This window comes from Serratia sp. 22264 (genome assembly GCF_052045345.1).
Taxonomy (GTDB): Bacteria; Pseudomonadota; Gammaproteobacteria; order Enterobacterales; family Enterobacteriaceae; genus Serratia; species Serratia plymuthica.
The window spans coordinates 1-56,622 of the sequence record NZ_JBQEOY010000008.1; the positions used below are offsets into that span (position 1 = coordinate 1).

General features: G+C 55.2%; 56 protein-coding genes and 3 tRNA genes (1 of these 59 only partly in view). 22 read left to right on the forward strand and 37 right to left on the reverse strand.

The window, feature by feature from the left end; genetic code table 11:
* Positions 1-264 precede the first annotated feature (264 nt).
* A complete protein-coding gene (gene gmhB, locus ACTJJ1_RS21650; protein WP_006327514.1) occupies positions 265-828 on the reverse strand; it encodes a D-glycero-beta-D-manno-heptose 1,7-bisphosphate 7-phosphatase in 564 nt (187 codons plus the stop codon).
* Between the two features lie 187 nt (positions 829-1,015).
* On the opposite strand from gmhB, the gene metN reads away from it, so the two are divergent.
* The 6 genes from metN (at position 1,016) to proS (ending at position 6,632) form a co-directional block, all read left to right on the forward strand.
* Entirely contained in the window at positions 1,016-2,047 is a 1,032-nt protein-coding gene (gene metN, locus ACTJJ1_RS21655) for a methionine ABC transporter ATP-binding protein MetN (RefSeq protein WP_006318635.1), read from the forward strand.
* Complete coding sequence (locus tag ACTJJ1_RS21660; protein ID WP_006327515.1) at positions 2,040-2,693, forward strand: methionine ABC transporter permease MetI; 654 nt, start codon at positions 2,040-2,042, stop codon at positions 2,691-2,693. Before metN ends, ACTJJ1_RS21660 begins: the two co-directional genes overlap by 8 nt.
* 60 nt (positions 2,694-2,753) lie before the next feature.
* Positions 2,754-3,569, forward strand: coding sequence for a MetQ/NlpA family lipoprotein (locus ACTJJ1_RS21665; protein WP_004952177.1), 816 nt, complete (start codon positions 2,754-2,756; stop codon positions 3,567-3,569).
* Positions 3,570-3,684: 115 nt separating this feature from the next.
* A complete protein-coding gene (gene rcsF, locus ACTJJ1_RS21670) occupies positions 3,685-4,089 on the forward strand; it encodes an Rcs stress response system protein RcsF (protein ID WP_020439672.1) in 405 nt (134 codons plus the stop codon).
* Positions 4,086-4,793: a tRNA (N6-threonylcarbamoyladenosine(37)-N6)-methyltransferase TrmO gene (gene tsaA / locus ACTJJ1_RS21675; protein ID WP_004952179.1), complete on the forward strand. Its 708-nt coding sequence runs from the start codon at positions 4,086-4,088 to the stop codon at positions 4,791-4,793. Before rcsF ends, tsaA begins: the two co-directional genes overlap by 4 nt.
* Before the next feature lie 120 nt (positions 4,794-4,913).
* Positions 4,914-6,632 (forward strand): proline--tRNA ligase, encoded by a 1,719-nt coding sequence (gene proS / locus ACTJJ1_RS21680; RefSeq protein ID WP_004952181.1) that lies wholly within the window; start codon positions 4,914-4,916, stop codon positions 6,630-6,632.
* Positions 6,633-6,684: 52 nt separating this feature from the next.
* On the opposite strand, the gene nlpE is transcribed toward proS, so the two are convergent.
* From nlpE to ACTJJ1_RS21695, 3 genes are read right to left on the reverse strand one after another with little or no spacing between them, the layout of a single operon-like run.
* The gene (nlpE, locus tag ACTJJ1_RS21685; protein ID WP_004952183.1) at positions 6,685-7,368 is read right to left on the reverse strand and encodes an envelope stress response activation lipoprotein NlpE; all 684 of its coding nucleotides are present in this window, start codon (positions 7,366-7,368) and stop codon (positions 6,685-6,687) included.
* Positions 7,369-7,397: 29 nt separating this feature from the next.
* Positions 7,398-7,811, reverse strand: a complete 414-nt coding sequence (gene arfB, locus ACTJJ1_RS21690) for an alternative ribosome rescue aminoacyl-tRNA hydrolase ArfB (RefSeq protein ID WP_004952187.1) — start codon at positions 7,809-7,811, stop codon at positions 7,398-7,400.
* A 3-nt stretch (positions 7,812-7,814) separates the two neighbouring features.
* Positions 7,815-8,363, reverse strand: coding sequence for a YaeQ family protein (locus ACTJJ1_RS21695; RefSeq protein ID WP_409443829.1), 549 nt, complete (start codon positions 8,361-8,363; stop codon positions 7,815-7,817).
* A gap of 215 nt (positions 8,364-8,578) precedes the next feature.
* Here ACTJJ1_RS21695 and ACTJJ1_RS21700 point away from each other — a divergent pair, with 215 nt between their 5' ends.
* The gene (locus ACTJJ1_RS21700; RefSeq protein WP_006318652.1) at positions 8,579-8,779 is read left to right on the forward strand and encodes a YaeP family protein; all 201 of its coding nucleotides are present in this window, start codon (positions 8,579-8,581) and stop codon (positions 8,777-8,779) included.
* On the forward strand, positions 8,772-9,029 hold the full coding sequence (rof, locus tag ACTJJ1_RS21705) for a Rho-binding antiterminator (RefSeq protein WP_004952197.1): 258 nt from the start codon (positions 8,772-8,774) through the stop codon (positions 9,027-9,029). Before ACTJJ1_RS21700 ends, rof begins: the two co-directional genes overlap by 8 nt.
* A gap of 68 nt (positions 9,030-9,097) precedes the next feature.
* Here rof and ACTJJ1_RS21710 read toward each other — a convergent pair whose 3' ends face one another.
* From ACTJJ1_RS21710 to rpsB, 21 genes are all read right to left on the reverse strand, one after another.
* On the reverse strand, positions 9,098-9,415 hold the full coding sequence (locus ACTJJ1_RS21710; RefSeq protein ID WP_004952199.1) for a c-type cytochrome: 318 nt from the start codon (positions 9,413-9,415) through the stop codon (positions 9,098-9,100).
* Positions 9,416-9,432: 17 nt separating this feature from the next.
* A complete protein-coding gene (gene tilS, locus ACTJJ1_RS21715; protein ID WP_440835252.1) occupies positions 9,433-10,743 on the reverse strand; it encodes a tRNA lysidine(34) synthetase TilS in 1,311 nt (436 codons plus the stop codon).
* Between the two features lie 92 nt (positions 10,744-10,835).
* Positions 10,836-11,225 carry a VOC family protein gene (locus tag ACTJJ1_RS21720; RefSeq protein ID WP_440835254.1) on the reverse strand — a complete coding sequence of 130 codons (390 nt, stop codon included), beginning with the start codon at positions 11,223-11,225 and terminating at the stop codon, positions 10,836-10,838.
* Between the two features lie 112 nt (positions 11,226-11,337).
* Positions 11,338-13,494 carry a lysine decarboxylase LdcC gene (locus ACTJJ1_RS21725; RefSeq protein WP_063200323.1) on the reverse strand — a complete coding sequence of 719 codons (2,157 nt, stop codon included), beginning with the start codon at positions 13,492-13,494 and terminating at the stop codon, positions 11,338-11,340.
* Between the two features lie 175 nt (positions 13,495-13,669).
* Positions 13,670-14,629, reverse strand: coding sequence for an acetyl-CoA carboxylase carboxyl transferase subunit alpha (gene accA, locus ACTJJ1_RS21730; RefSeq protein WP_004952206.1), 960 nt, complete (start codon positions 14,627-14,629; stop codon positions 13,670-13,672).
* Positions 14,630-14,641: 12 nt separating this feature from the next.
* A complete protein-coding gene (dnaE, locus tag ACTJJ1_RS21735; RefSeq protein WP_041417147.1) occupies positions 14,642-18,130 on the reverse strand; it encodes a DNA polymerase III subunit alpha in 3,489 nt (1,162 codons plus the stop codon).
* Between the two features lie 87 nt (positions 18,131-18,217).
* Complete coding sequence (gene rnhB / locus ACTJJ1_RS21740) at positions 18,218-18,811, reverse strand: ribonuclease HII (protein WP_006327524.1); 594 nt, start codon at positions 18,809-18,811, stop codon at positions 18,218-18,220.
* Positions 18,808-19,956, reverse strand: coding sequence for a lipid-A-disaccharide synthase (gene lpxB, locus ACTJJ1_RS21745; RefSeq protein ID WP_122289312.1), 1,149 nt, complete (start codon positions 19,954-19,956; stop codon positions 18,808-18,810). The genes rnhB and lpxB overlap by 4 nt, the downstream gene beginning before the upstream one ends.
* A gap of 3 nt (positions 19,957-19,959) precedes the next feature.
* Entirely contained in the window at positions 19,960-20,748 is a 789-nt protein-coding gene (gene lpxA / locus ACTJJ1_RS21750; RefSeq protein ID WP_004952210.1) for an acyl-ACP--UDP-N-acetylglucosamine O-acyltransferase, read from the reverse strand.
* Positions 20,749-20,751: 3 nt separating this feature from the next.
* Positions 20,752-21,207 carry a 3-hydroxyacyl-ACP dehydratase FabZ gene (fabZ, locus tag ACTJJ1_RS21755; RefSeq protein WP_006327526.1) on the reverse strand — a complete coding sequence of 152 codons (456 nt, stop codon included), beginning with the start codon at positions 21,205-21,207 and terminating at the stop codon, positions 20,752-20,754.
* Positions 21,208-21,367: 160 nt separating this feature from the next.
* Positions 21,368-22,390: a UDP-3-O-(3-hydroxymyristoyl)glucosamine N-acyltransferase gene (gene lpxD, locus ACTJJ1_RS21760; RefSeq protein WP_440835259.1), complete on the reverse strand. Its 1,023-nt coding sequence runs from the start codon at positions 22,388-22,390 to the stop codon at positions 21,368-21,370.
* Positions 22,391-22,393: 3 nt separating this feature from the next.
* Positions 22,394-22,891 (reverse strand): molecular chaperone Skp, encoded by a 498-nt coding sequence (gene skp / locus ACTJJ1_RS21765; protein WP_004952213.1) that lies wholly within the window; start codon positions 22,889-22,891, stop codon positions 22,394-22,396.
* A gap of 159 nt (positions 22,892-23,050) precedes the next feature.
* Positions 23,051-25,453 (reverse strand): outer membrane protein assembly factor BamA, encoded by a 2,403-nt coding sequence (gene bamA / locus ACTJJ1_RS21770; RefSeq protein ID WP_440835262.1) that lies wholly within the window; start codon positions 25,451-25,453, stop codon positions 23,051-23,053.
* Positions 25,454-25,488: 35 nt separating this feature from the next.
* Positions 25,489-26,844: a sigma E protease regulator RseP gene (rseP, locus tag ACTJJ1_RS21775; RefSeq protein WP_004952215.1), complete on the reverse strand. Its 1,356-nt coding sequence runs from the start codon at positions 26,842-26,844 to the stop codon at positions 25,489-25,491.
* 28 nt (positions 26,845-26,872) lie between these two features.
* On the reverse strand, positions 26,873-27,721 hold the full coding sequence (gene cdsA / locus ACTJJ1_RS21780) for a phosphatidate cytidylyltransferase (RefSeq protein WP_004952216.1): 849 nt from the start codon (positions 27,719-27,721) through the stop codon (positions 26,873-26,875).
* 9 nt (positions 27,722-27,730) lie between these two features.
* Positions 27,731-28,489: a (2E,6E)-farnesyl-diphosphate-specific ditrans,polycis-undecaprenyl-diphosphate synthase gene (ispU, locus tag ACTJJ1_RS21785; protein WP_004952217.1), complete on the reverse strand. Its 759-nt coding sequence runs from the start codon at positions 28,487-28,489 to the stop codon at positions 27,731-27,733.
* A gap of 278 nt (positions 28,490-28,767) precedes the next feature.
* Complete coding sequence (gene ispC, locus ACTJJ1_RS21790) at positions 28,768-29,964, reverse strand: 1-deoxy-D-xylulose-5-phosphate reductoisomerase (RefSeq protein WP_004952220.1); 1,197 nt, start codon at positions 29,962-29,964, stop codon at positions 28,768-28,770.
* A gap of 157 nt (positions 29,965-30,121) precedes the next feature.
* On the reverse strand, positions 30,122-30,679 hold the full coding sequence (gene frr / locus ACTJJ1_RS21795; protein WP_006327538.1) for a ribosome recycling factor: 558 nt from the start codon (positions 30,677-30,679) through the stop codon (positions 30,122-30,124).
* Positions 30,680-30,802: 123 nt separating this feature from the next.
* Positions 30,803-31,528: a UMP kinase gene (gene pyrH, locus ACTJJ1_RS21800; RefSeq protein WP_004952223.1), complete on the reverse strand. Its 726-nt coding sequence runs from the start codon at positions 31,526-31,528 to the stop codon at positions 30,803-30,805.
* Positions 31,529-31,677: 149 nt separating this feature from the next.
* Positions 31,678-32,529 (reverse strand): translation elongation factor Ts, encoded by an 852-nt coding sequence (gene tsf / locus ACTJJ1_RS21805; protein WP_004952224.1) that lies wholly within the window; start codon positions 32,527-32,529, stop codon positions 31,678-31,680.
* A 128-nt stretch (positions 32,530-32,657) separates the two neighbouring features.
* Positions 32,658-33,383 (reverse strand): 30S ribosomal protein S2, encoded by a 726-nt coding sequence (rpsB, locus tag ACTJJ1_RS21810; RefSeq protein WP_004952226.1) that lies wholly within the window; start codon positions 33,381-33,383, stop codon positions 32,658-32,660.
* 355 nt (positions 33,384-33,738) lie between these two features.
* Here rpsB and map point away from each other — a divergent pair, with 355 nt between their 5' ends.
* The 4 genes from map (at position 33,739) to ACTJJ1_RS21830 (ending at position 38,674) form a co-directional block, all read left to right on the forward strand.
* Positions 33,739-34,533 (forward strand): type I methionyl aminopeptidase, encoded by a 795-nt coding sequence (gene map, locus ACTJJ1_RS21815; protein WP_004952228.1) that lies wholly within the window; start codon positions 33,739-33,741, stop codon positions 34,531-34,533.
* A 72-nt stretch (positions 34,534-34,605) separates the two neighbouring features.
* Positions 34,606-37,284: a bifunctional uridylyltransferase/uridylyl-removing protein GlnD gene (gene glnD, locus ACTJJ1_RS21820; protein WP_006327541.1), complete on the forward strand. Its 2,679-nt coding sequence runs from the start codon at positions 34,606-34,608 to the stop codon at positions 37,282-37,284.
* Between the two features lie 46 nt (positions 37,285-37,330).
* Entirely contained in the window at positions 37,331-38,155 is an 825-nt protein-coding gene (gene dapD / locus ACTJJ1_RS21825) for a 2,3,4,5-tetrahydropyridine-2,6-dicarboxylate N-succinyltransferase (protein WP_004952232.1), read from the forward strand.
* A 129-nt stretch (positions 38,156-38,284) separates the two neighbouring features.
* Positions 38,285-38,674 carry a DUF3461 family protein gene (locus ACTJJ1_RS21830; protein ID WP_004952233.1) on the forward strand — a complete coding sequence of 130 codons (390 nt, stop codon included), beginning with the start codon at positions 38,285-38,287 and terminating at the stop codon, positions 38,672-38,674.
* Between the two features lie 113 nt (positions 38,675-38,787).
* Here ACTJJ1_RS21830 and ACTJJ1_RS21835 read toward each other — a convergent pair whose 3' ends face one another.
* Genes ACTJJ1_RS21835 through ACTJJ1_RS21845 form a run of 3 tightly spaced genes read right to left on the reverse strand, consistent with a single transcriptional unit; the run spans position 38,788 to position 40,370 of the window.
* Complete coding sequence (locus ACTJJ1_RS21835; RefSeq protein ID WP_004952234.1) at positions 38,788-39,237, reverse strand: flavodoxin; 450 nt, start codon at positions 39,235-39,237, stop codon at positions 38,788-38,790.
* A gap of 30 nt (positions 39,238-39,267) precedes the next feature.
* Positions 39,268-40,041 (reverse strand): tRNA pseudouridine(65) synthase TruC, encoded by a 774-nt coding sequence (gene truC, locus ACTJJ1_RS21840; protein WP_440835268.1) that lies wholly within the window; start codon positions 40,039-40,041, stop codon positions 39,268-39,270.
* On the reverse strand, positions 40,041-40,370 hold the full coding sequence (locus ACTJJ1_RS21845; RefSeq protein ID WP_004952236.1) for a YqcC family protein: 330 nt from the start codon (positions 40,368-40,370) through the stop codon (positions 40,041-40,043). Before ACTJJ1_RS21845 ends, truC begins: the two co-directional genes overlap by 1 nt.
* A 184-nt stretch (positions 40,371-40,554) precedes the next feature.
* On the opposite strand from ACTJJ1_RS21845, the gene ACTJJ1_RS21850 reads away from it, so the two are divergent.
* On the forward strand, positions 40,555-41,793 hold the full coding sequence (locus tag ACTJJ1_RS21850; protein ID WP_004952237.1) for an MFS transporter: 1,239 nt from the start codon (positions 40,555-40,557) through the stop codon (positions 41,791-41,793).
* A 219-nt stretch (positions 41,794-42,012) separates the two neighbouring features.
* Here ACTJJ1_RS21850 and ACTJJ1_RS21855 read toward each other — a convergent pair whose 3' ends face one another.
* Both ACTJJ1_RS21855 and syd read right to left on the reverse strand, forming a co-directional pair.
* Positions 42,013-42,168, reverse strand: coding sequence for a hypothetical protein (locus ACTJJ1_RS21855; protein WP_155243340.1), 156 nt, complete (start codon positions 42,166-42,168; stop codon positions 42,013-42,015).
* A gap of 245 nt (positions 42,169-42,413) precedes the next feature.
* Positions 42,414-42,965 (reverse strand): SecY-interacting protein, encoded by a 552-nt coding sequence (gene syd / locus ACTJJ1_RS21860; RefSeq protein ID WP_004952238.1) that lies wholly within the window; start codon positions 42,963-42,965, stop codon positions 42,414-42,416.
* 63 nt (positions 42,966-43,028) lie between these two features.
* Between syd and queF the strand changes: the two genes are divergently transcribed.
* The 3 genes from queF (at position 43,029) to xni (ending at position 46,370) form a co-directional block, all read left to right on the forward strand.
* Entirely contained in the window at positions 43,029-43,874 is an 846-nt protein-coding gene (gene queF / locus ACTJJ1_RS21865; RefSeq protein WP_004952239.1) for an NADPH-dependent 7-cyano-7-deazaguanine reductase QueF, read from the forward strand.
* 180 nt (positions 43,875-44,054) lie between these two features.
* Positions 44,055-45,419: a nucleotide 5'-monophosphate nucleosidase PpnN gene (gene ppnN / locus ACTJJ1_RS21870; protein ID WP_004952240.1), complete on the forward strand. Its 1,365-nt coding sequence runs from the start codon at positions 44,055-44,057 to the stop codon at positions 45,417-45,419.
* Between the two features lie 192 nt (positions 45,420-45,611).
* Positions 45,612-46,370 (forward strand): flap endonuclease Xni, encoded by a 759-nt coding sequence (gene xni / locus ACTJJ1_RS21875; RefSeq protein ID WP_004952241.1) that lies wholly within the window; start codon positions 45,612-45,614, stop codon positions 46,368-46,370.
* 25 nt (positions 46,371-46,395) lie between these two features.
* Here xni and rlmM read toward each other — a convergent pair whose 3' ends face one another.
* The 4 genes from rlmM to ACTJJ1_RS21895 all read right to left on the reverse strand — a co-directional run bounded on the left by rlmM (position 46,396) and on the right by ACTJJ1_RS21895 (position 49,473).
* The gene (rlmM, locus tag ACTJJ1_RS21880) at positions 46,396-47,499 is read right to left on the reverse strand and encodes a 23S rRNA (cytidine(2498)-2'-O)-methyltransferase RlmM (protein ID WP_004952243.1); all 1,104 of its coding nucleotides are present in this window, start codon (positions 47,497-47,499) and stop codon (positions 46,396-46,398) included.
* Complete coding sequence (locus ACTJJ1_RS21885; RefSeq protein ID WP_004952246.1) at positions 47,492-47,887, reverse strand: DUF423 domain-containing protein; 396 nt, start codon at positions 47,885-47,887, stop codon at positions 47,492-47,494. The genes rlmM and ACTJJ1_RS21885 overlap by 8 nt, the downstream gene beginning before the upstream one ends.
* 51 nt (positions 47,888-47,938) lie before the next feature.
* The gene (locus tag ACTJJ1_RS21890; protein WP_004952248.1) at positions 47,939-48,856 is read right to left on the reverse strand and encodes a transcriptional regulator GcvA; all 918 of its coding nucleotides are present in this window, start codon (positions 48,854-48,856) and stop codon (positions 47,939-47,941) included.
* Positions 48,857-49,248: 392 nt separating this feature from the next.
* The gene (locus ACTJJ1_RS21895; RefSeq protein WP_004952250.1) at positions 49,249-49,473 is read right to left on the reverse strand and encodes a YgdI/YgdR family lipoprotein; all 225 of its coding nucleotides are present in this window, start codon (positions 49,471-49,473) and stop codon (positions 49,249-49,251) included.
* 194 nt (positions 49,474-49,667) lie between these two features.
* Here ACTJJ1_RS21895 and csdA point away from each other — a divergent pair, with 194 nt between their 5' ends.
* Both csdA and csdE read left to right on the forward strand, forming a co-directional pair.
* On the forward strand, positions 49,668-50,873 hold the full coding sequence (gene csdA, locus ACTJJ1_RS21900; RefSeq protein ID WP_440835273.1) for a cysteine desulfurase CsdA: 1,206 nt from the start codon (positions 49,668-49,670) through the stop codon (positions 50,871-50,873).
* A gap of 18 nt (positions 50,874-50,891) precedes the next feature.
* Positions 50,892-51,326, forward strand: coding sequence for a cysteine desulfurase sulfur acceptor subunit CsdE (gene csdE, locus ACTJJ1_RS21905; RefSeq protein ID WP_004952253.1), 435 nt, complete (start codon positions 50,892-50,894; stop codon positions 51,324-51,326).
* Here csdE and tcdA read toward each other — a convergent pair.
* Positions 51,317-52,123 (reverse strand): tRNA cyclic N6-threonylcarbamoyladenosine(37) synthase TcdA, encoded by an 807-nt coding sequence (gene tcdA, locus ACTJJ1_RS21910; protein ID WP_004952255.1) that lies wholly within the window; start codon positions 52,121-52,123, stop codon positions 51,317-51,319. The genes csdE and tcdA overlap by 10 nt on opposite strands.
* A 92-nt stretch (positions 52,124-52,215) precedes the next feature.
* Positions 52,216-53,358 carry a murein transglycosylase A gene (gene mltA, locus ACTJJ1_RS21915; protein ID WP_006327562.1) on the reverse strand — a complete coding sequence of 381 codons (1,143 nt, stop codon included), beginning with the start codon at positions 53,356-53,358 and terminating at the stop codon, positions 52,216-52,218.
* 214 nt (positions 53,359-53,572) lie between these two features.
* Between mltA and ACTJJ1_RS21920 the strand changes: the two genes are divergently transcribed.
* From ACTJJ1_RS21920 to ACTJJ1_RS21930, 3 genes are all read left to right on the forward strand, one after another.
* Positions 53,573-53,649 (forward strand) — tRNA-Met (locus ACTJJ1_RS21920).
* Positions 53,650-53,712: 63 nt separating this feature from the next.
* Positions 53,713-53,789 (forward strand) — tRNA-Met (locus tag ACTJJ1_RS21925).
* Positions 53,790-53,853: 64 nt separating this feature from the next.
* Positions 53,854-53,930, forward strand: a tRNA-Met gene (locus ACTJJ1_RS21930).
* Between the two features lie 100 nt (positions 53,931-54,030).
* Here ACTJJ1_RS21930 and amiC read toward each other — a convergent pair.
* On the reverse strand, positions 54,031-55,281 hold the full coding sequence (gene amiC, locus ACTJJ1_RS21935) for an N-acetylmuramoyl-L-alanine amidase AmiC (RefSeq protein ID WP_004952260.1): 1,251 nt from the start codon (positions 55,279-55,281) through the stop codon (positions 54,031-54,033).
* A 239-nt stretch (positions 55,282-55,520) separates the two neighbouring features.
* On the opposite strand from amiC, the gene argA reads away from it, so the two are divergent.
* On the forward strand, positions 55,521-56,622 hold the 5' portion of the coding sequence (gene argA, locus ACTJJ1_RS21940) for an amino-acid N-acetyltransferase (RefSeq protein WP_004952264.1). Its footprint extends 224 nt past the window's final position; only the first 1,102 of its 1,326 coding nucleotides appear in the window; its start codon is at positions 55,521-55,523; its stop codon lies off the right edge, out of view.

Sequence of the window (56,622 nt, forward strand, 5' to 3'; positions counted from 1 at the left end):
GTGCCCACACAGATTGTCTGATAAATTGTTAAAGAGCAGTGAGTTAGCCGCCGTAGCTTGCTATCTCGAGGTGGCGTATAATACGCTTTCCTCTTTCAGAGTCAACCCTAATTTTCAGGTTTTTTCTCTTCGAACCCCGGAGACTCTGTGAAGTTGTTCACATGTTCCGTGTCGATGGAGGCGCATTATAGGGAGCCGGCTCAGAATGACAAGGATTAATATTCACTTTTTTTCTGACCGCTCACTATTCATGCATAACGCCTGCTAAACCCGCTTTTTGATGGCTTCCGGCAGCTCCGCCAGGCTGTTTAACACCCAATCCGCCAGTTTCTCGCCTTGTTCGGTGATCGGCTTGCCGGTACGCACCAGCACTTTAGTACCAACACCTGCCGCGATGGCAGCCTGCATATCTTCCGGTTTGTCACCCACCATATAAGAAGAGGCCATGTCGATGTTCAGTTCTTGCTGTGCCTGCAGCAACATGCCCGGCTGCGGTTTACGGCAGTCGCACGTCTGGCGGTACTCTTCTATTACTGCCTCTGGGTGATGCGGACAGAAATAGATGCCATCCAGGTCAACATCGCGATCGGCCAACGACCAATCCATCCACTCGGTCAGGTACATAAACTGTTTTTCGTCGAACTTGCCGCGCGCAATGCCGGATTGGTTGGTGACCAATACCAGAGCAAAGCCCATCTTTTTCAGTTCGCGACAGGCGTCAATCACGCCATCAATAAAGTGGAAATTATCGATTTCATGGACGTAGCCATGATCGACATTAATCGTGCCGTCACGATCTAGGAAAATTGCTGGAACGCTTTGTGTCACCGGTTTACTCCTGAGGGCCTGAAAACGAGTACAGTATCGCATGTTTTACCCAGTGCTGAGAACGGCAGAGAACGGCGTTGGTCGTTGACTTGGACGTCTAGACGCCTTAACATCTGACCCATACCTTGGTCCACGCCAAGGTTTACTTTTATCTAGCCACGGGCAACCACGCTAAAATAAGAAGAATATGATTAAACTTTCTAACATCACCAAAGTGTTCCAGCAGGGTTCGCGCTCTATTAATGCGCTCTCTGACGTGACTCTTCACGTCCCTGCCGGGCAAATCTATGGCGTTATCGGTGCTTCCGGTGCCGGTAAAAGTACGCTGATCCGCTGCGCCAACATGCTTGAGCGCCCAACCTCCGGCCAGGTGTTGGTTGATGGACAGGATCTGACCTCGCTGTCTGAAAGCGAATTGACACGCGCTCGTCGTCAGATTGGCATGATTTTCCAACACTTTAATCTGCTGTCCTCCCGCACGGTATTTGGCAACGTTTCGCTGCCGCTGGAACTGGACAACACCCCGCGCGCTGAAATAAAAAAACGGGTGACCGAATTATTGGAGCTGGTCGGGCTGTCAGACAAACATGACGCCTACCCTGCCAATTTGTCCGGTGGCCAAAAGCAGCGTGTGGCGATTGCCCGCGCGTTGGCAAGCCAACCCAAAGTGCTGCTGTGTGACGAAGCCACCAGCGCGCTGGATCCGGCAACTACCCGTTCGATTCTGGAACTGCTGAAAGACATTAATCGCCGCCTCGGCCTGACCATCCTGTTGATCACCCATGAAATGGACGTGGTAAAACGCATCTGCGATCAGGTAGCAGTCATCAGTCAAGGGCAGTTGATTGAAAAAGACAGCGTCAGCGAAGTGTTCTCGCACCCGAAAACGCCGCTGGCCCAACAGTTTATCCAATCCACGTTGCATCTGGATATCCCGGACGATTATGCCAAGCGTTTGGCGCCGGAACGCAGTGGCGGCCGTCAACCGCTGCTGCGCCTGGAATTCACCGGCCAGTCCGTTGATGCCCCCTTGCTGTCAGAAGCCGCTCGCCGCTTCAACGTCAATAACAACATCATCAGCGCCCAGATGGATTATGCCGGCGGTGTGAAATTCGGCGTGATGTTGGCAGAGCTGCACGGCAGCGACGAAGACGCGCTGGCAACGATTAAATTCCTGCAGGAAAATCAGGTAAAAGTAGAGGTTCTGGGTTATGTCTGAGGCAATGATGTGGTTAATGGCACGTGGCGTGTGGGAAACCGTCGCGATGACCTTTGTCTCCGGCTTCTTCGGTTTCGTGCTCGGCCTGCCGGTTGGCGTGCTGCTGTATGTGACCCGCCCGGGGCAAATCGTCGCCAACAATACGTTGTATAAAACCTTGTCCGGGCTGGTGAACGTGTTCCGTTCCATCCCGTTCATCATCCTGCTGGTGTGGATGATTCCGTTTACCCGCCTGATCGTCGGCACCTCGATCGGCCTGCAGGCGGCCATCGTCCCCTTGACCGTGGGCGCAGCGCCGTTTATCGCCCGCATGGTGGAAAACGCCCTGCTGGAGATCCCCTCCGGTCTGGTGGAAGCAGCCCGTGCGATGGGCGCCACCCCGATGCAAATCATTAAAAAGGTCCTGTTGCCGGAAGCCCTGCCGGGCCTGGTGAACGCAGCCACCATTACCCTGATTACCCTGGTTGGTTATTCTGCCATGGGCGGCGCAGTTGGCGCCGGCGGCCTGGGCCAGATCGGCTATCAGTATGGCTATATCGGTTATAACGCCACAGTAATGAATACCGTATTAGTATTACTGGTGGTGCTGGTCTATCTGATCCAGTTCGGTGGCGATCGCATCGTGAAAGCCGTCACTCACAAATAGTTTTTACAGCAACTGCGCTCACACAGCGTATTTTTAATGCGAGTCTAATGAGGAAGGGATATGTCGTTAAAATTTAAATCCATCGCGGCAATCGGCGCACTGATCGGTACTCTGGCTCTGGCAGGCTGCGGTCAGGAAGAAAAAGATCCAAACCATATTAAAGTGGGCGTTATCGTCGGTGCTGAGCAGCAGGTTGCAGAAATAGCGCAGAAAGTGGCGAAAGAGAAATACGGTCTGGACGTTGAACTGGTGACGTTCAATGACTACGTGCTGCCAAACGAAGCGCTGAGCAAAGGTGATATCGATCTGAACGCCTTCCAGCACAAACCGTACCTGGATCAGCAAATCAAGGATCGCGGCTATAAACTGGTATCGGTAGGTAATTCCTTCGTTTACCCGATTGCCGGTTACTCCAAGAAAATCAAATCACTGGATGAGCTGAAAGACGGTTCCCAGGTTGCCCTGCCTAATGACCCGACCAACCTGGGCCGTTCTTTGCTGCTGCTGCAGAAGGTTAACCTGATCAAACTGAAAGACGGCGTTGGCCTGCTGCCGACCGTGCTGGACGTGACCGAGAACCCGAAAAACCTGAAACTGGTAGAGCTGGAAGCGCCACAGTTGCCACGCTCACTGGACGATCAGCAAATCGCACTGGCGGTGATCAACACGACCTACGCCAGCCAGATCGGCCTGACTCCTGCAAAAGACGGTCTGTTTGTTGAAGATAAAGACTCACCGTACGTTAACCTGCTGGTTGCCCGTGAAGACAATAAAGACGCGGAAAACGTGAAGAAGTTCGTGCAGGCATACCAGTCTGACGAAGTTAACGAAGCGGCCAACAAGATCTTTAACGGCGGCGCAGTAAAAGGCTGGTAATCATTCATTACCGATTTTATTCCTATAATTGCAAGACGGGCTCCGGCCCGTCTTGTTATTTCCGCCGTAGATTGCTTCAATAGCGCCACTTCTATAAAAAGACAGAGGAATCTCAATGCGTGTTTTATCTCTCTGTTTGTTAGCGCTCGCGCTGGCAGGGTGTTCGTCGCAGCGTATCGCGCCCTCCTCAACAAACAACACCAGCAAACCAACTGTAACCACACCGACAAAGACGACGCCCGCGGCACGTCCAGCGCCGGTAAAACTGTATAAAAGTGCAGAAGAATTAGTGGGTAAACCTTTCCGCGATCTGGGTGAAGTCTCTGGCGAGTCATGCCAGACCACCGTACAGGATTCACCGCCAAATCTGGCGACGGCCCGTAAACGCATGCAGATCCGCGCTTCTTACATGAAAGCAAACGCCGTGCTGCTGCACGACTGTCAGATTGTCGGCGGCGTTGCCGGTTGCTACCAACAGGCTATTTGCCAGGGTTCAGCGCTTAGCGTTTCGTCCAAATGACTGAGTTTGTCTTCAATCAGATCGGAACCATCCGTTCACCGTATAAAGAAAAGTTCGCCGTACCTCGCCAGCCGGGGTTGGTCGAAGACGGTGGCGGTGAGTTAGTGCTGCTACCGCCCTACAATCAGGCGGAAGCAGTACGCGGTCTCAGCGATTTCAGCCACCTGTGGGTGATGTTTATTTTCCATCAAACCCTGGAAGGCGGCTGGCGCCCCACTGTGCGGCCACCGCGCCTGGGCGGCAATGCCCGGATGGGCGTCTTTGCCACACGCTCCACCTTCCGCCCTAACCCGCTCGGCATGTCGTTAATCGAATTAAAAGGCGTACGTGTTCAAGGGGGCGAAGTGGTGCTGGAGCTGGGTAGCCTGGATCTGGTTGATGGCACGCCGGTGGTGGATATCAAACCCTACCTGCCGTTTGCCGAAAGCCAACCGCAGGCCCGCGCCGGGTTTGCTCAGACGGCGCCCGCCGGCGATATGCCCGTGCGTTTTACCCCCGCGGCTGAACAACAGCTACAGCAGCACCAACAACGCTATCCGCAACTGCGGCGTTTTATCACCCAGGTGCTGGCCCAGGATCCACGTCCGGCCTACCGAAAGGGAGAAGAAGCGGAACGGGATTATGCAGTTTGGCTGCTGGATTTCAACGTGCGCTGGCGGGTGGTGGATCAGCAAACCGAGGTGTTGTCACTCGACCTGCGTTAAAATTCCACCGTCTCTCTTTTGACAACCCGCTCGCACTGGTAAACTAAACCACTTTTGTCACTTTTGGCCGCCACTGTGGCTGCCCGATGCAATTTGCAGTTCTAACGGAACCAAAACACCATGCGTACTAGCCAATATTTGCTCTCCACCCTGAAGGAGACACCTGCCGACGCCGAAGTGATCAGCCACCAGCTGATGCTGCGCGCCGGGATGATTCGCAAGCTGGCCTCAGGTCTTTACACCTGGCTGCCAACCGGCCTGCGCGTTCTGAAAAAGGTTGAGAACATCGTCCGCGAAGAAATGAACAATGCCAACGCGATCGAAGTTTGCATGCCGGTGGTTCAACCCGCCGATTTATGGCAGGAAAGCGGTCGTTGGGAACAGTATGGTCCTGAGCTGCTGCGCTTTGTCGATCGCGGCGAACGTCCGTTTGTGCTGGGCCCAACGCACGAAGAAGTGATTACGGATCTGATCCGTAACGAGATCAGTTCTTACAAACAGCTGCCGCTGAACTTCTTCCAGATTCAGACCAAGTTCCGCGATGAAGTGCGCCCCCGTTTCGGCGTGATGCGTTCTCGCGAATTCCTGATGAAAGATGCCTACTCATTCCATACTTCGCAGGAATCCCTGCAGGCGACCTACGATGCAATGTACGAAGCCTACAGCAAAATCTTCAGCCGCATGGGCCTGGATTTCCGCCCAGTGCATGCCGATACCGGCTCGATTGGCGGTAGCGCATCACACGAGTTCCAGGTGCTGGCCGACAGCGGTGAAGACGATATCGTATTCTCTACCGGTTCTGACTTTGCCGCCAATATCGAACTGGCAGAAGCAGTGGCGCCGGCTCAGCCGCGCGCGGCAGCCAGCGAAGAACTGCGCATTGTGGATACGCCAAATGCCAAGACCATCGCCGAACTGGTAGAGCAATTCCAACTGCCGGTTGAGAAGACCGTCAAGACGCTGCTGGTGCACGCCGAAAAAGAAAGCGGCCACAAGCTGGTTGCCCTGCTGGTACGCGGCGATCACGAGTTGAACGAAATCAAGGCCGAGAAGCTGCCACAGGTAGCCGCTCCGTTGACCTTTGCCACCGAAGAAGAAATCCGCGCCATCGTCGGTGCCGGCCCTGGCTCCCTCGGCCCGGTCAATCTGCAGGTTCCGGTCGTGGCCGATCGCAGCGTAGCGGCGATGAGCGATTTTGGCGCCGGCGCTAATATCGACGGCAAACACTACTTCGGCATTAACTGGGAGCGCGATCTGCCTCTGCCGCAGGTTGCCGATATTCGTAACGTTGTGGAAGGCGACGCCAGCCCGGACGGTAAAGGCACGCTGTTGATCAAACGCGGTATCGAAGTGGGCCATATCTTCCAGCTCGGTACCAAATACTCTGAAGCGATGAAAGCCACCGTTCAGGGTGAAGATGGCCGTAACCAGGTTCTGACCATGGGTTGCTACGGCATCGGGGTCACCCGCGTAGTGGCTGCCGCCATCGAACAGAACCATGACGATCGCGGGATCATCTGGCCGGACGCCATCGCCCCATTCCAGGTGGCTATTCTGCCAATGAACATGCACAAATCCTTCCGCGTGCAGGCGCTGGCTGAAGAACTGTACAACACCCTGCGTTCGCACGGCATCGACGTTATTCTCGACGACCGTAAAGAGCGCCCAGGCGTAATGTTCGCAGATATGGAACTGATTGGCGTGCCACACTCAATCGTCATCGGCGACCGTAACCTCGATAGCGAAGAGATTGAATACAAAAACCGCCGCGTCGGCGAGAAGCAAATGATCAAAACCGGCGAAATCGTTGATTTCCTGCTGGGGCAGATCAAGCGCTAAACGGCTGTGTCAGAAAGTAAAAAACCCGCCTCGGCGGGTTTTTTTATAGCGATTATTTGCTGTCGCAGTTCTTGTTCTTGTCGAACACTATCTTGCCGTCCGAAACCAATGCCTTCTCGGTCTGTCCTTCCTCCATTGAAGGCTGTACGCTGAAATGGCCATTCAAGGTCAGGAACACCGGCTCACCTGGAGTTTTGTACGCCTTGGCATACCCTTGTTCCAACGCGATAGTATTGTCTACCGGGAAAGTCTTGCCGGTGGCGCAATCTTTGAATACTGCCGCATCCGCCATGTAGGTATAGCTGCCTTTGAGCGTCATCGGCGTTTTAGGCAACGCTTTCTCCACCGGATCCAGGCGGTAGTTCAGCGTGGATTCGATCACTGCGCCGCTTTGGTCCAACATTTCCAGACTCTTGCCTACCGGGCGGAAATAGCGTTTTTCGCCATGGCTGTCGGTCAGTACCAGCTTATCGGCGGTTCGCGCCCATTTGCCATAATCGGCAAAGCTCCGGTCCCCGTCTTTGGTTTCGCGATAGGTTTCCTGCAAAATGAAAGTGCCGTCTTCATCCAGGAAGAGCGCAGTATCCAGACCACTGCAATCAGCGCAAGGCAGTACGCCCTGATAGCTCTGCTGCATCGCCTGAAGAGGTTGTTCTTTCGGCTGATACTGATTATTACATCCCAATAATGAGAGTGCCCCTGCCGCTAAAAACAGGGCTATTGTTATTTTCTTCACAGCTATTCTCCTACTGTGTTCATGTATCCTTAAGTGCGGATTTTGCCACGCAGCGCTTTTGTCGCGCCTTTACGTACCTTGCCTTCCAGCCGGCGTAATTTTGCCCCTTTCGTGGGCTTGGTCGCTCTGCGCGCTTTTTCCACCACCATCGCCTGCTGAATCAACGCCACCAGCCTGGCCAGCGCCGCCTCGCGGTTTAATTCCTGGCTGCGATATTCCTGCGCTTTAATAATCACCACGCCGTCGGCGGTAATTAAATGATTATTCAGGGCCAGCAGCCTTTCCTTATAATACTCTGGCAGGCTGGATGCCCGGATGTCAAAGCGCAAATGGATAGCCGTTGAGGTTTTATTCACGTGTTGGCCACCCGCGCCCTGCGCGCGGATCGCCGTCAGTTCCAGCTCGTTATCCGGTATGGCTACGTTTCTTGACAGTTCCAGCACCGGTCACACCTGCGCCTGTTGCCACTCGGCAAACTGGATTTCCAGACTATTCTGAGCATCAGAAAGCCAGATAGTTCCTTCTTGCAGCGTGGCTTGCAGCGTCATATTGCGGCTGGCCATCGCCGCCAACTTGCCTAATTGTTCATCATTCAGAAAACGGATGCTTAGGTTTTTGTGGTTTGCCACTTTGCTTTGGATACCCTGCCACCATACATGTCCGGCGCGTTCACCGTAGGCGTAAAGCACCACTCGCGGTGACTGGTTGCAGGCTTTCCTGATGCGCTTCTCATCGGGCAGGCCCATTTCGATCCACATTTCCAACCCGTTGTGGTCATTGCGCCGCCAGATTTCCGGCTCATCTTCGGCACTCAGGCCCTTGGTAAACACCAGACGCTCATCGGCGTGGCAGATCCAGGCCAGCAGGCGCAGCATCATACGCTGTTCGGTTTCGGAAGGATGTTGGGCCAGGGTGAGCGTGGCGTCGTGGTAGAAGTGACGATCCATATCAGCGATATTGACCGTGGCTTTATAAATAGTTGCTTTCAGCGCCATGGGTGACCTCATTATTATCAGGCGACAGTGTACTAGATTTGGCCCATCCGCAGCCAGCGCGGCTGGGCAAAGCGCAGTGCGAAAGCCGCGCTGAGGTGCTAATAACTCCCCAATAGCTGTGCTATAGTCGACTAGGATTAAGTAAAGCTCCGAGAGCCTGGGCCTCATCGCTATGCGGGACTTCGATGACGCAGAGGTTCTTAAGGGAGGAAACTGTGCAACAATACTGTGAGTTAGTACGCCGTTTTTACGCTGAGATCGGCAGTGGGGATCTCGGCTACGTGCCTGATGCGCTAGCATGTGTGTTAAAGGCATTGGACGAAGTTGCTGCGGATAACGCGCTACCGTCCTCCGTTAGGGAACAGGCGGCCTTTGCCGCCGCTAACTTATTGGTGAGCGACTATGTTGATGAATGATGAGTACCAATCCATCAATTGCGATGACTATGAAAGCCTGGAACTCGCCTGTCAGCATAACTACATTCTGAAGCTGGAGTTACGCGACGGAGAAAAACTCGAAGGCAAAGCCACCGAGCTGAAATTTACCAAGGGTGTTGAATACCTGATTATCGATCAGGCCGGCAACGCTCTCAGCTTGCGTCTGGATCATATCCTCAGTTTCAGTCATCCGGAAATCGGTACCGTGGTCGTCAGCCTGTCTGATTGATTTAACGGTAACGCCATCCCAACAGGGCAGCCCAACGGCTGCCCTCGTCATTTATGGCTTCAGGCTGGCTAGGGTTTAAGACTGGCATAGTACGCTGCCAGATCGGCAATATCGTCATCAGACAATGCCGAAACGTAGGCCTTCATCACTTCAGCCTGGCCGCCGTTGCGCTCCCCTTTTTTATACGCCTGCAGCGCATGCTCCAGATACATGGCGTTTTGCCCGGCCAGATTCGGATACATCGGCACCGACACTTTCCCCTCTGCGCCATGGCACGCGACACAGCTGGCGGATTTACCCTTCCCTGCGGCCACGTCACCCGCCGCGATGGCCGACAGACTGAAAAGACCGAACACCACGGCCATTGCGCTCACAAATTTCATCATTGCTCCTCATACTATTATTATTTTTTATGCCAACGCAGTCGCCAGGATAACTCCCCCTCAGGCGGCTGACCGGCTTCGCTGACAAATACACCCAGCGCAGCGATAAGCTGGTCATCATAATAGATCAGCGGAGTACGTTCGCGCTGCCACGGCGGCACGCCCAACTCCTGCCACAGTTTTTTAACTGGCCGGGAATGAGCTCGGCCAAGGATGCGGATTTTTCCCTGAGCGGCAAAACGAACGCTCACCTTCTGTTGCGGCTGCGGTGCCCGCAGACAAATATCGCCTTCCCCGCTACTCAGCTTACCCAATCCATCCGGCAGCTCGAGCGGCTCTGCCAATGACCAATCCAGGCTGACTTCGCGCAGATCCGCCATTATCGGCAGCAGATATAATCGCCGGCGGAAACGGCGAATCTGATACGGACCCGGCTGCAACTTCGGCTCGGCGTCATCCCGGCAGAGCGCCACCTCGTCCCACAGCCGCTGCAAGTGTTCGCGTGAAGGCATGGTAACGCCAAACAGCGCGATCCAACGACGTAACAAGGCAAAACGGCGCGCAGACGAACAACCCAACAGGCCGTCGATCGCCAGTGCATTATCTTCATCAAGCAGCGCTTGCAGCTGTTCTGCCAGCAGCTCATCCAGCAGTTGCTCCTGTTCCGCGCACAGGCTGGCGCTGCGCGCCGTCGCGGCGGCAAAATACGGCCAGCGTTGGTTCAGCAGCGGTAGCACCTGCAGGCGCAGGAAATTACGATCGAAACGCGGATCCTGATTGCTGTCGTCCTCTATCCAGGTGAGCTGGTGCTGCTGTGCATAATCCTCCAACTGCAGACGCGACATACCCAGCAAAGGGCGCAGCAAAGGGTTACTCCCCAATGATGCCTGAGCGGCCATCGCCGACAGGCCCGCCGGGCCACTGCCGCGCTTCAGCGCCAGCAGGAAGGTCTCACATTGGTCATCAAGATGTTGCGCCGTGAGCAAGACCTCATCGGCCGCCAGCGTAGCGGCAAAGGCTGAGTAACGCGCCGCACGGGCCGCAGCTTCAATCCCGCCCTGCCTGCCATCCACCTGCACATGTTGGACTACCAGCGGCAACTGCCAGGCGGCACATTGACGTTGGCAGTGGGCCACCCATTCATCGGCAAAAGCGCTCAGGCCGTGGTGCACATGCACCGCACGCAACTGCAGATCCGGCCATTGCCGCCGCAGCCCCACCAGCAGGTGCAACAATACGCTGGAATCCAGGCCACCGCTGAACGCCACCAGCAAATGCCGCTTCGTACCCAATTGTCGGCTGACCTGTACGGAAAGTTGATCGGTATTCATTGGTTTATCGTTCATCGCCTGACAAGCAGCAGGAAACCGCCATAACGCCCATAGGGCTGCACGTTAACCAGCCCGATGCCTCAGGCAAGCCTTCATTGTTCATACAGTTCCAGTGGCAATCCATCAGGATCGTTGAAAAAAGTAAAACGAGACTGGGTATAAGGATCGACGCGTACCGGTTCGCACAGGATCCCGGCAGCTTCCAGATGCGCGATCGCCTGTTCGATGTCGTCGACACTGAACGCCAGGTGGCGCAGGCCACATGCTTCTGGACGGCTGACGCGGGCCGGTGGTGACGGAAAGGAGAACAGTTCGATACTGTATTGTCCATTGAGCGCCAGATCCGCCTTCCATGAATCTCGTTCTTCACGATAAAACTCGCCCAATAGGGTAAAACCGAGGATGTCGCAGTAGAAATGCTTACTGGCCGCATAGTCTGAACCAATCACTGCGATGTGATGCACCTGACGTAATGCCAACATGGTAATGCCTCATTGTCTGCTTGATGAGGCACGGTATCCGGCGAGGGTTGCAACGTCAACGGTAAAAAGAAGCCCCACAGAACAAACGGGGCTGTCATTTAAGGTTAGCAGCTCAAACGTTGATATCGGCCGGCGGCGTTTTCAGTACCTTCACCAGATAACGTCCGTCCTCGGTCAATTTCGCACCGTGGATATCGGTTTCAAAGCCGGGATAACGCTCGCCGATGGAGCACAGCATCAGCAAGAAATCGAGTACCGCACGGCTCTCTTCAGTGATCATCTCACCCGGCATCACTAACGGCACGCCTGGTGGATAAGGCAGGATCATATTGGCCGCCACCTTGCCCACCAGTTGATCCAGTTCGCAGGTTTCCACATTGCCACGTACCTGCTGCTGGAACATTTGGTGCGGCGTCAGCTTCATTTCCGGCAGCACATCGAATGCCCGCAGCATCAGCCGCGGCAGATCGTGCCGGCAGATCAACCGGTGGATCCCGGCCGCCAGATCTTGAATACGCATATTGCGATAGAAATCAGGATCCTCCGCGAACAGATCCGGCAGCATGTTCTTCACCCGCAGATTAAGATCGTAAGCGCGTTTAAAATCGGTCAGGCCACGCAGTAAGCTCATCGCCTTGGTTTTATCAATGCCGATGCTGAACAGGAACAGCAGATTATAAGGCCCGGTTTTTTCCACCACGATGCCGCGCTCGTCCAGGTATTTCGCCACCAGCGCCGCCGGGATCCCGCTCTCCTCCAGCGTACCCAGCTCGTTCATTCCCGGCGTCAGGATCGTCACCTTGATCGGATCGAGATACATATGATCGCTGTCGGTATTGCCAAACCCATGCCAATTATCGTCCGGGTTCAACGGCCAGCATTGCGCCTCGTCGATCTCTTCAGGCTGCCAGATATCGAAGAACCAGCTATCGCTCTCCTCCCGCAACCGCTGCACCTCACGACGGAAATGCAGCGCGCGCTCTACCGAGCGGTTAATCAACCGTCGCCCAGGGTTGCCGCGCAGCATTGCGGCGGCAGTCTCCATCGACGCCACAATGCCATAGTTCGGCGAAGTGGTGGTATGCATCATATAGGCTTCGTTAAAGGTGCTTTCGTCGTAATCGCCTTTAATGTGAATCATTGAGGCCTGCGAGAATGCCGCCAGCAGCTTGTGCGTGGACTGCGTTTCGTAGATCACCTTGCCGGGCGTCCGTTCACCGCTCATACCACTCTTGCCTTCGTAGATTGGATGGAAGTTGGTATAGGGTACCCAGGCGGAGTCAAAATGGATTGATGGCACATCCAGCGTCTGCTTGATGTAATCGGTGTTATACAGCAGGCCGTCATAAGTCGAGTTGGTGATCACCGCATGTACCGGCCAACTGGCATTCGCAGTGGCGGCGACCCGGCCGGCAATGCTCTCATGGGTAAACTCATGCTGCGGAATACCGCCAAGAATGCCGTAGGCATTACGCAGCGGGCGCAGGTAGATCGGGACGATATCGCTCATCATCAGCAGATGGCACAGCGATTTATGGCAGTTGCGGTCAATCAACACCGTGCTGCCTGCCGGGGCCGAATACATGCCGACAATCTTGTTGGCGGTGGAGGTGCCATTGGTCACCAGATAGCTCTGCTCGGCGTTAAAGGTACGCGCAATATACTCTTCGGCCTCCAGATGCGGGCCGGTATGGTCCAGCAGCGAACCCAGCTCGGTCACCGATATGGAGACGTCGGCTTTTAAGGTGTTGGCACCGAAAAAATCGTAAAACAGGCAGCCAACCGGGCTTTTCTGGAAGGCAGTGCCGGCCATATGCCCTGGGGTGCAAAAAGTGTATTTGCCCTCGCGCACATAGTTGAATAGTGCCTTGGTTAAGGGCGGCGTAATGGTGTCGATATATTCTGCGGTGTATTGCTGGATACGCTGCGCAATATCATCTGCCGCATTCAAGCCATACTCAAAGAAATACAGCACCATGCGCATTTCATGCAGACTGACGTCGAAGGTGGAATACTGGTTGATAAACGCATATAGCGGCAGATATTCATTCAGCTCGTTAATTTCGCTGCACAGCTCCAGGCTGTAGTCGTCCCAGTCGAAAATCACTCCGCAAATACGCGCATTGGCCTCGATCAGCTTCAGCAGATCACCGCCATTTTTCGGGTAAACCAACTGGAAACCCATCGTAGCCAATGCGGTGTGCAGCTCACGAATAGGCTCATCTTTGTAATAGACGCCCGTTGGGCTCATGATTGCGATGATATTCATTGGCTGCTCCTGTCAATTCCGCCAAACTTCTATAACAACATGAAAATCCGATAGTGTGTACCCCGTCATCGGGATGCTGCGCACCGCTCCGCAAAAAGTTTGCGCATAACAGCGCCTTTTTCATCAGATATAAAAAAACCGCCCGAAGGCGGTTTTTTGCAACGCAGGACGACACTCAGCAATAGCCGTAGTTCATCAGGCGCTGGTAGCGGCGATTGAGCAACTCTTCGTTGTTCAGGCCGTCGAGATCTTTCAGATCAGCCAGCAATTGCGCTTTCAACGAAGCGGCCATCGCCGGGACGTCACGGTGAGCGGAACCCAGCGGCTCCGGGATCACCGAATCGATCAGCTTCAGCTCTTTCAGGCGTGGCGCGGTAATGCCCATCGCCTCTGCGGCCAACGGCGCTTTGTCGGCGCTCTTCCACAGAATTGAGGCGCAACCTTCCGGCGAGATCACCGAATAGGTGCTGTACTGCAGCATATTCACTTTATCGCCAACGCCGATCGCCAACGCGCCGCCAGAACCGCCTTCGCCGATCACGGTGCAGATCACCGGGATATTCAGGCGAGACATTTCACGCAGGTTGCGGGCAATGGCCTCAGACTGGCCGCGTTCTTCCGCGCCCACGCCCGGGTAAGCCCCTGGCGTGTCGATGAAAGTGATCAGCGGCATCTTGAAGCGAGAAGCCATTTCCATCAGGCGCAGTGCCTTGCGATAGCCTTCTGGTGCCGGCATACCGAAGTTACGGCGGATTTTTTCTTTGGTTTCGCGGCCTTTCTGATGACCAATGATCATCACCGGGCGGCCATCCAGGCGCGCAATACCACCAACGATCGCTTTGTCATCGGCGTAAGCGCGGTCGCCAGCCAACTCTTCGAAGTCGGTAAAGATGTGTTTGATATAATCCAGGGTATAAGGACGGCGCGGGTGGCGTGCCAATTGGGCAACTTGCCAGGCCCCAAGATCGGAAAAAATCTTGCGCGTCAGCTCAACGCTCTTTTCACGAAGGCGCTGAACCTCTTCGTCCAGATTAATATCTAATTTTTCGTCTTGACGACTGACTGCAGTCAGCGAGTCAATTTTCGCTTCCAGCTCTGCAATCGGCTGTTCAAAATCAAGAAAATTCAGACTCATAGCATTCCTATATTAGTCAAATTCCAGTTCCACCTGCTCATTACCTACCAAAGTCCGCAAATCTATCAACAAGCGGTCGGTGGGCGTCACGCGCCAGGTTGCGCCAAAACGCAGCTTGGCCCGCGCATCTTCCCGTTGATAGTAAAGATGCACTGGAATCGTCCCCGAGCGATGGGGTTCCAACGACTGACGGAGACGGTTCAAAAGCTGGTCATCAATTTGCCTGTCCGTCAGCGAGATAGCAAGCCCACGAGCGTATTTTTCACGGGCTTCACTGATGTCCATTAGTTCGCGGGCCGTCATTTTAAGCCCGCCGCTAAAGTCATCAAAGCTGACCTGTCCACTGGCGATCAGGATACGGTCTTTTTCCAACAAATGCTGGTATTTTTCTAACGCATCGGTGAATAACATCACTTCCAGACGGCCCGAACGGTCATCCAGCGTACAAATCCCGATGCGATTACCGCGCTTGGTGACCATAACCCGCGAGGCGATCACCAGCCCAACGGCGGTCGTCATTTTGCCCCGATCCGTCGGGTGCATATCTTTCAAACGCTGGCCACCGGCGTAACGTTCGATCTCCTTCAAGTACTGGGTGATCGGGTGGCCGGTCAGGTATAGCCCCAACGTCTCCCGTTCGCCATCCAGCACTACCTGCTCCTGCCAGCGGGGCACATTGGCGTAGGATTGCTCCACTTGTTCCGGCGCTTCCGCCAGGACGCCAAACATGTCCACCTGGCCGATAGCTTCGGCTTTCGCATGCTGATCGGCTGCTTTCAACGCGTCGCCCAGTGAGCTCATCAGCGCGGCGCGATGCGGCCCAAGGCGGTCGAATGCCCCGGACATGATCAGTTTTTCCAGAATTCGGCGGTTGAGTTTTTTGACATCGGAGCGTGCGCAGAGATCGAACAGGTCTTTAAAGTAGCCCTGCTCCCCGCTGTTTCGCGCTTCGAGAATGGCTTCAATCGGCCCTTCTCCGACGCCTTTGATCGCGCCGATACCGTAAACGATCTCGCCTTCATCGTTGACGTGGAAATGGTACTGGCCGCTGTTAATGTCCGGCGGCAGGATTTTCAGGCCCATGCGCCAGCATTCATCCACCAACCCCACGACCTTGTCGGTGTTGTCCATATCGGCGGTCATTACCGCCGCCATAAACTCGGCCGGGTAGTGGGCCTTTAACCACAGCGTCTGGTAGGACACCAGCGCATAGGCGGCGGAGTGCGACTTGTTAAAGCCGTAACCGGCGAATTTCTCTACCAGATCGAAGATTTTTACCGACAGTTCACCGTCGATGCCGCGCGATTTTGCCCCATCTTCGAAACCGCCGCGCTGCTTGGCCATCTCAACCGGGTTCTTTTTACCCATCGCACGACGCAGCATGTCCGCGCCGCCCAGCGTATAGCCGGCCAGCACCTGGGCAATCTGCATGACCTGTTCCTGGTACAGGATGATGCCATAGGTCGGTTCCAGCACCGGCTTAAGCGACTCATGCTGCCACTGGATATCCGGGTAAGAAATCTCTTCGCGGCCGTGTTTGCGGTCGATGAAGTTATCCACCATGCCTGACTGCAACGGGCCCGGACGGAACAGCGCCACCAGTGCGATCATATCTTCGAAACAGTCAGGTTTCAGGCGCTTGATCAGATCCTTCATGCCGCGTGATTCGAGCTGGAATACCGCAGTGGTTTCCGAGCGCTGCAGCATATCGAAGCTTTTTTTGTCTTCGAGCGGAATAGCCGCGATATCAATGGGTTCCAGCCCGCTTTTCGCTCGCCGGGCATTGATCATCCCCAGCGCCCAGTCGATGATGGTCAGGGTGCGCAAGCCAAGGAAGTCGAACTTCACCAGCCCGGCGTATTCCACATCATTCTTGTCAAACTGGGTGACCGGGTGATTCCCTTCGGCATCGCAGTACAGCGGCGCGAAGTCGGTGATCTTGGTAGGCGCAATAACCACGCCGCCGGCGTGCTTACCGGCGTTACGCGTCACCCCTTCCAGCTTGCGCGCCATGTCGATCAGCGCTTTGACTTCTTCGTCAGCCTCGTAAATTTCCGGCAGTTGCGGTTCGGCGGCAAATGCCTTTTCCAGCGTCATGCCCGGATCGGGCGGCACCAGCTTGGAGATGCGATCGACGAAACCATAGGGGTGACCCAGCACGCGGCCCACGTCGCGAATAACCGCTTTGGCCGCCATGGTGCCGAAGGTAATGATCTGAGATACCGCCTCGCGGCCATACATCTCCGCCACGTGCTCAATCACCAGATCGCGTTTTTCCATGCAAAAGTCGACGTCGAAGTCGGGCATCGAAACACGTTCCGGGTTAAGGAAACGTTCGAACAGCAAATCAAATTCCAGCGGATCAAGATCGGTGATTTTCAGCGCATAGGCCACCAGTGAACCGGCACCGGAACCGCGTCCCGGCCCTACCGGCACATCGTTATCTTTCGACCACTGGATGAATTCCATTACGATCAGGAAGTAGCCCGGGAAGCCCATCTGGTTGATCACTTTCAGCTCAATATCCAGACGTTCGTCGTATTCAGGGCGGCGCTGTGCGCGCACTTCCGGATCCGGGAACAGGAATTCCAGGCGCTCTTCCAGCCCTTCCTTCGATTTGAGTACCAGGAAGTCCTCGGTGGTCATATCACCGGTCGGGAACTGTGGCAGGAAGTATTCGCCGAGACGGATGGTGACATTGCAGCGCTTGGCGATTTCGACGCTGTTGAGCAGCGCTTCCGGGATGTCGGCAAACAGCTCGCACATCTCGTCTGCGCTGCGCATATATTGCTGCGTGCTGTAGTTGCGCGGGCGTTTGGGATCGTCAAGCGTGAAACCGTCATGGATGGCGACGCGGATCTCATGGGCGTCAAAGTCATCCTCTACCAGAAAACGCACGTCGTTGGTGGCCACCACCGGCAACCCACGTTCGGTCGCCAGCGCTACGGCTGCATGCAGGTAGTTTTCTTCGTCCGGCCGGCCTGTGCGGATCAGTTCGAGATAATAGCTGTCCGGGAAATATTGCTGATAGAAGTCCAGGCACTGATCTACCTGTTGCTGGTTACCGCGCAGCAAAAATTTGCCGACGTCCCCCTGACGGGCACCAGAAAGCAGGATTAACCCCTCGCGGTGTTCTATCAGCCAATCGCGGTCAATAATCGGGCCTGCGGCGCCGTAACCACGCTGGTAAGCGCGGGAAATCAGCAGCGTCAGGTTTTGATAACCGTCATTATTGGCAGCCAGTACGGTGAGCTGCGCCAGCTCATCGCCCAGCACTTCGCTTTGCACATGAAAATCCGCGCCGATGATCGGTTTGATCCCGGCGCCATGCGCACTGCCATAGAACTTCACCAACCCGCACAGGTTGGTGAAATCGGTAATTGCCAAAGCAGGCATGGCTAACGCGGCGGCTCTTTTCACCAACGGCCCGATCTTGGCTAATCCATCAATCATGGAGTAGTCACTATGAACGCGCAGGTGAATAAAACGAGGTTCGGCCATATCCAGATACCTGAAACTAGGGGGCTCAGCACGCTGAACCCGGGTTAACGCTATCGTGCGCACAGCCCGGATACCCAGGCCGGCAGATTACAGCTCCAGCGCCCTTCTTACCGGGGCAAAGCTGCGGCGATGATGTTCGGTCGCACCCAGCACGGCCAGGCGCTCCAGGTGGAAGGCGGTCGGATAGCCTTTATGCTGCGCAAAACCGTAATCCGGGAACTCGCGATCCAATTCGGTCATTTCACGATCGCGCGTCACCTTCGCCAGAATGGAGGCGGCGCTGATTTCAGCCACGCGGCTATCACCCTTCACCACCGCCTGCGAGCGCATTGGCAATTTCGGGCAACGGTTACCGTCGATTAATACCATGTCCGGCGCGATATGCAATCCGGCAACCGCACGCTGCATGGCCAACATGGTGGCGTGCAAGATGTTCAACCGATCGATCTCGTCCGGCTCGGCACGCCCCAGGCTCCAGGACAAGGCCTTTTCCACGATTTCGTCATACAGTGCCAGACGGCGTTTTTCACTGAGTTTTTTCGAGTCTGCCAGGCCAATAATCGGCCGAGCGGGGTCGAGGATCACTGCTGCGGTCACTACTGCGCCCACCAAGGGGCCGCGGCCTACCTCGTCCACACCGGCAATCAAAGTGGCGGCGGGATAGATAAAGGGTTCAATCATGCTTTTGCCAGCTCCAACACAGCCTGAGCGGCCTGTTCATCAGCACCGCAACGGATGCTTTGGTGCAAGGTAAGGAACGTCTGTTTCAGATCTTCGGTCTGCGGGCTGTCTTCCAGCAACGGCATCAGGGCCGCCGCCAGTTTGTCCGGCACACAGTCGTGCTGCAACAGTTCGGTGACGATTTCACGCCCGGCCAGCAGGTTAGGCAGTGAGACATACGGCGTCTTCACCAACCGCTGCGCCAACCAGAAGGTAAACGGCTTCATGCGGTAACCCACCACCATCGGGCATTTGGCCAGCATACACTCCAGCGCTGCGGTACCCGAGGCCAGCAATGCCGCATCGCTGGCGATCATTGCCTCACGGCCCTGGCCATTCAGCAGGTGAACGGTCAGCTCCGGCGCCACTTCAGCCTTGATACGTTCGAACTGTTCACGCCGTTTGGCGTTAACCAGCGGCACTACCACTTCCAGCCCAGGATAACGGGTGCGAAGCAGTTGGGCGGTCTTCAGGAAGTCAGCGCTCAGCATTTCGACCTCCGCACCACGGCTGCCAGGCAACAAGGCAAGGCAGCGTGCATCTGGGGCTATGCCCAGCGTAGCGCGTGCGGCCAGTTTGTCCGGCTGCAGCGGCATGGCGTCGGCCATGGTGTGGCCGATAAACCGACAGGGAACGTTGAAACGATCGTAAAACGCTTTTTCGAAAGGGAGAAATGCCAACACCAGATCGGTGGCTTTGCCAATTTTGAAAACGCGCTTCTGACGCCAGGCCCAGACCGACGGACTGACATAGTGGATAGTGCGGATACCGCGCTGCTTGAGACGGCCTTCCAGCGTGATATTGAAGTCGGGCGCATCGATGCCGACAAACACGTCCGGCTTCAATTCACTGAACCGGCGGGTAAGATCCTTGCGGATCTTCAACAGGCGTGGCAAGCGCTCAAGCACTTCCACCACGCCCATTACCGCCAGCTCTTCCATTTCGTACCAGGTTTCGCAGCCTTCAGCCTGCATCAGCGGGCCGGCGACGCCAACAAAACGCGCGTCGGGGATCTGCGCCTTGAGCGCTCGGATTAAACCGGCGCCAAGAATGTCACCGGAAGTTTCTCCGGCGACCAATCCGATAGTCAATGGACGATTTTGCATAGGTCAGCGAATAATACCGCGGGTTGAACGGCCAAAGAAATCGAGGAACTGCTGCACTACCGGCTGCTCTTTGGCCAGAGCTTCGATTTCAGGTTTGGCTTCGTCCAGCGTTTTACCGCTGCGATAAAGCAGTTTGTAGGCGTTACGGATAGCATGCAGCGCCTCTTTATCAAAACCACGACGCTTCAACCCTTCGATATTGATACCGAATGGTGTAGCGTGGTTACCCTGCGCGATGACAAAAGGTGGCACATCCTGGGCAACGCCAGAGCAGCCGCCAACCATAACGTGAGCACCAATCACACAGAACTGGTGCACCGCCGTCATGCCGCCAATGATCGCATAATCATCAACCTCAACGTGGCCGCCCAGCGTCGCGTTGTTGGCGAAGATGCAGCGATTGCCGACGATACAGTCGTGGGCAATGTGCGCATTCACCATAAACAGGTTGTCGTCGCCGATCTTGGTCAGGCTGGTACCTTGCACCGTGCCGCGATGAACGGTGACGCTTTCGCGGATGCGGTTGCGATCGCCAATCTCGACACGTGTCGGTTCACCCGCGTATTTCAGATCCTGATTCGCTTCGCCGATAGAGGCAAATTGATAGATCTGATTGTCACGGCCGATTTTGGTCACACCATTCACCACAACGTGGGATTTCAGTACCGTGCCAGCGCCGATTTCCACCTGGGAACCGACGTAACAGAAGGGACCGATGTGCGCGCCAGCGCCGATAACGGCGCCTTCTTCGATAATCGCGCTTGGATGGATAAAGGCGGTTTTGTCAATCACGGATTAAGACTCCCGGCTGCGCGCGCACATCATGGTTGCTTCGCAAACAATTTTGCCGTCAACGGTCGCTACGCCTTTGAAGCGCGTCAGACCACGACGAGTTTTCTCAAAGGTGACTTCCATGATCATCTGATCGCCTGGCACTACCGGTCGTTTGAAACGGGCTTCGTCGATACCGGCAAAGTAATACAATTCGCCCGGCTCCAGTTTGCCGACGCTTTTAAACGCCAGAATACCGGTAGCCTGCGCCATTGCTTCCAGAATCAATACGCCTGGAAAAATCGGCTTACCAGGGAAGTGCCCCTGGAAAAACGGCTCATTTACAGATACGTTCTTCACCGCACGCAGGAATTTGTGCTCCTCAAACTCAAGGACGCGATCGACCAGCAAGAACGGGTAACGGTGAGGAAGCAACTCCAAAATTTCTGCAATATCCAGAGTATGAGTGTCAGTAGTCAAAATACTCTTCCTGTCTCTAAAAACTGATGGCATCAACAACACGGCCTGCGCTGACCCCAAAAGGAGATCATCATGCAGGCCGCAAATTAACAACTCTTTGCGCTTTTGGTCTTATGACCAACGCGTTTCGTTTTGTACCCAGCGAGGCGGGCGGCAGTGATTAGTCTTTTCCGACTTTTCGTTCGACAGCTTTTAAGCGCTTGCTAATCTCATCGATATTCATCACCAACGCAGCGGTTTTACGCCAAACTTTGTTGGGTTGTAACGGAATGCCCGAAGAGTATACCCCAGGTTCGGTGATTGGTCGCATAACCATTCCCATTCCAGTGACAACAACCTTGTCGGCGATCTCCATGTGACCGTTGATCACACTGGCTCCACCAATCTGGCAATAGCGGCCGATTTTCAGGCTGCCCGCCATAATCACACCGCCGGCAACGGCAGTATTGTCGCCAATCACAACGTTATGTGCAATCTGGCATTGGTTGTCGATGATAACACCATTCCCGATTTGGGTGTTATCCAACGCGCCGCGGTCAATGGTGGTGCAAGCGCCGATCTCGACGCGATCGCCGATAATCACCGTGCCCAACTGGGGAATTTTAATCCAGTTGCCGCGTTCGTTGGCATAGCCGAAACCATCAGCGCCAATCACAGTTCCTGATTGAATCAGGCAATGTTGGCCGATCTCGACTTCATGATAAATCGTTACGTTCGCCCACAGGCGCGTACCTGCGCCAATGCGTGCGCGTTTGCCGATAAAGCAACCCGGGCCGATAACCACGTTATCGCCGAGTACTGCGCCTGACTCGATCACCGCATTCGCCCCAATGGCAACATACTGCCCCAGAGTGGCTTCAGGTGAGATAACCGCGCTTGGGGCGATATCCTCAGCGGGAGCCGGCGTGGTGTCCATCAGTTGCGCCATGCGCGCGTAAGTCAGGTAAGGGTTTTTAACCACCAACGCCGCAGAACGGCAGTGTGGTAAATCCGCCTCGGTAAGCACCACTGCGCTTGCCAGGCAGGAAGCCAGCTGCTCTTGATAGCGGCTGTTTGACAAAAACGTGATTTGGCCAGCCTGTGCCGAATGCATAGAAGCAATGCCGGTGATGACGAGATCGCCATCACCGTGCAATTGTGCATCCAACTGCTGCGCTAAATCAGCCAGTCGAATTGAAAGCATGTCTTATTTAACCTGTTTCAGCACGTCAGCAGTAATGTCTTTAGAAGAACCTGCGTAAGCAACGGCGTTAGCATCGATAACTACGTCGTAGCCTTCTTTGCTGGCAACAGATTTCACAGCGTCCTGAATACGGCTCAGGATTTTGTTACGCTCTTCCATCTGGCGGCGACGGTTATCCTGCTCAAAAGCCTGCGCTTTCTGAGAGAACTGCTCGCGCTGAGCCATCACGTCTTTTTCCAATTTGCTGCGATCGCTGGCTTTCATGGTAGCGCCATCACGCTGCAAACGTTGCATTTTGGTCTGAAGGCTACGCTCCATGTTCTGAAGTTCGCCCGCACGGCCTTTGAACTCGTTTTCCAGCTGTTTAGCCACGGTTTCACGCGCAGGCAACTGTTGGAAAATGCTGGAGACGTTAACTACAGCGATATTATCTGCTGCCTGAACGCCAGCTGAAGCAGCCATTGCTAAACCGAGGCCTGCGGCACACAACCACTTTTTCACTATAAACTCCTTACCATCACCCATTTGTGTCATATGACACTTGAAGTACACAATCTGCCAGACTTACCCCGTGAAACAATGAGAATCATCTCTCTGTGTTCTTACGGGCATCTGGCATTTGCGATTCTTAATAACTGCTATACCCAGAAGCTGGACCTGTTACCAGGTCTTGCCAATGTTAAACTGGAACTGTTCAGACTTGTCGCCTTCGTATTTCTTGAGCGGATTGGCATAAGAGAACACCAACGGGCCCAGCGGCGACATCCATTGCAAGGCAATACCGGCAGAAACGCGGATATTGCTCGCTTTACTGTAGTCTGGAATGTCGAAGCCTTGCGTCTTGCTGTTATCCCAGTTGGTATCCCACACTGTGCCTGCATCCATGAACAGCGAGGTACGCACTGAGTTGGCGTATTTTTCGCTGATAAATGGCGTTGGCGTGATCAGCTCCATACTGGCAACTGCCATGGCGTTACCACCCACGGCATCATCCGAATTACAAATCTTGGTACTGTTGGAGCAGCTGTACGAACTGGAGTTGTAGTACACCGCTTTCGGACCAATGGTATTAGATCCGAAACCGCGAACGGTGCTTGAGCCGCCGGCATAGAAGTTCTCGTAGAACGGCATCTCTTTGCCGCCCAGACCGTCGGCATAACCCAGACGACCACGACCCAACAGCACCCAAGTGCGGTCGTCGTTGATCGGCACATATTGCACGCTGTCCAGCGTCATCTTGTAGTATTCGTTATCCGACCCCGGAATGGTGACTTTACCATTCAGCGTGGTGCGGTTACCCGAAGTTGGGAAGTAACCACGGTCAAGGTTGTTATAGGTCCAACCCAGATTCAGCGTGAAGTCATCGGCAGAGTAGCTGGCACGATCGTTGGTGTTCGGGTTCAGACCCATCGAGTCCAGATAACGCCACATGGCGATCTGCGGCTGCATGTTCGACAGGCCGTTGTGGACATAACCCAAGCCGGTACGCAACGAGTTGTTTTCGTTGATCGGGAAGCCCAGAGTACCGTCAATACCGTAACTCTTGTTGGTATAGTCGGACAGGTCCGCGTCATCGGCTTTAAAGTCGTTGTAGAAGATACGGCCACCCAAACTAACACCGTCAACAGTGAAGTACGGGTTGGTTACCGACAGCTCGGTATAGGTCTGGTAGTCGTTCTTGGTGCCGCTGATGCCGACGGAGTAGCCGGTACCCAGCCAGTTGTCCTGCTGGACGCCCGCCTGGAAACTGACGCCGCTCTCGGTGCCGTAACCGACGCCGAAGTTGAAGGTACCGGTGTTGCGCTCTTTCACCTTGTAGGTGACGTCAACCTGATCGGCGGTACCCGGCACGCGCTGGGTTTCCACATCGACCGTTTCAAAATAGCCCAAACGGTTCAGACGTTCTTTACCCTGCTCAACCTGAGCGTTGCCCAGCCAAGCGCCTTCCATCTGACGCATTTCACGGCGCAGTACGGAGTCTTTACTGGTGTCGTTGCCTTCAAACTTGATACGGCGCACGTAGAAACGGTTGCCCGCATCGATATTCACGTGCAACTTGACGGTTTTATCCGCGTCGTTGATTTCAGGCTGAGTGGACACTCGCGGGTAAGCATAACCATAACGGCCCAACATCGTTTTGACGTTGTCTTCCATCTTGGTCACTTTACTGCCGTTATACAGTTCACCCGGTTCGACCTTGGTCAACTGCGCGACTTCCGCCGAGTGCCCGGCCAGATTGCCGTTAACCATCACGCCGCTGAGCTTGTACTGCTCGCCTTCGGTGATGTTGACGGTGATATAGATGCCTTTTTTATCCGGCGTCAGGCTGACCTGAGTCGAATCAATATTGAAACGTGCGTAGCCGCGGTCCAGATAGAAACTGCGCAGGGTTTCAAGATCGCCCGCCAGCTTTTGCTTCTGGTATTTGCGGTCGCCAACCACGTTCCACCACGGCACTTCATCACGCAGTTGGAAACGTGAAATCAGCTCATCGTTAGTGAAGGCATGGTTGCCGACAATGTTGATTTGTTGAATCTTGGCGGAAACCCCTTCCGTGAACACCAGTTTCAGGTCGACACGGTTACGCGGCAATGGCGTGACTACGGCTTTCACCGAGGCACTGTATTTACCGACGCTGTAGTAGAAGTCTTCCAACCCTTTTTCAATGCTGGAAATCGTGGTGCGGTCGAGCGCCTCGCCAACCCGAACGCCAGAGGCCTCCAGGTTTTGCTTGAGCATGTCATCCTTCACCGACTTGTTGCCGGAGAAAGTGATGCTGGCAATGGTAGGACGTTCCTTAACCTGAACGATCAGCGTATTACCATCGCGCAGCACGCGAACGTCCTCGAAGTTGCCAGTGGCAAACAAGGCACGGATGGTATTACTGATATCATCGTCAGTGACGGTATCGCCTACGCGAACCGGCATGTTGAGTAACGCCGCACCGACGGCGACTCGCTGCAGGCCTTCGAAATGAATATCTTTCACTACGAACCCGTCTGCACCGTATACGGTGGCGCTGCCAAACAGCAGCGACGCTATGAGCAACTTTTTCATCGCCATCGTTGTTATGCGTTCTTCCTAACCTATTCTCGCCCCTAAAGACGAGAAAAATCATTGAAAAGTGCAAGACCCATTAAAAGCACCAACACGATCGAACCAATGCGGTAACTGTAGTCCTGTACTCGCTCGGAAACCGGCCCACCCTTCAGCTTTTCTATCGCCAGGAAGAGGAGATGCCCACCATCTAACACCGGTAATGGGAACAGGTTGATGATACCCAGGTTGACACTAATCAACGCGAGAAACATCAGATAATACACAAACCCAACCCCAGCTGACGCCCCTGCTCCCTGTGCAATCGAAATCGGGCCACTCAGGTTGTTCAGCTTTACATCACCGGTTATTAATTTACCCAGCATGTTGACCGTAAGCCGCATAAGCTGCCAGGTCTTGTCCCCGGCCTGATACAGCGCCGGGAAAGGTCCATACTGACGAATCGTCTTATACTCGTCCGGCAGCGGCAACACTTTCGGAATGATGCCCGCAAACCCCACGCTTTTGTCTTTTCCCACCGGCTTTGTATCCGGTATCAGCGTCAAAGACAAGGGGGCACCGTTTCTTTCAATCTCTAAAACCAGCGGTTGCCCAGGGCCATCGTGGATCCGCTTGACCAACGTTTGCCAACGGCCCAACAGCTGACCATCGACTTTAACGATCCTGTCCCCCGCTTGCAAACCCGCCTTTTGCGCCGCCGAATCCGGCTGCACTTCGGCAAGCACCGATTCTATCTGTGGGCCGCGCGGAATAATACCCAACGCGACCACGGGATCTTGCTTGTCCGGCTCAAAATTCCACTGGCGTAAATCCAGAGTTTTGGTCACTACCTGCGAAGAACCAAACGGAGCGATACCGACTTCGGTTTCCGCATCGCCAATCTTCGCCACCAGAGCCAGACGAACTGACTCCCAATCAGGCGTTTCGATGCCATCAACGGACTTTAGTTCCATTCCGGGTGAAATTTCGGCCTGTGCGGCAATCGATTGTGGAGATATTTCACCAATCACAGGACGGAAGCTGGGCACACCGATAATGAACACCAGCCAATAAGCAAGGATAGCAAACAGGAAGTTGGCGATAGGGCCGGCGCTGATAATAGCTGCGCGCTGCCATACGGTTTTATTGTTGAACGCCTGATGACGGAGTTCCGGCGCAACCGAATCAACCCGCTCATCCAGCATCTTCACGTAACCGCCCAGCGGGATCAGGGCAATCACGTACTCGGTACCCTGGCGGTCTGTGCGGCGCCATAACGCGCGGCCAAAACCGATGGAGAAGCGTTCTACACGGACGCCGCAGCGACGAGCGACCCAAAAGTGCCCGAACTCATGCACGGTGATTAAAACACCGAGCGCAACAAGAAATGCGACTAAGTTCCAGAGCACGCTAACCATAATCCCTTCACTCCCCGCCGTTGACGGATTAAAACACTAACAGCATCAGGCAGGCAAATACAGGCACTGCTGCGGTCAGGCTGTCGATACGATCCAGTATGCCGCCATGACCCGGTATCAGATGACCACTGTCTTTGATACCCGCTTCGCGTTTGAACATGCTCTCGGTAAGGTCGCCCAGCACAGACGCCAGCGCGGCGATCACCGAACAAATCAGTAAGGTTGCCGGCACCACGTTCAAGGGTGCGTAACGGCCGAACAACCATGATATCAGCGCCGAGGTCACCAGACCGCCGATTAATCCTTCCCAGGTTTTCCCCGGAGACACCTTCGGTGCCAGCTTGTGCTTGCCAAACAGCTTGCCGAACATGTAAGCGCCGGAATCCGCGCCCCAAACCAGCAGCATCACGTACAGCAGCCACCAGGCGCCGGTGAAGTGGTTTTGTTCGTAGCCGAATTGACGCAACGCCAGCATGCCCCAGAAGAACGGCACAATGGTCAACAGGCCAAAGAGCAGGCGAATCGGGCGTGAGTTACGCCACAGCGCGGCTGAACCGGGATAAAACAGCACCAGCAGCAGGGCTGCCAGCCACCAGGCCAGTGACAGCCACAGCGGCCCGCCCACCTGAGGCAAATGGACCGACTGGTGATAGGCTGGAACGCTGAGCATCATCAGCGCCAGCAGGAAACCACACAGTATCGCCAACCAGATGCGCTGCGAGCGGGAAGTAAAACCGGCCAGTTGGCCCCACTCCCAGGCAGCTAACATGCACACAACGAGCGTTACCAGGGCAAAGCCCACCGGCGGCAGCAAAAACAGCGCCGCGATAACAATCGGAATCAAGATCAGAGCAGTTATGAGGCGATACTTCAGCAAAAGTTCCCCCTAGGACGCATCGGCGCCGTTAGGTGTTGTTCCCCCGAAGCGACGCTCACGTTGTGCAAATGCATTCAGCGCACCTTCAAAGACAAGTTCATCAAAATCAGGCCAGAGTACATCAGTAAAGTAAAGTTCGGCATAAGCAATTTGCCACAGCAAGAAGTTACTGATGCGGTGTTCACCGCCGGTGCGGATAACCAGATCCACCGGCGCCAAATCGTTCATGCAGACCCGCTCGCCCAATAACTCTTCGCTGATTTGATCCGGACGCAGCAAACCACCCTGCACCTGCTCAGCCAGCTCCCTTACTCCCTGAATGATATCCCAACGGCCACCGTAGTTGGCGGCAATGTTGAGCGTCAGGCCATCGTTATTTTCTGTCAGTTGCTCAGAGCGACGGATCCGCTCCTGCAAACGCGTGCTGAAACGGCTGATGTCGCCGATCACCCGCAGTCTGACGTTATGTTTATGCAGGCTTTTTACTTCGCTGTCCAAGGCACGGACAAAGAGCTCCATTAGCGCGGAAACCTCTTGTACCGGGCGATTCCAGTTCTCGCTGCTGAAGGCATAAAGCGTGAGTGCATCTAAATGGTTGTTGGCGGCAAAACTGACCGCACGACGTACCGATTTCACCCCTGCTTTATGACCGAAGACACGTAACTTGCCCTGACGTTTAGCCCAGCGCCCGTTGCCGTCCATAATAATGGCGACATGTCGTGGCCCAGGGATGGACGGATTAGCCTCTTGTTGATTTGCGGACGACATAACTCGTACTTATTTCCTCAATAGAAATACAACTGCCCTTCCGGAACATCAGGCCCTTACGCGCAAAAAAAGCCGTGTGCCCGACACGGCTTTTCAGTCTGCCCCCGCACACCCGGTCATATCCGGGGCACTATCGACATCCAAGATGCCAATCAGGCCATAATTCAACGGTATAACCGCTGACAGGTGGCGCAGACTATACCACCTCAGCCGGGCATGAACAAACGGCCCCACTGCGGCACGCGTAATTTACGAACAAAATAGGATAATAGCCGTTATCAACCACGCAGTGACTTCACTAACCCAACGGCAACTTCACGGGCCTGGCGATCTATTTCTAAGACCGCATCAATGCAGGACGGTTCCTGCAAAGACAGCCGTTCGACCACTTTTTGGTTCACTGCCGCGATATCGGTAAAGCGAATCCGCTCTTGCAGGAAGGCCGCAACGGCCACTTCGTTAGCCGCATTCAGCGCGGTGGTTGCCGCCTGGCCGGCATCAAAGGCGTCAATCGCCAGATACAGGCAAGGGTAACGCTCCCGTTCAGGTTCGGCAAAGGTCAACGAGCCGATACGGCAGAAATCCAGCGCTTCCACACCAGAACTGACCCGCTGCGGGTAAGCCATCGCATGGGCGATTGGCGTACGCATATCCGGCGTGCCCAACTGGGCCAGCACACTGCCATCAGCATAGCGCACCATCGAGTGGATCACCGACTGCGGGTGCAGAATCACTTCCATTTGTTCGGCTGAAGCGTTGAACAGCCAACGGGCCTCAATATATTCCAGTCCTTTGTTCATCATGGTGGCGGAATCCACCGAGATCTTGCGTCCCATAGACCAATTAGGATGGGCGCAGGCCTGGTCCGGCGTCATCGTGGCAAACTGCTCCAGCGGCGTCGTACGGAACGGGCCGCCAGAACCGGTAAGCACAATGCGCGAGACACCATGATCGACTAATGAAGAGTATCCCAACTGACGCTGAATGCTTTCAGGCAAACTCTGAAAAATCGCGTTGTGTTCGCTGTCCAGGGGCAATAACTGCGCCTGGCTCTTTTGTACCGCATCCATAAATAGACGGCCACAGGTCACCAGCGACTCTTTGTTCGCCAACAATACCTGTTTGCCGGCGCGGATCGCCGCCAGCGTCGGCAACAGCCCGGCAGCGCCGACAATAGCCGCAGTGACCTGATCGACATCATCCAGCGCCGCCAACTCACAGGCAGCCTGTTCGCCCGCCATGACCTCAGTGTCAATGCCGTTTTCCGCCAGCACGTCGCGCAGTTCGCGCGCAGCGCCTTCGTCCGCCATCGCAGCATAAGCCGGGCGAAACTCCATACACTGTTGCGCCATCACCGCTACATTGCGGCCGGCAACCAGCGCTTTAATCGCAAAACGGTCGGGATTTTCCCTGACCACGGCCAGGGTGCTGGTTCCCACGGAGCCGGTGGAACCAAGAATAGTCAGTTGCTTCATGAGTTCGCTCTGAATAACTGTCTGATGAGATCGGAGGTGCTCCAGTGTGTAACCTTGGCCACCGCTTGTCCATGATCAATCAGTACGATGAAACGGGATCTGCGCCACAAAAAACAAAGCGCCGCCCAGGCGACGCTTTTTTTCTGCGCGATACTGATTAGAATTCCATCAGCTCTTTTTCTTTATCCGCCAAAGCGGCATCCAGAAGTTTGATATAAGCATCGGTCAGTTTTTGAACGTCATCCTGTGAACGACGATCTTCGTCTTCGCTGATTTCTTTGTCTTTCAGCAGCGCTTTCACTTTGTCGTTGGCGTCGCGGCGAACGTTACGCACGGCCACACGGCCCTGCTCGGCTTCGTTGCGCACTACTTTGATCAGATCTTTACGGCGCTCTTCAGTCAGAGGAGGAAGCGGAACGCGGATCACGCTGCCTGCTGAGCTTGGGTTCAGGCCGAGGTCTGAAGACATGATGGCTTTTTCTACCGCTGAACCCAGGGAACGATCAAACAAGTTGATGGCCAGGGTGCGGGAGTCTTCTACGGTCACGTTAGCCAGCTGACGCAGCGGCGTAGCAGAACCATAGTATTCCACCATGATGCCGTCCAGGATGCTTGGAGAAGCACGGCCGGTACGGATTTTGCTGATTTGGGTTTTGAATGCTTCTACGCTTTTTTCCATGCGTGAATCAGCATCTTTTCTGATTTCATTAATCACGTTGCGAACCTTTAGAAACGGGTTACTTGGCAGGCTATACATCAGTATAGCCCGTGAATTTTACTTGAGGAAAGCGCTCAACGCACAGCGTTACCCGCTCCCGTTAAATTTGGCAGAACAGCCTTATTTGCTGATCAGCGTGCCTTCGTTTTCACCCATCACTACGCGGCGCAACGCGCCCGGCTTGTTCATGTTGAATACGCGGATCGGCAGACCGTGATCGCGGGCCAGCGTAAACGCCGCCAGGTCCATCACTTTCAGCTCGCGCTCAAGCACGTCTTGATAGGTTATATGTTCGTACAGCGTTGCATCCGGGTTTTTAACCGGATCGGCGGAGTATACACCATCCACTTTGGTCGCTTTCAGTACCACGTCGGCTTCAATCTCGATCCCGCGCAGGCAAGCTGCCGAATCGGTGGTGAAGAACGGGTTGCCGGTACCGGCAGAGAAGATCACCACGCGGTTATTACGCAGCAGGCTGATTGCCTCGGCCCAGCTGTAGTTGTCACACACGCCGTTCAACGGAATAGCAGACATCAGGCGGGCGTTCACATAGGCACGGTGCAGTGCATCACGCATAGCCAGGCCGTTCATCACAGTAGCCAGCATTCCCATGTGGTCGCCCACTACGCGGTTCATTCCGGCCTGAGCCAAACCCGCGCCGCGGAACAGGTTACCGCCGCCAATCACTACACCGACCTGAATTCCCAGTTCGACCAGCTCTTTAACTTCCTGAGCCATGCGATCCAAAACGCTGGCGTCGATACCAAAACCTTCTGCACCTTGCAGGGCTTCGCCACTCAGTTTGAGCAGAATACGCTGATATACGGGTTTTGCATTGGTTGCCATGGTGTTCTGTCCTAAGAAGCAGTATTAGTATTGGGGATTTCAGCCGATGAAGCGCGCCTGTGCTGAGTATAGTGCCACAGGGCTTGCCACCGGTGTTAATTCTGGCTGGATAAAACGGAACCGCCAGACGGCGGCTCCATTAACAATCATTAAGACTGTTTGCTCATTGCTGCAACTTCAGCAGCAAAGTCATTTTCAACTTTCTCGATGCCTTCGCCCACTTCGAAGCGGATGAAGTTAACAACGTCAGCGTTGTGCTCTTTCAGCACTTGGCCAACGGTCTTGCTTGGCTCGATAACGAAAGGCTGACCGGTCAGAGAAACTTCGCCGGTGAATTTCTTCATGCGGCCTTCAACCATTTTCTCTGCGATTTCTTTCGGCTTGCCAGACTGCATGGCGATGTCCAACTGAACCTGGTACTCTTTTTCTACCACTTCAGCAGACACATCTTCAGGCTTAACGAATTCAGGTTTGCTGGCCGCAACGTGCATGGCAATTTGCTTAACCAGTTCTTCGTCAGCGCCTTTAGCGGCAATCAGAACACCGATACGCGCGCCGTGCAGGTAGCTACCCAACACTTCGCCTTCCAGGGAAGCAACGCGACGGATGTTGATGTTCTCACCGATTTTTGCAACCAGCGCTACACGTTCTTCTTCGAACTGTGCTTTCAATACGTCAACATCAGTGATTTTGCCTGCAACAGCAGCATCCAGCACTTTGTCAGCGAACGCCTGGAAACCGGCATCTTTAGCAACGAAGTCAGTCTGGCAGTTAACTTCAACGATAACGCCGTAGTTGCCTTCGATTTTGGTTTTGATCACGCCGTCAGCAGCTACGTTGCCTGCTTTTTTCGCCGCTTTGATCGCACCGGATTTACGCATGTTTTCGATTGCCAGCTCGATGTCGCCGTTAGACTCGACCAGAGCTTTTTTACAATCCATCATGCCGGCGCCAGTACGCTCACGCAGTTCTTTTACCAGGGCAGCGGTAATATCAGCCATTTCTTTTTCCTCGGTTATCTCGCAAGGAGATAGTTCTCATTCAGATAAGCAAAAGGGGCCTATTTAGGCCCCTCTAACCAACATATTCAATACCTGGTTAATAAGGGCTCAGTGACGAGCTTGCCTTATTATTCAGCTTCTACGAAGCTTTCTTCCGCCTGAACGGCCAGATCTTGAGAACGACCTTCACGGACGGCGGCAGCAACGGCAGTCAGGTACAATTTGATTGCACGGATTGCATCGTCGTTACCAGGGATGATGAAGTCAACGCCGTCTGGATCGGAGTTGGTATCAACGATAGAGAATACCGGGATACCCAGGTTGTTGGCTTCTTTGATCGCGATGTGTTCGTGATCTGCATCGATTACGAACAGAGCGTCAGGCAGACCACCCATGTCCTTGATACCACCCAGGGAGTTTTCCAGCTTGGCCAGTTCGCGAGTACGCATCAGCGCCTCTTTCTTGGTCAGCTTGTCGAAGGTGCCATCTTGAGACTGGATTTCCAGATCTTTCAAACGTTTGATTGACTGACGAACGGTTTTCCAGTTAGTCAGCATGCCGCCCAACCAGCGATGGTTCACGAAGAACTGATCGCAGTTGTTAGCATATTCTTTTACCGCTTCGCTTGCTGCGCGCTTGGTACCAACGAACAGGATCTTGCCTTTACGGGAAGAGATCTTGGTCAGTTCAGCCAGTGCTGCGTTGGCCATTGGTACGGTTTTTTCCAGGTTGATGATGTGAACCTTGTTACGTGCGCCGAAGATGAAAGGCTTCATTTTCGGGTTCCAGTAACGGGTCTGGTGACCAAAGTGTACACCGGCCTGGAGCATGTCGCGCATGGAAACAGTTGCCATGATTAAACCTCTATATAGATTAGTTGGGGTTATGCCTCCACGTATCCCATAACGCCGACCCCGACGGTGATAAATCACCTCAGAGCACCCCGGTGTATGTGCCGATACGTGTGTGTTATTTACACAATGTGAGTGCAGTTAAAGTGCTTCGGCTATTTCCGTTGTCGTCACGAGACCAACTTACGGATCGCCGGCGCGCTTTATACCATAAACACGCCACCGACACCAACTTTTGTTGCGTTTACCGGGGCGCCGACAAATGAAATTTGGCAGCTTCTGGCCGGACTGATACCATAAGAGACTGCTTCTTATTTCTTTCTGTTGTCGGCGAGCACGACACCTGCGGACGAATTTCATGGCAATCTCAATTAAAACACCTGATGACATCCAAAAAATGCGCGTGGCGGGCCGCTTGGCCGCTGAAGTGCTGGAAATTATCGAGCCGCACGTCAAACCTGGCGTGACCACCGGCGAACTGGACCGTATCTGTCACGAGTACATTACCAACGAGCAACAGGCCATCTCCGCCTGCCTCGGCTACCACGGCTTCCCGAAATCCGTGTGCATCTCGGTAAACGAAGTGGTGTGCCACGGCATCCCGAGCGATGACAAAGTGTTGAAGGACGGCGACATCGTCAATATCGACGTGACCGTCATTAAAGATGGCTTCCACGGCGATACCTCCAAGATGTTCATCGTCGGCAAGCCGACCATTCTGGGCGAGCGGCTGTGCCGCGTTACCCAGGAAAGCCTGTATCTGGCGCTGAAAATGGTGAAGCCGGGCATCCGCCTGCGCACCCTGGGCAAAGAGATCCAGAAATTCGTCGAAGCCGAGAAGTTTTCCGTGGTGCGTGAATACTGCGGTCATGGCATCGGCGAAGTGTTCCACGAAGAACCGCAGGTACTGCACTATGACGCCGACGACGGCGGCGTGGTACTGCAGGCCGGCATGGCGTTCACCATCGAGCCGATGGTCAATGCCGGTGACTACCGCATCCGCACCATGAAAGACGGCTGGACGGTAAAAACTAAAGATCGCAGCTTGTCGGCGCAGTATGAGCATACTATTGTGGTCACAGATAACGGCTGCGAGATAATGACGTTGCGCAAGGATGACACCATCCCCAACATCATTACGCACGAACAGTAAGAAACGCGGTCACATACCGCTGTTTCTTGTCACAGGCCGGCTTATGCCGGCTTTTTTTATGGGCTGCGTATTATGTCTGAAAATTTTCGCGAACAAAGCAACTCGGTCATTGAGCAACAGGCCGTGCCGAAGCAGCCTGAGTATCCCAACGCCTATGGCGATGAAGAGATTAATTGCGTTGCGCTGAAACTGCGTCTTGAACAGTTTCAGCTGTGGTTGGCGGCAGCGTTCAACGCCGGCTCCAGCGCCGAAAGCCTGGTCGCGGCCCGCAGCGACTTTATCGATCGCCTGCTGCGTCGTCTGTGGATCTTTTACGGTTTCGAGGATATCCCGGAAACCGCCCTGGTGGCGGTAGGCGGCTATGGCCGCGGCGAACTTCATCCGCTGTCGGATATTGATGTGCTGGTGCTCAGCCAGCGCCGCCTGAGTGAACAACAGTCGCAGCGCGTGGGGGAATTTATCACCCTGCTGTGGGATCTGAAACTGGAGGTGGGCCACAGCGTGCGCACGCTGGAAGAGTGCCTGCTTGAAGGGCTGGCGGACCTGACCGTGGCCACCAACCTGATCGAGTCGCGCATGATCTGCGGCGACGTCGCGCTGTTCCTGCAGATGCAAAAACACATCTTCAGCGACGGCTTCTGGCCCTCCCCTCAATTTTTCCACGCCAAGGTGGCTGAGCAGCAGGAACGCCACCAGCGTTACCACGGCACCAGCTACAACCTGGAGCCAGACATCAAGAGCAGCCCCGGCGGCCTGAGAGATATTCACACCTTGCTGTGGGTGGCGCGCCGTCACTTCGGCGCCACCTCGCTGGACGAAATGGTCGGTTTCGGTTTTCTCACCCAAGCCGAACGCAACGAGCTCAATGAATGCCAGAGCTTCCTGTGGCGTATCCGCTTCGCACTGCATTTGGTGCTACCGCGTTACGACAACCGGCTGCTGTTCGATCGCCAACTCAATGTGGCGCAATTGCTGCGTTATGAGGGGGAAGGCAACGAACCGGTTGAACACATGATGAAGGATTTCTACCGCATGACGCGCCGCGTCGGCGAACTGAATCATATGCTGCTCCAACTGTTCGACGAAGCGATCCTGGCGCTGGACGCCACGGAAAAGCCACGCCCGCTGAACGAAGATTTCCAGCTGCGCGGCGATCTGATAGACCTGCGTGACGAAACGCTATTCATCCGCCAGCCGGAAGCCATCATGCGGATGTTTTACCTGATGGTACGCAACCGCGAAATCAAAGGCATTTACTCCACCACCGTGCGCCAATTGCGCCACGCACGCCGCCATCTGAAACAACCGCTGTGCAACATTCCGGAAGCACGCGATCTGTTTATGGCCATTTTGCGCCACCCTGGCGCAGTGTCGCGCGCGCTGGTACCGATGCATCGTCACAGCGTGCTGTGGGCCTACATGCCGCAGTGGGGCAAGATCGTCGGGCAAATGCAGTTCGATCTGTTCCACGCCTATACTGTCGACGAACACACCGTTCGGGTTCTGCAAAAGCTGGAAAGTTTCGCCGATGCAGAAACGCGGCCACGCCATCCGCTGTGCGTGGAGCTCTATCCGCGCCTGCCGAACCCAGAACTTCTGCTGCTGGCGGCGCTGTTCCACGATATCGCCAAAGGCCGCGGCGGTGACCACTCAATTCTCGGCGCACAAGATGCGCTGGAGTTCGCCGAACTGCACGGTCTGAATTCTCGCGAGGCCCAACTGGTGGCCTGGCTGGTACGCTGCCATCTGCTGATGTCGGTGACCGCCCAGCGCCGCGATATCCAGGATCCCACGGTTATCCAGCAATTCAGCGCTGAAGTGCAGAGCGAAACGCGCCTGCGCTATCTGGTTTGTCTGACGGTGGCGGATATCTGCGCCACCAACGAAACGCTGTGGAACAGCTGGAAACAGAGCCTGTTGCGTGAACTGTACTTTGCGACGGAAAAACAGTTGCGCCGCGGCATGCAAAACAGCCCGGACTTGCGCGAACGCGTACGCCACCACCGCCTGCAAGCGCTGGCGCTGCTGCGCATGGACAATATCGACGAAGAGGCGTTGCACCGCATCTGGAGCCGCTGCCGAGCCGACTACTTCCTGCGCCATTCGCCCAACCAACTGGCCTGGCACGCCCGTCATCTGCTGGCCCATGACTCCACCAAACCCCTGGTGCTGGTCAGCCGCCAGGCGACACGCGGCGGCACTGAAATCTTCATCTGGAGCCCGGACCGCCCTTACCTGTTTGCCGCCGTGGCCGGCGAGATGGATCGCCGTAACCTGAGCGTGCACGACGCACAGATTTTCACCAATCGCGACGGCATGGCGATGGATACCTTCATCGTGTTAGAGCCGGACGGCAGCCCGCTGGCTCAGGACCGCCATACGGCGATCCGCCATGCGCTGGTGCAAACCATCACCCAGCGGGAATATCAGCCGCCGCGCGTACGCAGGCCATCCTCCAAGCTGCGCCATTTCAGCGTGCCGACCGAAGTCAACTTCCTGCCGACCCATACCGATCGCCGCAGCTATCTGGAGCTGACCGCCCTTGATCAACCAGGGTTGCTGGCGCGAGTGGGCGAAGTGTTCGCCGATCTCGGCCTGTCGCTGCACGGCGCGCGAATTTCCACCATTGGCGAGCGAGTTGAGGACTTATTTATTCTGGCAGACAGCGATCGGCGCGCTCTGAATTCGGAAACGCGCAGAAAGTTGGAACAACGGTTGACAGAGGCCCTCAATCCAAACGATAAAATGTGATACAAGTTACCTTTTCGTAGACAACAACATCAGGACAGAGAACAGCATGCAGCAATTACAAAACGTTATTGAAAGCGCCTTCGAACGCCGCGCGGATATCACTCCGGCGAACGTAGACACCGTAACGCGCGAAGCGGTAAACCAGGTGATCGGCCTGTTGGACAGCGGCGCCCTGCGCGTTGCCGAGAAGATTGACGGTCAGTGGGTTACGCATCAGTGGCTGAAAAAGGCCGTGCTGCTTTCTTTCCGCATCAACGACAACAAAGTGATGGACGGTGCCGAAACCCGTTACTACGACAAAGTGCCGATGAAATTTGCCGATTACGACGAAGCGCGCTTCCAGAAAGAAGGCTTCCGCGTGGTACCGCCGGCGACCGTTCGCCAGGGCGCATTCATTGCACGCAATACCGTATTGATGCCGTCCTACGTGAATATCGGCGCTTACGTTGACGAAGGCTCCATGGTCGATACCTGGGCTACCGTGGGTTCTTGCGCGCAGATTGGCAAAAACGTTCACCTGTCCGGCGGCGTCGGCATCGGTGGCGTACTGGAACCGCTGCAGGCCAACCCGACCATCATTGAAGACAACTGCTTCATCGGCGCGCGTTCAGAAGTGGTTGAAGGCGTGATCGTCGAAGAAGGTTCGGTAATCTCCATGGGCGTTTACCTCGGCCAGAGCACCCGCATTTATGACCGTGAAACCGGCGAAGTGCATTACGGCCGCGTCCCGGCCGGCTCGGTGGTGGTTTCAGGTAACCTGCCGTCCAAAGACGGTTCTTACAGCCTGTACTGTGCGGTCATCGTCAAGAAAGTCGACGCCAAAACGCGCAGTAAAGTCGGCATTAATGAGTTATTGCGCACCATCGACTAAAATAGACTTGGCGGGTGACTCACCCGCTATTTTTTTGTCTTCAGTACGCGAGCAGTCACAGTCTCTGGCGCGGTTTTTCGCCATAATCCCAGACCGTGGAATAAAGTCTATTTATAAGGTGGCGCTATTATGTATGACAACCTGAAAAGCTTGGGAATCAGTCAACCGGAAGATGTCGATCGCTATAGCCTGCGTCAGGAGGCCAATAACGACATTCTTAAGATTTACTTCCGCAAGGATAAAGGCGAATTCTTTGCCAAGAGCGTGAAGTTCAAATACCCGCGCCAACGCAAAACCGTAGTGGCGGATAATGCCGGTCAGGGTTACAAAGAAATTCACGAGATCAACCCGAATCTGCGTTACGTCATTGATGAACTGGATCAACTGTGCCAGCGCGATCAGGTCGAAGTGGATCTGAAACGCAAAATTCTTGATGACCTGCGTCATCTGGAAGGCGTGGTATCCCACAAGATTGCCGAGATCGAATCCGATCTGGAAAAACTGACCCGCGGAAAATAAGAACCCGCTCGCTGTAGGGCGCGGCATGCTGCGCCCGTATTAGTCGGGGCAAATAGCTTCACCCCTTACAACAAATCTGTCGGAAGCCGCCTGAAAGACGGCGGGTCGGTATCTTATTTCAGCAATGAGCCCCACTGCTCAACCCACGGGCAGGAAACCACTTCCGGCTCGGGCTGTTCCATCGCATCGATTTCCAACACATCCCCCACGCGGGTTGCTCCCTGCTCTTGCAATAGCGCATCAAACGCACGCCCTGCGCCACAGAAATTGTCATAACTGCTGTCACCGAGCGAAATCAGCCCATAGCGCAGTTCCGGCTGGTAGCCGACCTGATCGCGGATGGCGTGGAACAGCGGCGCAATGCTGTCCGGTAAATCGCCCTGACCTGTGGTGGAGGTGATCACCAGCGCATAGTGCTGGCGGTAGAATTGCCAAGCCTCAAGCGTGCCCTCTTCAAACAGTTTGACCTCATGCCCCTGCTCGCCAAGGATATTTTCCGCCTCTTCCGCCACCAGCAGTGAGTTGCCGTAGACCGTTCCCACGAAGATTCCAACCTGAGCCATTGCCCCTACTCCCTCAATTACCTTTGAAAATTACCCGTTATCCTGACCGTTAGCCGCACTAAACTCAACCCCGGCGAGCTCAGGGAAAACCCCTGCCCAGCCAAACTGCGACATGACTCCCTGCCAGGATTCATCCCAGCGTGCGGAAATAGGTAACGGCTCACCGGTCACAGGATGGTTCAACTGCAGATGACTGGCGTGCAGCATCAAGCGCGGGCAGCCGAAGTGCTGGGCCATGCCGCGGTTCTGACGCAGGTCGCCGTGCTTACTGTCACCAATGATCGGATGACGAAGATGCACCATATGGCGACGCAACTGATGCTTACGGCCGTTTTCCGGCTTCAGCTCCATCAAGCTGTAGCGCGCGCTGTCATAACGGCCAATGGCCACCGGCATCTCCACCTGCGCCAGCGGCCGGTAGTGGGTGACCGCCGGCTGCGGACCTTTATCGACGGCGGTATGCTTATCGGCGATTTTGTCCAGTTCTTCCGTCAGCGGGTAGTCGAGAGTTGCCCCTTCCTGCACGTAGCCACGCACCACCGCATGATAGGTTTTCTGCACTTGGTGCTGCTCGAACTGCTGCGACAGCAGACGCGCCACTTCGCTGGACAGCGCCATCAACAGCACGCCGGAGGTCGGGCGGTCGAGGCGATGCACGGTAAACACGTGCTGACCTATCTGGTCACGCACCGTCTGCATCATAAACCGGGTTTCGTGACGATCCAGCCAACTGCGATGCACCAGCCAGCCCGACGGCTTGTTCACCGCCACCAAATGCTCATCCTGGTAAAGAATCTCAATCATTATTGCGGTTCTTTATTCAACATAAGATCCAAACGCTCCAGCAGCACCAGCAGCGGCATGCAGTTCGGATCCTTATCTTTGAGCGCCTCTTCAAAGTAAGGCGTAATGGCGAAACGCGTCGGCAATGGCGCATGCGCATCCAGTAGCGCGTACATCCGCGGCAGAAATATCCATTGCAGCCACTCTTCGGCCAGCATGCTGTCAACGCAGAAGGGTTCGGTGCTGGCGAAGGCTTCAGGCTCGGGCGGCGTGGCTTGCCACAGCGCCAGCTCTCGCATTGACTGTTCAATCGCCTGCAAACTAAGGCGAACCTGATTTTGTATACTCATCTGCATTCCCGATCCGTTTAAACCATGATATTCAGCGGCGTGGCTGAAAGGCGGCAAAGCATAGCATTTTACCCTTTATAGCCCAAATTCGGCTGAGTTGATGACATCGACCGCATTTGATCTGGTGGCGCACGCCGCCGCACGGCACAATGAGTTCACCGAATAAACCGCAAAGATTAGACACATGCCTGCAATCACACCAATAAAAAATCATGCAACGCCCGGCAAAGCCATGCTGGCTTCGGTCACCGGTTACGCGATGGACGGCTTTGATCTGCTGATCCTCGGCTTTATGCTGCCGGCCATCAGCATCGAACTGGGGCTAACCTCTTCCGCCGCCGGCTCACTGGTGACCTGGACGCTGATCGGCGCCGTATTGGGCGGCGTGATTTTCGGCCACCTCAGCGATCGCTTTGGCCGCATCCGGGTACTGACCATCACCATCCTGATGTTCTCCCTGTTTACCGGCCTGTGCGCTCTGGCGCAGGGCTATTGGGATTTGCTCGCCTATCGCACGCTGGCGGGGATCGGGTTGGGGGGAGAGTTCGGCATCGGCATGGCGCTGATAGCCGAAGCCTGGCCGGCGGAAAAGCGCAACCGCGCCTCCGCCTATGTTGGCATGGGCTGGCAACTTGGCGTTCTGGCGGCGGCTTTCCTCACCCCGCTGCTGTTGACGCATATCGGCTGGCGCGGCATGTTCCTGGTTGGGTTACTGCCGGCAATCGCGTCATTTCTCATCCGCCGCACACTGGGTGAGCCGGAGGAATTCGTACGCCAACAAAATAGTGGCCAGCAGCTCTCCTTTACCCAGCGCGTAAAGCTGCTGTTTAAAGACCGGACCACCAGCAAAGCCAGTATCGGCATTTTTATTCTGTGCTCAGTGCAGAACTTCGGGTATTACGGGCTGATGATTTGGATGCCGACCTACCTGGCAAAAAATTTCGGTTTTTCGCTGACCAAATCTGGCCTGTGGACTGCGGTAACCGTACTCGGAATGACGCTGGGCATCTGGCTGTTTGGCGTATTGGCCGATCGCTTCGCCCGCTGGAAGATTTTTATTGTCTATCAGATTGGCGCCGTGGTGATGGTCGTGGTCTATGCGCAACTTGGCGATCCCATGCTGATGCTGTTCGCCGGCGCGCTAATGGGGTTATTCGTCAATGGCATGATTGGCGGCTACGGCGCGTTGATCTCCGATACCTATCCGGTCCAGGTGCGCGCTACCGCACAAAATATTTTGTTTAATCTCGGGCGCGGCGTAGGCGGGTTGGGGCCATTGGTGATTGGGGCCTTGGTGACGCAGGTGTCCTTCACGGCGGCAATCAGCCTGCTGGCGGCGATATATCTGTTGGATATTTACGCCACGCTGTTCCTGTTGCCGAAAACACAGAGCAACGGCGATACGCTGGGGGCGATTGGTTAACAATAACGAAGAGTTTGAGAAGGGGTAGCGTTCTTTGATACTTAAGATATAAAACCGCCATAAAAAGTTGGGGGCACTGCGTTAACAGTGCCCCCGGTTCGTTTTATAGCTGTCCCGCTACACAGTGTGCTCCCTGCTCAATCCTTGAAAACTTTTCCTGCGGCCATCCTGACCCAACCGTCCTTGCTCTATCCTGTAGCATCGTCCTGACGCGGTTCCTTAGTCTTCATGACCCGCCAACCATCCTTTGCCGGCTCTCAATCTCCATCCTGGAGGTGTCCCTGGTTTCAATCCTGAAACATCCTTGGCATCTCCTGACGCCGTCCTTCGCTCTTCACTGAGCGCATCCATTTCCTCTTCCTGAAGCTGCATCATCCTGATGCTTTCCTGCTCCACCGTATCCGTTCCGGTAACCATAAGATCGCTTAATTATCTCGGCTTCACAAGGGATTAGCATAAGGATCAGGCTAAATTAACACTAAGAGTTATCCTAAAGAAAATCTAACCAATTGATCTGGATAACAATAAAGACAATCCAGATCGCAGAGCACAAAAAATTAAAAGCGATCTCTCACAGCCCGTGTGCGAGATATCTCACACGAGTGAGGCTAGATACGGCGTTAAATACTCAACTGAGGGCGCAATGCATCGAGGAAATTCCCCAGCGAAGCCGCCAGCAAGGTGCGTTTATCGCTGCCGAATTGTTCCAGTACGACATTGCCGCTGACGTTGCACAGCGAGACCATCGTCATCTCGGATTCAGTGGTTGCCAGGAATAACGTCGGCGACAGCTTCAGCCGCTTTTGCGTCACCAGATGGCCGATCAAATTCTCCTGCAGGCGAATAAAATCGTCTTCGCTCCACACCTGCAGCAGGGTCACAAGGTGTTCACCGAACTGCGCTCTCATATCCCCCGCATACTGCTGGGTATAAAACAGGTTAATGTCCGGTTGCAGCCGTATCTCAAGCGCGACCTCCACTTTTTCCAACGTCATCGCCGGGGGGAAGGGTTGCGGCAACCACAGCACTTCATCGTCGCGCGTTTCTACAATGCAAGGCGATGGCACGCCGTACAAATCCTGGCTCGCCGGCGCATGACCGCGCTCCTGCTGCCAAAGATCGACATAGCGCTGGGTGAATTCACGCAGGGCGTTCGGTACATCATGGTCCATATTTTTTCTCGCATACGGTAAACTGGAGGCTATTGTACCTATCTATCACCGAGGTGACAGCAGATGTCCTCCTATCAAGACCATCACGCCCTGTCGGCACTGACTCTGGGCAAACCTACCGCATACCGCGATCGCTACGACGCTCAGCTGCTGCAGGCGGTGCCGCGCAGCATGAACCGTGAACCGCTGGGTTTGTATCCGGACAGCCTGCCGTTCCACGGTGCCGATATCTGGACCCTGTATGAGCTCTCATGGCTGAACGGCAACGGCTTGCCGCAGGTCGCGGTGGGCGAGATTAGCCTCAACGCCAACAGCATCAACCTCATCGAATCCAAAAGTTTCAAGCTTTACCTCAACAGCTTTAACCAGACCCAATTTACCGACTGGGAGACGGTGCGCAGCACGCTGCAACGCGATCTGTCCGCCTGCGCGCAGGGTGATGTCAGCGTCGCCTTGTTCAGCATCGATCAGGTGGAAGGCAGCCCTATCGCCCGGTTGGAGGGAGAATGCATCGATCATCAGGACATCCGTATTGATAACTACGAGTTCAACGCCGATTACCTGCTGAATGCCACCGGCACCCGTCAGGTTGAAGAGCAACTTGTCAGCCACCTGCTGAAGTCAAACTGCCTGATCACCAACCAACCCGACTGGGGGTCGGTGCAAATCCAGTATCGCGGTGCGCAAATCGATCGTGAAGCGCTGTTGCGCTATCTGGTTTCCTTCCGTCACCACAACGAATTCCATGAACAGTGCGTTGAGCGCATCTTCAACGATCTTATGCGCTATTGCCGGCCAGAGAGCCTGTCGGTGTATGCGCGCTACACCCGTCGCGGCGGCCTGGACATCAACCCCTGGCGCAGTAACCTTGACTTTGTTCCATCGCATGGCCGTCTGGCGCGCCAATAGTGCGAAGCATTGCTCAACAACTAAGCTAACGAGCGGTTTGTATTGGTAAAAATCAGGGGACGGCGGTAAGGTTAAGAAAGGCTGCGGCCAGTCATTGACCGCAGTGCGCTAACAATAACGAGATGCTGTTCTGCTGCGTATGGATTACTACTGCCCCGCCTCGGGTGCAAAGGAGTTACCTTGATTACACACATCAGCCCGCTTGGCTCTATGGATTTGCTGTCGCAGCTGGAAGTAGACATGCTGAAGCGCACCGCCAGCAGCGATCTGTACCGTTTGTTCCGCAACTGTTCGCTGGCCGTGTTGAATTCCGGCAGTCAAACCGACAACAGCAAACAGCTGCTTTCACGCTATGAAACCTTTGATATCAACGTTCTGCGCCGTGAGCGCGGAGTCAAACTCGAGCTGGTGAACCCACCGGAAGATGCCTTTGTCGACGGCAGAATTATTCGCTCTCTGCAGGCCAACCTGTTCGCCGTGCTGCGCGATATCCTGTTCGTTCACGGCCAAATCGACAGCGCCGGCCGTTTCCAGCATCTGAACCTGGAAAATTCGGCCCACATCACCAACCTGGTATTCTCCATCCTGCGCAACGCCCGAGCGTTGCACCTCGATGAAGATCCTAATCTGGTGGTGTGTTGGGGCGGCCACTCCATCAATGAAAATGAATACCTGTACGCCCGCAAGGTCGGCAGCCAGCTTGGCCTGCGCGAGCTGAATATCTGCACCGGCTGTGGGCCGGGAGCGATGGAAGCGCCGATGAAAGGCGCCGCCGTGGGTCATGCGCAACAGCGCTACCGCAACAGCCGTTTTATCGGCATGACAGAACCTTCGATCATCGCCGCCGAACCGCCTAACCCGCTGGTCAATGAGCTGGTGATCATGCCGGACATCGAAAAACGTCTGGAAGCCTTCGTGCGCATCGCACACGGCATCATCATCTTCCCGGGTGGCGTCGGCACGGCGGAAGAGCTGCTGTATCTGCTGGGTATTTTGATGAATCCGGAAAACAGCGAACAAGTATTGCCACTGATCCTCACCGGGCCGAAAGAGAGCGCCGATTACTTCCGCGTACTGGACGAGTTCATCATGAACACCCTGGGTGATGAAGCGCGCCGTCATTACACCATCATCATCGACGATCCGGCCGAAGTGGCACGGCAGATGAAAAAAGCCATGCCGCTGGTGAAAGAGAACCGTCGCAACACCGGCGATGCCTACAGTTTTAACTGGTCGATCCGCATAGCACCCGATCTGCAACTGCCGTTTGAGCCAAGCCACGAAAACATGGCGAATCTCAATCTGTATCCGGACCAACCGGCCGAACAGTTGGCCGCTGCGCTGCGCCGCGCGTTTTCCGGCATCGTGGCCGGCAACGTGAAGGAAAATGGCATTCATGCCATCGAGCAATTTGGCCCGTACAAACTGCACGGCGAGCCGCAGATGATGAAACAAATGGACAGTCTGTTGCAGGGCTTTGTCGCCCAGCACCGCATGAAGCTACCGGGCAGCGCCTATGTGCCCTGCTATGAAATCGTAGCCTGATACCTCAGGGCGGCGTAGAGCCGCCCTTCTTTTATCTGACTTTACTCTACAGCCAGGCGGCAAGCGTACTCAGGCATTGTAGATACGCTCCATTCTGTGCCCGCATTCGTCGGAGCGATATATTCGCCCGCTACAGAAACTGAGATGGGTACGGGAAGTCAGCCACGCTGCGGCTTGAAAGACGACGAATAAATGCCTATACACCTACTGATTGTTGACGCCCTGAACTTAATTCGCCGCATCCACGCCGTGCAGGGTTCTCCCTGCGTGAATGCCTGCCAGCATGCGCTGCAACAGCTGATCCAGCACAGCCGGCCAACCCACGCGGTGGCAGTATTCGACGAAGATGACCGCAGTGAAAGCTGGCGTCACCAAATTCTGCCCGACTACAAAGCCGGACGCTCGCCGATGCCGGAAAACTTACAGCAGGAAATGCCACAGCTGCGGCAGGCATTCGAAGCGCTCGGCGTCGCCTGCTGGCATTCGCCGGGCAATGAGGCGGACGATCTGGCGGCAACGCTGACGGCCAAGGTCGCCGGCGGCGGCCATCAGGTGACGATAGTGTCCACCGACAAAGGTTATTGCCAACTGTTGGCGCCCAACGTGCAGATCCGCGATTACTTCCAGAAACGCTGGCTGGACATGCCCTTTGTGCAACAGGAATTCGGGGTTGCGCCACAGCAATTGGCGGATTACTGGGGACTGGCGGGAATAAGCAGCAGCAAAATTCCTGGCGTGGCCGGCATCGGGCCGAAAACAGCGGTATTGTTATTACAACAGGCGGGTACGTTGGATGGGCTGTATCAGGATCTGGAACAGGTGGCGGAAAAATGGCGCGGCAAGTTGCAACAACACCGCGACATGGCTTACGTCAGTAAAAAGGTCGCCACGCTGCGCACCGATTTGACGCTAACCGGCAACCTGCAGCAGTTGCGGTTACCGGTTAGCTAAAGGCGCTGCAAGCAGCGCCCGGTAGTTATTCGCGCTCGTCGCGACGCCCCGGCACCGCCGACCACATACGGCGCACATGTACAGTGACTTCTTCACGATCGTGATAAAGCTGTTTGGCATGAATTTCTGAACTGATGCCAACCGCATCCAACGCTTCCTTGATGGTCTGCAGATTCTGCGAAACCTCTTCGTAACGTTTTTTCATCGGCAGCTTCAGGTTGAAAATCGCCTCACGGCACCAACCTTTGACCAACCACTGGATCATCAAGCTGGTCACTTTGGCCGGTTTCTCCACCATGTCGCACACCAGCCAGTAAATCTTGCTGCTGCTTGGTTCGTATTTGAAACCGTCGGCGCGATGATGCGTAACCTGCCCGGTATCCATCAGGCTCTGCGCCATCAGGCCATTATCCACCGCATGCACCATCATGCTGCGTTGCACCAGTTGATAGGTCCAGCCGCCCGGGCAAGCGCCCAGATCGACCGCGTGCATGCCACTGCTCAAACGTTCGTCCCACTCATCGGCGGGAATGAACACGTGGAACGCCTCTTCCAGTTTCAGCGTAGAACGGCTCGGCGCGTCGGAGGGGAACTTGAGGCGCGGAATCCCCATATAGAACGGCGAATTGTTGTTACTGAAGGAGTAACCGACATAACAGCACCCCGGTGCGATAAAGAACACGTGAACCACCGGACGGGTCGCGTTCTCACGCGCCATCAGCACCTTTTGCTCACGCATTGCGGCACGCAGCGGCACGGTCAGCTTGCGGCAGAACTTCATCAGCTCTTTGCTTTCGTTGGTGTCCGGCACTTCCACTCGCAGCTCACCGCCGCGATCGACCACGCCAATCAACATGCCAACAATCGGCGACACGCGATCTTCCGGTGGCAGATCGCGCAGCAGTTCGCCAACCACCAGTATCTGGCGGGCAAAAATCAGTTCACGGAACGGGATTTCCCGCGCCAGGCGGTCGGCGTCATCCGGCTGATAGCACTCGAACAGCACGTAGCCGCTGTTATCTTTTACCCGGGCAAAACCAAAGACTTCCAGCTCGGCAGCCTTGGCGGTAATTTCCGCCGCACACTCTTTTTCAAAACCAGGACGGCAATACAACGCAAGCTTATTCATGGCGCTCGGCCTTTTTCCTCAGACGCAAAGCGCCAATCAACATCAATGCCCAACCGATCAGGAAGCACACGCCGCCAACCGGCGTGATATAGACCCAGACCTTCAGGTGTGACAGCGCCAGACAATACAGACTGCCGCTGAACAGTACGGTGCCGAGCGCCAACAGCGCCCCGCTCCAATAAAACCACAGGCTGACGCGGCGCTGCATCGCCACCGCCAGCACCAGGATCGCCAGGGTATGGAACCCTTGGTAATCCAACCCGGTACGGATCCAGGCCATCTCGTTTGCACCCAGCGTGCCGTTTAATACGTGCGCGCCAAACGCGCCCAGGGCAACAAATACAAAGCCGCTGATAGCGGCAAAAATCAGCATTGAACGACTGCTCATCGTTATTTACCTTTTTGAAGAAAGCCGGCTGCCGCAGAACGGCGTCCGGCCTTATTGTTCATAGCGAAAGCGGAATTTTTCCTGCTCGCTGGCTGCCCGTGCCAGGATCCACTGACGAAAGGCGGCTATTTTACCCAGTTCTGCCTGGCTGTCATGGCATACCAGATAAAAAGCGTTTTTACTGACCAGTACATCGTTAAACGGGCAAACCAGCCGCCCGGCTTCGATTTCAGTTTGCGCCATCACGTTATTCACCAGCGCCACTCCCTGACCATGAACCGCAGCCTGAACCACCATTGCGCTGTGGCTGAAAATCGGCCCCTGTTGCACATTAATGTGCTGCAATCCCAACTGTCGCGTATAAGCCAGCCAATCGCGGCGTGAAGTATCATGCAGTAGCGTGTGATAAGCCAGATCGTCCGTCACTTTTAACGCATGTTCCCCGGTCAGCAGGCTGGGTGAACACACAGGCAACAGATATTCCGCGTATAAACGTTCGGCGCGCACCCCTGGCCAATTGCCGCGACCATAAAAAATCGCTACATCGACATCGTCCGCCAGTTTCTCTTCCTCACGGTCCACCGCCTGGATGCGCACGTCTATCCCCGGATAAGCTGAGTTAAAGCCAGAGAGCCTTGGCACCAACCACTGAATGGCGAAACTCGGCGGCAAACTGACGGTTAATGCCCCCTTGGCACTGCGCGCCTGCAACTTGCGGGTAGCTTCGTTGATCGAAGAGAAGATTTCCTTGATATCCAGGTAATAACTTTGCCCTTCTTCCGTCAGCAGCAGCGAGCGATTGCGCCGCCGAAACAGCTTCAGGCCGAGGAAGTCCTCCAGCGACTTGATCTGATGGCTCACGGCAGCCTGGGTAACGAACAGCTCTTCTGCCGCTTTGGTAAAACTCAGGTGGCGAGCCGCCGCGTCGAAGACCCGCAGCGCATTGAGAGGTGGTAAGCGTTTAGACATTTATTAGCTACTTTTGTGTAACAATATTCCGAATGATTCGGCATAAAAAATCAGGCGACGCTGTGTACCAAGTTGCAGGTCCACGACAGCAAACCGCTATCATTAGTTTTTTTAATCCGAGCCATTATAAATTGTCCGTTGAGCATGCGCCAGCAAATACCTATAGTGGCGGCACTTCCCGGGCCGGAACGAAAAGGGAGTGGGTGTCGAGGACGCCGATGAACTTTTGGCTTGTGGTTGTGATGTTGTGTTTGCAAATTGTCTGGCAATCCAGACATGGTAGCTAAGCTACTGTTTTTTCACTTCCTGTACATTTACCCTGTCTGTCCATAGTGATTTTATGCAGCACCGCAATATTTGCGGTGCTTTTTTTTGCCCGTTTTTTGACGAGGTTACTGGTTGCTTTCAACCATCTCTTTCACGTCTGAACGGTTGATCTGCTGTTCAACGCCGTTGGCGTCTTTATAGCTGATCATGCCTGTGTCGTTATCCACCTTTGGTTTTCCGTCAGCGACAATGGTGCGTCCATCATTGGTATGCATTACGTAATTGCTGGAACATGCGGCCAGGGTAAACGTTAGCATCAGGGCAGAAATAACTGCGGCTGTTTTCTTCATTGCGGACTCCTTGTAGATAAAAATGCTGTAAAAAACCTTTTATGTTATTTAACGCCATTACTTGGTAGGCACTTAATAGCATAACAAACTTATGAGAGATTTCCAGGCGATAAGTCCGAATGGACGGGAGAACTTGTCTCCGACGAAAAAATAGGACAGGATCACCCATTGACTCAGCCAGTGACAATCAGGGTATGACACCTTTTAATCCCACCGATTTTCGTAATCAGTTTCCGGCCCTGCAGCAGGCGGGAAGTTATCTCGACAGCGCCGCCACCGCGTTGAAGCCTCTGGCGGTTATCGCGGCGACGCAGCAGTTTTACCGTGACGACGCCGCCACTGTGCATCGCAGCCAACACCGCGCGGCGCAGGATTTGACCGCCCGCTTCGAACAGGCGCGCCGGCAGGTCGCTACGCTGATCAATGCCCCCACGGCCGATGACATTATTTGGGTACGCGGCACCACCGAGGCAATCAATCTGGTGGCGCAAAGCTATGCCCGCCCCCGGCTGCAACCGGGTGACGAAATTCTGGTGAGCGAAGCCGAACACCACGCCAACCTGATCCCCTGGTTGATGGTGGCGGAACAAACTGGCGCGCGGGTGGTTAAATTGCCGCTTGGTGCCGATCGCCTGCCGGACCTGGCACAGCTCCCCAGGCTGCTCAACGATAAAACCCGGCTGTTGGCGCTGGGGCAAATGTCCAACGTCACCGGCGGTTGCCCGGATCTGGCGCAAGCCATCACTCTGGCCCACGGCGTCGGCGCGCGCGTGATGATCGACGGAGCGCAGGGCATAGTGCACTGTCCGGCCGACGTTCAGCAGCTTGATATTGATTTTTACGCTTTCTCCGGCCACAAGCTGTATGGCCCGACCGGGATAGGTGCGCTGTACGGAAAAAGCGAATTACTGGCACTGATGGCACCGTGGCAAGGCGGCGGTAAAATGCTGACCCAGGTGTCATTCGAGGGCTTCACGCCGCAGAAACCGCCGCACTGCTTTGAGGCCGGCACACCCAATATCGCCGGCGTACTGGGGCTGGCCGCGGCACTGGAATGGCTTGGCACTCAGGATAGAGCAGGCGCCGAGCGCTACAGCCGCGATTTGGCCGATCTGGCCGAGCAACGGCTGGCGCAGTTACCGGGCTTTCGCAGCTTCCGCTGTTCAGGTTCCAGCCTGCTGGCATTCGATATTGCCGGCATTCATCACAGCGATATCGTCACTCTGTTGGCAGAGCAAGGTATTGCGCTGCGCGCCGGCCAGCACTGTGCCCAGCCGCTGATGGCGGCGTTGGGCGTCAGCGGTACACTGCGTGCGTCATTCGCTCCTTACAACACCACAGAAGACGTTGAAAACCTGGTGACAGCGCTGATCAACGCCATAGATCTGCTGGCCGACTAAATTAACTTCGGAGACGCTATGCTTGCCCCACATCCCTTTGGCAGCGAAATTACCGCCGAGGCGCTGATCGTAAAATTTACCGAGCTTAAACAGTGGGAGGATCGCTATCGCCAACTGATTATGCTGGCGAAACAGTTGCCGCCACTGCCGGAGCCGTTACGCACGGCAGAGATGGAGCTCAGCGGCTGTGAGAACCGCGTCTGGCTGGGGCATCAATTATTGGCTGACGGCACGCTGCATTTTTATGGCGACAGCGAAGGCCGCATCGTACGCGGCCTGCTGGCGGTAGTGCTGACAGCCGTGGAAGGTAAAACGCCGCAGCAAATTGCGGCAATGGATCCGTTGGCGCTGTTTGAGCAACTGGCGCTGCGCGCTCAGCTCAGCGCCACCCGTGCCAGCGGGCTGGAAGCGTTGGCCGCCGCGGTGAAAGCGATCGCCGCTCGTTACGCCTGACGTGCGGCTTTCGCTACCATTTTCTTCAAGGCGTGGGACACGGCGACAAAGCCGAAGGTAGCGGTAACCATGGTCGCCGCACCGAATCCCGCGCTGCAGTCCATTCTTTTTGGCCCTTCCGCGGTGCTGCGCGATGCGCAAACCGTGCCGTCCGGCTGCGGATACACCAGCGGTTCGCTGGAAAACACGCAATCAATGCCGAGCTTGCCCTTACTGTTCTTCACCACGTTGAAATCATTCTTCAGCCGCTCGCGCAGCTTGGCCGCCAACGGATCCTGAATGGTCTTCGCCAGATCGGCTACCGCTATCTGCGTCGGATCTATTTGCCCGCCGGCGCCGCCGGTAGTGACCACCGGGATCTTGTAACGACGGCAATAAGCCAGCAGCGCAGCCTTCGGCCGTACGCTATCGATCGCGTCTATCACGTAGCTGAAATTGTTGTTCAGCAGCTCTGCCGCGTTGTCCGCAGTTATAAAGTCGTCAATACAGGTTACCCGGCATTCAGGGTTGATCGCCAGAATGCGTTCCGCCATCACCTCTGTCTTTGACTGGCCAACGTGCTGACGCAATGCATGGATCTGGCGGTTGGTATTGGTGACGCAGACATCATCCATATCGATCAGCGTAATGGCGCCGATCCCGGTACGGGCCAGGGCCTCTGCCGCCCAGGAACCCACGCCGCCGATGCCAATCACGCACACATGCGCCTGGGCAAACAGCGCCAGCGCCTGCTGGCCGTATAAACGTGCCGTGCCGCCAAAACGCTGCAGATAGGCTTCAGAATAGGCTGTGCTCATAACGCGTTACTTACCTTAACAATGCAAATGATAAGGGCCGGAAGATCCGGCCCTTGCGGGTCAATATCGGCGTACCCTATGACTTATTGTCATCAGCGGGTAACCAACAACGAACCGCCGTTAGCGGAAGAAGTCTGGCTGGTGAACAATGGCGTACCGGTGTTACCGCCTTTCAGCACCCAGACTCGGCCGTAATGATTGTAATACCCCGCCGAGTGGCCGGCGTCAGGCCCGATGCCCTGGTACATATCGAAGTGCTGGCCTTTGATAGCGCCACCCACGTCCAGAGCCACCATCAGGCGCATCTCATATTTTCCCGTGAATTTACCCTTGTTGTCCAGCAGAGGCACTTCTGCCAGCAGCGTGGTGCCTGCCGGGATCAGTGAACGGTCGGAAGCTACCGAAGCTTTGGCAATCAAAGGTACCGCACTGGCGCCCCGTACCGGCGCAAAAGCCTCCGGACGGAAGAACACAAAGGAAGGGTTCTGCTCCAGCAACTCACGCACTTCTGCTGCGCTGTGGGTATCGGCCCACTGGCGAATCGCCTGCATCGACATATCCGCCTTGGCCACTTCGCCGCGATCGATCAGCACTTTACCGATGCTGCGATAGGCATGGCCGTTCTTGCCGCCGTAGCCGAAGAACACCAGCGGTTGACCATTGCCGTAATCCACATAGCCGCTGCCCTGAACTTCCATCATAAAGTTGTCCATCAGCGAGTTGGTGTAGGCAACAATATAACGGTCGTCCAGCGCGCCCGAGTATATACCTGCGCGATCCGGCAGGCGGCCTTTGCCTTTTGGCGGCATGCGGTACAGCGGGTAACGGAACTCACCCTGCTGGGTATAACGCGCCTGCACGACCGGCGTATAGTAGCCGGTGAACTGCACGTTGCCGTAATTGTCCACGCCTTCCATCTGATAGGCGCTGAGACCGTATTGGTTCAACTGACGGGTATCGGCACCGGCCGCCATCCAGCTTTGCACTGCCTGAAAGGTGCTGTTGTTGCGATTAAACAGTGCAGGAGACGCGTTTTTAATCTCCATCAGCTGATTCGAGTAATCCCTGGCGTTAACCGGCACGCCTTTGGCGTTGGGTTGATTCACCAACTCCAGCGACTGTTCCAGGTGGCCATCCTTATACTGCTGTCCCCGGTCGGTCGGCTTTGACGAACAGCCTGCCAATACCGCTACCATCAACCCGCCCAGCAGGTATTTGCCCCAACGTCCTTTCATCGCGCACACTCTCAAACAGATATGATCTACCGGCGAACGATAACAAACACCCATAGATAAGGGAATCGCCGCAAATAAAAAAACCCGCACGGCGGATAACGATGAAAAAGAACGCAAATTGCGGACTAATTCAGCATAAAGATGGCTTTAACCCAATTAATTGCAAAAAGGGTTGCAACAAAATGCACGGAGAGTATAGTGCGCTTCCATCGGACGCGGGGTGGAGCAGCCTGGTAGCTCGTCGGGCTCATAACCCGAAGGTCGTCGGTTCAAATCCGGCCTCCGCAACCAACCGATACTGTATCAGCGGTATCACGTAAAGGTTGGGATTCGATGAAAAAAGTATTATACGGACGCGGGGTGGAGCAGCCTGGTAGCTCGTCGGGCTCATAACCCGAAGGTCGTCGGTTCAAATCCGGCCCCCGCAACCAACCGATACTGTACCAGCGGTATCACATGAATGTTGGGTTTCGATAATACAAGCATTAAGACGGACGCGGGGTGGAGCAGCCTGGTAGCTCGTCGGGCTCATAACCCGAAGGTCGTCGGTTCAAATCCGGCCTCCGCAACCAATCTTAATGACTACAAATAAGCACCTTAGCGGGTGTTTTTTTGTATCTGAAATCTGCCAAAACCCGGCCAGGCCCCCACCCAGCCGCATCAGCTTACACCTTATCCGCGCGCTGCCGCGCCGCCGTTGGCGAAATATGCCTTGATACCCGCCAGAATGGATTCCGCCACCTGCTGTTGGAAATGGCTGGTCCGCAGCTTACGCTCTTCTTCAATATTGCTGATAAACGCCGTCTCAACCAGGATAGAAGGGATGTCGGGGGCTTTTAACACCGCAAAACCGGCCTGATCGACGCGATTCTTGTGCAAACGGTTTATTTTGCCCATTCGGTTCAGCACTTCCTTGCCGAATTTCAGGCTGTCGTTGATGGTTGCGGTTTGGATCAAATCAAACATGGTGTGATCCAGATAGCGATCGCCGCTTTTGCTTACGCCGCCGATTTGGTCCGATTCGTTTTGAGTTTGCGCCAGGAATTTCGCCGCCGAACTGGTGGCGCCCTTGGTCGATAGCGCAAAGACCGAAGATCCCCGCGCGGCCTGGCTGGTAAAGGCATCGGCATGGATAGAAACGAACAGATCGGCACGCTGCTTGCGCGCCTTCGCCACCCTCACCTTCAGCGGAATAAACACATCTTCATTGCGCGTCATAAACACCTTCATATTCGGTTCGCGCTTGATTAACGCGCTCAGTCTGCGGGCGATCTGCAACACGATATCCTTCTCGCGCGTTTTGAATTTGCCAATCGCCCCCGGATCCTCGCCGCCGTGGCCGGGATCCAGCATGATGACAATCGGACGATCGCGCCCCGCCTTGCCTGCCTGCGGCGCCTCGGCCGGCAAAGTGCGCTCGAGATCGCCCTTGTTGTAATCTTCCAGTAATGCCAATAGCGGATCATAGTCTTCGCCAGTGCCGCCCTTGCTGGGATACAGATCCATCACCAGACGGTTGCGATATTCCGGTACCGGCGGCAGAGTGAACATATGAGGGCTGACGCTCTGCTTAAGTTCCAGCACCAGCCGAACGGTGTTTTGATCAAACTGACCGACGCGCGCCTGTTTCAAATAGGGATCGTCAGCGCGAACCTGGCCGACAATGCCCTTCAATACGCTATTGAGATGCACCCCTTCGATATCCACCACCACGCGATCGGGATTGGTCAGCGCAAACTGTTTATATTTCAGTTCGGTGTTTGATTCGAGCGTCACGCGGGTATAAGTAGAAGAAGGCCAGACACGTACGGCAATCACGTGCGATGATGCAGCGAAGCCTATGCGACTCACACTCAGCAACCAACTTGCGGCAACCCCCTGCAATATACGACGGCGGCCCAGATTGTGATTTGAGTTTGGCATGCGACTCCGGCAGTGGTAACAGGTTAAAACAGATGAAAAAACGCCGATAAAACGGGAATGGCAAAAACTTTAACGAATCCTCCCGGCGCTGTCATCAGAAAATCTTTCCAAGGTTTTTCAATTTATTACCCCATTAGCCCCTTCCGCAAATAAATACAGACAATTTCCCGCTTGCCATCGAGGCAATAAAAGAATAAAAATACAAAAATATCGTATAAATATGCAAAAGAGGTTTTGCCGTGAAGGAACGTAGTACCGAGCTTGTTCAAGGATTCCGTCACTCAGTTCCCTATATCAACGCCCACCGCGGCAAGACGTTTGTCGTCATGCTTGGGGGAGAAGCCATAGAGCATGAGAATTTTTCCAACATCGTCAACGATATCGGGCTGCTGCATAGCCTGGGGATTCGTTTGGTGGTGGTCTATGGCGCACGGCCGCAGATCGACAGCAATCTGGCGCAGCATAACTACGAACCTATTTATCACAAGCATACCCGGGTCACCGACGCCCACACGCTTGAGCTGGTTAAGCAGGCGGCGGGCCTGCTGCAACTGGACATCACCGCACGGCTGTCGATGAGCCTCAACAATACGCCGCTGCAGGGCGCGCACATCAACGTGGTCAGCGGCAACTTTATCATTGCCCAGCCGTTAGGGATTGATGACGGCGTGGATTACTGCCACAGCGGCCGTATTCGCCGTATTGATGAAGAAGCGATCCACCGTCAACTCGACAGTAACGCCATCGTGCTGATCGGTCCGGTCGCCGTTTCCGTTACCGGCGAAAGCTTTAACCTGACGTCAGAAGAAGTGGCCACCCAGTTGGCCATCAAGCTGAAGGCGGAAAAAATGATCGGGTTCTGCTCGTCGCAGGGCGTCACCGATCCGGAAGGCAATATCATTTCCGAGCTGTTCCCCAATGACGCGCAAAAACGTATCGAAGAACGCGAAGCCAGCGGCGATTACCATTCAGGCACCGTACGTTTCCTGCGCGGTGCGGTGAAGGCCTGCCGCAGCGGCGTGCGCCGCAGCCACCTGATCAGCTATCAGGAAGACGGAGCGCTGGTGCAAGAGTTGTTCTCACGCGACGGTATCGGCACCCAGATCGTCATGGAGAGCGCCGAACAGGTGCGCCGGGCGACCATTAACGATATCGGCGGCATTCTGGAACTGATCCGCCCGCTTGAACAACAGGGTATTCTGGTTCGCCGCTCCCGTGAGCAGTTGGAAATGGAGATCGACAAATTCACTATTATTGAGCGCGATAATCTGACCATCGCCTGTGCGGCGCTGTATCCGTTCCTGGAAGAGAAAATCGGCGAGATGGCCTGCGTGGCGGTAC

What these genes read in the sequence shown, in the direction of transcription:
- ACTJJ1_RS21660 (WP_006327515.1), top strand. Translation starts at nt 2,040, where the DNA reads ATGTCTGAGGCAATGATGTGGTTAATGGCACGTGGCGTGTGGGAAACC.
- glnD (WP_006327541.1), top strand. Translation starts at nt 34,606, where the DNA reads ATGTCTGAAAATTTTCGCGAACAAAGCAACTCGGTCATTGAGCAACAG.
- truC (WP_440835268.1), bottom strand. Translation starts at nt 40,041, where the DNA reads ATGATTGAGATTCTTTACCAGGATGAGCATTTGGTGGCGGTGAACAAG.
- map (WP_004952228.1), top strand. Translation starts at nt 33,739, where the DNA reads ATGGCAATCTCAATTAAAACACCTGATGACATCCAAAAAATGCGCGTG.
- ACTJJ1_RS21725 (WP_063200323.1), bottom strand. Translation starts at nt 13,494, where the DNA reads ATGAATATCATCGCAATCATGAGCCCAACGGGCGTCTATTACAAAGAT.
- tsf (WP_004952224.1), bottom strand. Translation starts at nt 32,529, where the DNA reads ATGGCTGATATTACCGCTGCCCTGGTAAAAGAACTGCGTGAGCGTACT.
- syd (WP_004952238.1), bottom strand. Translation starts at nt 42,965, where the DNA reads ATGGACCATGATGTACCGAACGCCCTGCGTGAATTCACCCAGCGCTAT.
- ispU (WP_004952217.1), bottom strand. Translation starts at nt 28,489, where the DNA reads ATGTCGTCCGCAAATCAACAAGAGGCTAATCCGTCCATCCCTGGGCCA.
- ACTJJ1_RS21895 (WP_004952250.1), bottom strand. Translation starts at nt 49,473, where the DNA reads ATGAAGAAAACAGCCGCAGTTATTTCTGCCCTGATGCTAACGTTTACC.
- metN (WP_006318635.1), top strand. Translation starts at nt 1,016, where the DNA reads ATGATTAAACTTTCTAACATCACCAAAGTGTTCCAGCAGGGTTCGCGC.
- tilS (WP_440835252.1), bottom strand. Translation starts at nt 10,743, where the DNA reads ATGAATACCGATCAACTTTCCGTACAGGTCAGCCGACAATTGGGTACG.
- amiC (WP_004952260.1), bottom strand. Translation starts at nt 55,281, where the DNA reads ATGCCAAACTCAAATCACAATCTGGGCCGCCGTCGTATATTGCAGGGG.
- ACTJJ1_RS21890 (WP_004952248.1), bottom strand. Translation starts at nt 48,856, where the DNA reads ATGTCTAAACGCTTACCACCTCTCAATGCGCTGCGGGTCTTCGACGCG.
- rpsB (WP_004952226.1), bottom strand. Translation starts at nt 33,383, where the DNA reads ATGGCAACTGTTTCCATGCGCGACATGCTCCAGGCCGGTGTACACTTT.
- dapD (WP_004952232.1), top strand. Translation starts at nt 37,331, where the DNA reads ATGCAGCAATTACAAAACGTTATTGAAAGCGCCTTCGAACGCCGCGCG.
- dnaE (WP_041417147.1), bottom strand. Translation starts at nt 18,130, where the DNA reads ATGGCCGAACCTCGTTTTATTCACCTGCGCGTTCATAGTGACTACTCC.
- queF (WP_004952239.1), top strand. Translation starts at nt 43,029, where the DNA reads ATGTCCTCCTATCAAGACCATCACGCCCTGTCGGCACTGACTCTGGGC.
- accA (WP_004952206.1), bottom strand. Translation starts at nt 14,629, where the DNA reads ATGAGTCTGAATTTTCTTGATTTTGAACAGCCGATTGCAGAGCTGGAA.
- pyrH (WP_004952223.1), bottom strand. Translation starts at nt 31,528, where the DNA reads ATGGCAACCAATGCAAAACCCGTATATCAGCGTATTCTGCTCAAACTG.
- rseP (WP_004952215.1), bottom strand. Translation starts at nt 26,844, where the DNA reads ATGGTTAGCGTGCTCTGGAACTTAGTCGCATTTCTTGTTGCGCTCGGT.
- ACTJJ1_RS21855 (WP_155243340.1), bottom strand. Translation starts at nt 42,168, where the DNA reads ATGATGCAGCTTCAGGAAGAGGAAATGGATGCGCTCAGTGAAGAGCGA.
- lpxD (WP_440835259.1), bottom strand. Translation starts at nt 22,390, where the DNA reads ATGCTTTCAATTCGACTGGCTGATTTAGCGCAGCAGTTGGATGCACAA.
- rnhB (WP_006327524.1), bottom strand. Translation starts at nt 18,811, where the DNA reads ATGATTGAACCCTTTATCTATCCCGCCGCCACTTTGATTGCCGGTGTG.
- ACTJJ1_RS21850 (WP_004952237.1), top strand. Translation starts at nt 40,555, where the DNA reads ATGCCTGCAATCACACCAATAAAAAATCATGCAACGCCCGGCAAAGCC.
- mltA (WP_006327562.1), bottom strand. Translation starts at nt 53,358, where the DNA reads ATGAAAGGACGTTGGGGCAAATACCTGCTGGGCGGGTTGATGGTAGCG.
- tcdA (WP_004952255.1), bottom strand. Translation starts at nt 52,123, where the DNA reads ATGAGCACAGCCTATTCTGAAGCCTATCTGCAGCGTTTTGGCGGCACG.
- ACTJJ1_RS21885 (WP_004952246.1), bottom strand. Translation starts at nt 47,887, where the DNA reads ATGAGCAGTCGTTCAATGCTGATTTTTGCCGCTATCAGCGGCTTTGTA.
- ACTJJ1_RS21665 (WP_004952177.1), top strand. Translation starts at nt 2,754, where the DNA reads ATGTCGTTAAAATTTAAATCCATCGCGGCAATCGGCGCACTGATCGGT.
- csdE (WP_004952253.1), top strand. Translation starts at nt 50,892, where the DNA reads ATGCTTGCCCCACATCCCTTTGGCAGCGAAATTACCGCCGAGGCGCTG.
- proS (WP_004952181.1), top strand. Translation starts at nt 4,914, where the DNA reads ATGCGTACTAGCCAATATTTGCTCTCCACCCTGAAGGAGACACCTGCC.
- ACTJJ1_RS21830 (WP_004952233.1), top strand. Translation starts at nt 38,285, where the DNA reads ATGTATGACAACCTGAAAAGCTTGGGAATCAGTCAACCGGAAGATGTC.
- rlmM (WP_004952243.1), bottom strand. Translation starts at nt 47,499, where the DNA reads ATGAATAAGCTTGCGTTGTATTGCCGTCCTGGTTTTGAAAAAGAGTGT.
- ACTJJ1_RS21835 (WP_004952234.1), bottom strand. Translation starts at nt 39,237, where the DNA reads ATGGCTCAGGTTGGAATCTTCGTGGGAACGGTCTACGGCAACTCACTG.
- csdA (WP_440835273.1), top strand. Translation starts at nt 49,668, where the DNA reads ATGACACCTTTTAATCCCACCGATTTTCGTAATCAGTTTCCGGCCCTG.
- ACTJJ1_RS21845 (WP_004952236.1), bottom strand. Translation starts at nt 40,370, where the DNA reads ATGAGTATACAAAATCAGGTTCGCCTTAGTTTGCAGGCGATTGAACAG.
- xni (WP_004952241.1), top strand. Translation starts at nt 45,612, where the DNA reads ATGCCTATACACCTACTGATTGTTGACGCCCTGAACTTAATTCGCCGC.
- rof (WP_004952197.1), top strand. Translation starts at nt 8,772, where the DNA reads ATGAATGATGAGTACCAATCCATCAATTGCGATGACTATGAAAGCCTG.
- ACTJJ1_RS21695 (WP_409443829.1), bottom strand. Translation starts at nt 8,363, where the DNA reads ATGGCGCTGAAAGCAACTATTTATAAAGCCACGGTCAATATCGCTGAT.
- ACTJJ1_RS21710 (WP_004952199.1), bottom strand. Translation starts at nt 9,415, where the DNA reads ATGATGAAATTTGTGAGCGCAATGGCCGTGGTGTTCGGTCTTTTCAGT.
- lpxB (WP_122289312.1), bottom strand. Translation starts at nt 19,956, where the DNA reads ATGCAAAATCGTCCATTGACTATCGGATTGGTCGCCGGAGAAACTTCC.
- bamA (WP_440835262.1), bottom strand. Translation starts at nt 25,453, where the DNA reads ATGGCGATGAAAAAGTTGCTCATAGCGTCGCTGCTGTTTGGCAGCGCC.
- ACTJJ1_RS21720 (WP_440835254.1), bottom strand. Translation starts at nt 11,225, where the DNA reads ATGTTGGCATTACGTCAGGTGCATCACATCGCAGTGATTGGTTCAGAC.
- rcsF (WP_020439672.1), top strand. Translation starts at nt 3,685, where the DNA reads ATGCGTGTTTTATCTCTCTGTTTGTTAGCGCTCGCGCTGGCAGGGTGT.
- tsaA (WP_004952179.1), top strand. Translation starts at nt 4,086, where the DNA reads ATGACTGAGTTTGTCTTCAATCAGATCGGAACCATCCGTTCACCGTAT.
- ispC (WP_004952220.1), bottom strand. Translation starts at nt 29,964, where the DNA reads ATGAAGCAACTGACTATTCTTGGTTCCACCGGCTCCGTGGGAACCAGC.